The sequence below is a fragment of the Pseudomonas sp. KK18 genome (genome assembly GCF_037094675.1).
Taxonomy (GTDB): domain Bacteria; phylum Pseudomonadota; class Gammaproteobacteria; order Pseudomonadales; family Pseudomonadaceae; genus Aquipseudomonas.
Map to the genome: position 1 here is coordinate 1,882,165 of NZ_CP146605.1, position 55,862 is coordinate 1,938,026.

Here is a 55,862-nt window from a genome sequence, read left to right on the forward strand (position 1 = left end):
CCTGACCGCCCAGACCATCGAGCATTACCGTCAGCGCATCGTCGAGTTCGAGCGTCGTGCCCTGACACAGAAGCGCTAAGGTCCAAGCTTAAGCGTTGCCTGTAGAATCCATGCACTAACATATTGAGCAGCTTCGGCTGCTCTTTTGCTTTATGAGAGAACACCCATGACCGCCGCCCACACCCGCATCCTCGAACTGCGCGCTGAACTGGATCAGCACAACTACCGTTACCACGTCCTCGACGAGCCGAGCATTCCGGACGCCGAGTACGACCGTTTGTTCCACGAGCTCAAGGCGCTTGAAGCCGAGCACCCGGAGCTGGTAACCCGTGATTCACCGACGCAGCGGGTCGGCAGTGCGGCATTGTCTGCGTTCACTCAGGTACGCCACGAAATCCCGATGCTCAGCCTCGGCAACGCCTTTGATGAAAGCACCATGCTGGAATTCGATCGCCGGGTCACTGAAGGCCTGGACCTGCCCGTGGGCGACCTGTTTGGCGGTGGCGCAGCGGTGGAGTACAGCTGTGAGCCGAAGCTCGATGGCCTGGCGGTCAGCCTGCTGTATCAGGACGGTGAGCTGGTGCGTGGCGCCACCCGTGGCGATGGCACCACTGGCGAAGACATCAGCGTCAACGTGCGTACCGTGCGCAACATTCCTTTGAAACTGCACGGCACCGGCTGGCCGGCGACCCTCGAAGTGCGCGGCGAAGTATTCATGTCCAAGGCCGGTTTCGAGCGGCTGAACGCCACCCAGCTGGAAGTTGGCGGCAAGACTTTCGCCAACCCGCGCAACGCGGCGGCGGGTAGCCTGCGTCAGCTGGACTCGAAGATCACCGCCAGCCGTCCGCTGGAATTCTGCTGCTATGGCGTGACCACGGATATCAGCGACACCCACATCGGCAACCTGCAACAGCTGAAGAAGTGGGGCATGCCCATCAGCCATGAGCTGAAGCTGGCCAAGGGGATTCAGGATTGCCTCGACTACTACCGCGATATCGGTGAGCGCCGCAACGCCTTGCCCTATGAAATCGACGGCGTGGTGTTCAAGGTCAACAGCATTGCCTACCAGCGGGAGCTGGGCTTTCGTGCCCGCGAGCCGCGCTGGGCAATTGCCCATAAATTCCCGGCCATGGAAGAGCTGACCGAGCTGCTTGACGTTGAATTCCAGGTCGGCCGCACCGGCGCTGTGACACCCGTGGCACGCTTGAAACCTGTCAAGGTCGCGGGTGTGACCGTGTCCAACGCCACACTGCACAACATGGACGAGGTGGCACGCCTGGGCCTGATGATCGGCGACACGGTGATCATCCGCCGTGCCGGTGATGTGATTCCCCAAGTGGTATCGGTGGTGACCGAGCGCCGCCCGGAAAACGCCCGCGCGGTGCAGATCCCCGAGAGCTGCCCGGTGTGCGGCTCCCACGTTGAGCGCACGCAACTGGTCAAGCGCAGCAAGGGCAAGGAAACCGTCAGCGAAGGCGCGGTGTACCGCTGCGTCGGGCGCCTGGCCTGCGGTGCGCAGCTCAAGCAGGCGATCATCCATTTCGTCTCGCGCCGGGCCATGGACATCGATGGCCTGGGCGACAAGACCATCGAGCAACTGGTGGACGAAAAACTCATCGGCTCGCCGGCGGATCTCTACAAGCTCAAGTACGAACAGATCATCGACCTGGAAGGTTTTGCCGACGTTTCCAGCAAGAAGCTGATTGCCTCTATTGAAAACAGCAAGACGCCAACCCTCGCACGGTTTATCTACGCTCTGGGCATTCCCGATGTGGGCGAGGAGACGGCCAAGGTGCTGGCGCGCTCGCTGGCATCCCTGGAGCGCGTGCAGCAGGCCTTGCCGGAAGTGCTGACGTACTTGCCGGACGTTGGCCTGGAAGTGGCCCACGAGATTCACAGCTTCTTTGAAGACAGCCATAACCAGGATGTGATTGGCGCCCTGATCTCGAAGGACGAGTGCGGCCTGGAGTTGCAGGAGCAGGGCGACCTGAGCGCCGAGTTTGCGGCCAGCACCACGTTGGGCGGCTTGCTCGACAAGCTGCACGTACCGTCCGTAGGGCCGGGCGCCGCGCAGAAGCTGGCGGACAAGTTTGGCTCCCTCGAAGGCGTGATCAAGGCCGACTGGCTCGACATGCGCCAGGCGTTGCCGGAGAAGCAGGCCAAGGCCGTCCGGGACTTTTTTGATATTGAAGAAAACGCCCGGCGTGCGCTGGCCATCGAGCAACAGCTCAAGGACTTCGGCATGCACTGGCAGAGTGAGAAGAAAGTCGTCGAAGGCTTGCCCGAGGCCGGTCACACCTGGGTGCTCACCGGCTCCCTGGAACTGATGAGCCGCGATGTTGCCAAGGAAAAACTCGAAAGCCTGGGCGCCAAGGTCGCGGGCTCGGTGTCGGCGAAAACCCATTGCGTGGTCGCCGGGCCGGGCGCGGGTTCGAAGCTGGCCAAGGCCACCGAGCTGGGCTTGAAAGTGCTGGATGAAGAGGCGTTCGTGGCATTTTTGGCCAAGCACAACATCACAGTCTGATGATCGTTCCCACGCCCTGCGTGGGAACGCCGCCCTGGACGCTCTGCGTCCGCTCTAAAGTTGCGACGCGGAGCGTCACAGGATGCATTCCCACGCAGAGCGTGGGAACGATCTCTCTCGGGCAATGCTCTAGTATTGGCAAGCCTCCCGGAGAGATCGCCATGTACCGCTTCTTCGAACAACTCAGTTCGCGCATCGCCGCACCGTTCATGGCCGAGACCTCGCGCAACAGCAAGGTCTGGCAGTGCCGCTGTGGGCAATCGCTGTTCTTTCGCAACAGCCAGTGCCTGGCCTGCTCGGCGCTGCTGGGCTATCAGCCGGAGCAGAGTCGCCTGTCCTCCCTGCAGCCCGGCCCGTATGCCGATACCTGGCTGCTGGACGCCGACCCTGAAGCCGGTGCCTTTCGCCGCTGCGCCAACCTCGACACGCCGGCCGCCTGCAACTGGCTGCTGCCCGCCGACAACGGCCAGGCCTTGTGCGTGGCCTGCAGCCTGAACCGCACCATTCCCGACCTGTCGATCCCCGAAAACCCCGAACGCTGGCGCAAGGTCGAAACCGCCAAGCGTCGTCTGGTGGCCCAACTCATCAGCCTGGGCTTGCAGGTGATTCCCAAGACGGTCGATGAAGACACCGGCCTGGCCTTCGATTTTGTCGGCATCGACCTGGAAGGCAACGCGCCCACCACCGGCCACGCCAATGGCCTGATCACCCTCGACATCAAGGAAGCCGACGACGCCCACCGTGAGAAAATTCGCGTACAGATGCACGAGCCTTACCGCACCTTGCTCGGTCACTTCCGTCACGAGGTCGGCCATTACTACTGGGACCGCCTGATCGCCAACAGCCATTGGCTGGAGCCGTTCCGAACGCTGTTCGGTGACGAGCGCGCCAGCTACGCCGACGCCCTGGAGCAGCACTACCAGAACGGCCCGCGCCCGGACTGGCAGCAAACCTGCGTCAGCGCCTACGCCACCATGCACCCGTGGGAAGACTGGGCGGAAACCTGGGCGCATTACCTGCACATGATGGACGCCGTCGACACCGCGCTGGGCTTCGGCATGAGCGCCCGGGAGATGGACCTGGATTACCAGCCGTTCCCCCTCAGCACCCTCTACGACCCCGGGCATCCCGGCGGCACGGCGTTCCTGTCATTCGTCAATGCGTGGATCGAACTGGCCGGTATGCTCAACGAACTGTCCCGCAGCATGGGCCAGCCGGATTTCTATCCGTTCGTCCTGCCGCCGGCGGTGATTGCCAAGCTGCACTTCATTCACCTGGTGATCCAGCAAGAGGGCGGTCGGGCGGACGAGGTCGTGCTTTTGTAGGAGCAAGCTTGCTCCTGCAGCCAAGTACTTGAACCATCAGATATTTTTAATCCCACGCCAACGGTTGTAACTTCCGATGAGATCGGTACAATGGCGCGGCTTGCCGAGAGGCGAGCGTCGTTATGGTGACCCCATCGGTCCCCCCGCAACGATTACCCGTGAACCTGGTCAGAGCCGGAAGGCAGCAGCCACAGCGGGAACATTGTGTGCCGGGGTGTGGCTGGTGGGGTTGCCTCCATAACGCAACCCTCCTTGATTCAAAAAATACTTTTATGAAGCCCTTCGCTGACAATCGTCATCTGCGAAGCGATTTCTGCTGTTCGCTCATCAGGGTTACTGACGGTACAGCGGGAACTCTCCCATGGCCGGAATCACTTCTGCGCGCAACCTCGTCATGTGCCCGGGCAACTCCTGTCGTGCGGCAGGCGTGTCGGACGGGATGTTCTTGGCAAAGTGGAAGCTGATGATTTGGCCGGTCCCGTTGTCCTTGTAGTATTTGAAGATATTGAACTCAAAGAAGCTGCCGTCCTTGCGTGTGGAGGTCGGATAAAACAGCAGCACGTAGATCGCATCGGTTTTCTCGTCTGAAAACATCTCCACCGGAAGGTTGGGGTATTCCTGTTTGTGGGCCTGTGCGGTCAGGTTGGCAAGATCCCGGGGCTCGTTGCCGGTGGTCTGGGGCGGCGCGAGGCGAAAATCCACCAGTTCGCTCCAGGCGTTGACGCTTTCTGGTGCGAGGAAATACTCCCAGAGCGGAACGTTGCCCCGGGCCTGGTATTTCAGGACGTATGTTTTCCCTGCAAACACCACCGACTTTGTCTCGGCGATCGACGGGCGGGACAGGTCCGGCGGCGCCACAGGCGGTTTGGATGCACAGCCGAACAGCAGCAGGACAGTCGATACCACGATTAGCCAACGCATGGGCACCTCCTGTGTCACGGCTTAGTGCTGTTGATGTGGTCGGCGATGCTGGCGAGCGTTGCGCTCCATTGTGCAACGGTTTGTTCTGAAGGCATTTCTCTCCAGGTCCTGGAAACCTTGTACGTGTCGCCCCCCAATTGATAGGCAAAATGCCTCAAGGTCATGACGTTGCCGTTCGCCTGTGTGCAGATCACCGACCAGCCCATATACGGGGTGCTGGTATCTCCCATGTCAGTCTGGCTGATATGTGTTTTGCAGTTCTTCTCGGCGGCCCGGGTATCGGAATCACGGGCCGCGCTTGGCGGTTGATTCTGGCCCGGCAACACAAACAGGGTGATCTCGTCTTTTCCGGTGTCGGCAGACCACTTGTATCGTTTTACCCCGGCATTCGCGAACGCTGATGCCATCTCGTCATCGTTTTTGGTTTGCCATTGCGGACCTTTTGGCGTTACCGCCTTGAGCAAGTAGCCCGCAAAATCTTCTGCGTGGGTGTTTGGCGAGACGAAGAGCAATCCGCTGATGGCACAGGCAATAAAGGTCGATTTCATGTCAGTCCCTGGACGTCATTGTTAGATGTCAGGACGACAATGCATCCTGCGAAACAGACAGTAGCGCAGGTAGTGGCAAAGTGCCCAGTCCGTTTAAAAATTATTCCCAGGGACGACGTCAGTGAGGGATTGCTCACATCCTTAAACCTTGCGCTGGACAAGCCAAATTCGCCTTGTTAGTTTGCGCCAGCGACATATTTCTAAATATGTCAGTGGCACATGGATGATATTAAAGTGATGGCGCTTTATGGCTCATCTACTCCAACTAACAAGGATGTCAGTAATGAAAAGCCTGCAAGGGTTGCCCACTCTCATCAGCGCTTCCGTCGGTGCGCCGGGCAAAGCCCGCAACTTGCCCGCCGATGTTCAATGCATCCAGTATTTATTCAACTTGATCATTCCCAAGTTGGGTTTCCCCCTGGCGGAAAATGGCAAATGCGACGGCCAGTTGGTGCAGTGCATCAGCCAGTATCAGTTCCGCCACCTCAAATACGCGCATCCCGATGGTGTTATCGACCCCACCGGGCGCACCTTCAATAGCCTGATCGAAGAGGCGGTGAAGGTGCCGGTCAAGCCGAACCCGACCCTGCGTATTCCGACGTTCCTCAATGTGTTCGGCAACACCGGCGCGGACATGGTCCAGGCCACGGTCGACCACTATCTGGACCGCATGCGGGCAATGATCGAGGCTGAGCGGCGCAACCGGCAGATGATGCTCCAGGCCACGTGCGACGGCGGTACGACGCTGACGGATACGGACTTCCAGAACGCTGCCACGCAGTTGGGTAACGGGATTTCGGTCAATATCATCAAGGCCTTCGCCACGGTGGAGTCGGGCGGGCGCTCCGGGTTCGGCCCGGCCAAGTTGCCGGTGATCGCCTTTGAAGGGCACCATTTTCGCAAGTACACCAAGAGTAAATACGACCAGACTCACCCGCTGTTGTCGTACCCCTACGTGAAGAAGGCCGGGCCCCAGTGGAAGGCCAATAACAAGGACCAGACCAAGGCCTGGGAAACCATGGCCACCGCCTTTGCGCTGGATCAGGAAGCGGCCTTGAAGTCGGCCTCCTGGGGCATGTTTCAGATAATGGGCTCCAACTTCACGGCATGCGGTTATAAAACGGTGTTTGAATTTGTGGTGGCCATGAAGATTAATGCCGGGCATCAACTAAAGGCCTTCCTCGGTTTTTGCAGCCAGAGCCCGGCCCTGGTCAAGGCCATGAAGAACAAGGATTACGCCGCCATGGCGCTGAACTATAACGGCAAGGATTATGGCGACTATGACCAACGCATCAAAAAAGCCTACGAAGCACTTGAAGGGAAAAAATAGAATGCCGTTCAAACGTTGCGTGTCCCGATTGCTGGTTGCCTCTTTCGTGTGTGTTGCTGCAGGTGCGCCGACGTTTGCCGCTACGCTGCACTCGGGCAAGTACGAAGGGCTGATGCTGGCCGTGACGCCCGAGCATCAGGTGGAGGGGTTTTATGCCGAGGAAATGGGCGAGGGCGTGACCCGCTCGTGCACGTTCTTCCTGCAGGGCAAGGTCGACGGTGCGAAGGCATCGGTGTCGACATGGCTGGATGAGGCCTATCCGGGTACCGTCGCGGCTTCCTCGGACGGTGTGATGCTGACCGTGGAGAAGGGCCGCGAACATCCCGGCTGCATCAACGTGTTGATGCCGGAAATTGCCACCGGCCTGGACCTGACCCAAACCGCTGCCAAGAAATGGATTGGCCTGGTGACCGTTTCGTCCGACAAGGCCTTCCTGCAGAAGACCCCGGACGCCAAGGCCAGCCATCGTGCCTACGTGGTCAAGGACGATGTGGTCGCGGTACTGGCGTTTAAGGATGGCTGGGCACAGGTCGAGTTCATCAATGGCGAAGGCCGCTCTTCCAAGGGCTGGATCAGCCAGGACCAGTACGCCAGGCTGGTCCCCGCAAAAGGCTGAAGATGCTGCTGCGCCCGCGCGTAGCGGGGCGAAAACCGGTTAGCCGAAAGTCTCCCGCAACAGCCCCGCAAAGGCATCCCGCGCCAGGTGGCGTTGGGTGTCCTTGTGCCAGAACAGCAGGTTATCCACCGCCGCCAATTCGTCGAAGCGGTAGGACGTCAATTGGTTGGCCTGCTCGTAGCGCGCCAGGATGCCTTCCGGCGCCAGTGCCACGCCAATCCCCGCGCTGACGCAGCCAATGATCGTGCCCCAACTGGCATAACTTGCGATGGCAGGCTTGATGTCGTGGGGCTTGAGCCAGTTCTCCAGGGCGGCGCGATACGGGCAGCCGGGCGGCCACACCAGCAGCGTGCGGCCGGCCAGGTCCCGGGCGTCCTCGATGGGTGCGCTGGAGGCGCTGGTAATCAGCACCAGGCGCTCGCTGTAGACCACGCTTTGTTCGAGCTTCGGGCGTTTGCCGCCGGCGGCCACCAGCGCGGCGTCGATGCGGTGATGTTGCAGGTCATCGAGTAACTGCGCCCAGGCACCGGTCACCAGTTCCAGCTCCACTTGTGGATAACGTCGATGGTATTCGGCCAGCAGCGGCGGCAGGCGGCCACTGGCGCTGGATTCCACTGCGCCGATGCGCAGCTTGCCGCGGGGAATCGCGTTGCTGTCGACGGCACGCTTGGACTCTTCCACCAGCGCGAGGATGCGCTCGCAGTAGTCGAGAAACACTTCCCCTGCGGCACTGATCGCCAACCCGCGCCCGGCGCGAATGAACAGCGGGGTACCCAACTCGCTTTCCAGTTGCTTGATGCGTGTGGTGATGTTGGACGGCACGCAGTGCAGTTGCAGGGCGGCCTGGGCCACGCTGCCGGTTTGTGCCACGGCTTTCACCATTTTCAGTTGGGCCAGTTCCATCGCTCAGTTCCAGTGATTACAGAAGTCAGAAACGGTTAATTGTCCTGCGCCTTGCCGGGGCCAAGACTGACGGCATTCCCACTGCTGGACGCCGTTCATGAAAGCCCCGTCACCTGTAAAGCTTACGCTAGTCACTGCCAGCGTCATCCTCTGTTGGGCGTATTCGCCGATTGGCGTGCATCTGGCCTTGCACAGCTACAGCCCTGGCCAGTTGGCCTTGGGACGGTTCCTGATTGCTTCGGTATTGATGGCCGGCGTCGCGTTGGTCATGAGGATCGAGCGGCCACGTCTGCGGGACCTGCCGTGGTTGCTGGTGCTGGGCTTCTTCGGGATTTTCCTGCATCACCTGACGATCAATTTCGGCCAGCAATTTGTCACGGCCGCTGCCTCCAGTGTGCTGGCGCAGTCGGTTCCGCTATTTACGGTGCTGGTGGCGTTTTTCGGCTTGAAGGAGCGAGTTACCGGCTGGCGCTGGGGTTGCGTGCTGCTGGGCTTGAGCGGGGTGCTGGTGGTGATCTGGGGCGAGCATGGCCTGGGGCAGATTGATCCCCGTGGACTGATGATCCTGCTGGCGGCGTTGTCGTGGAGCCTTTATTTCACCATCCAGAAACACTATTCCCGGCGCTACAGCCCGCTGACCACGGTGTGCTACACCGTGTGGTCGGGCACCTTGCTGTTGTGTGTGTATTTGCCGGGTTTGCCGGCGGTGGTGTCGCAATCATCAACCCAAGCCAACTGGGCGGTGTTGTTGCTCGGCGCCTTTCCCAGCGCCCTGGCGTACCTGGCCTGGGCCTATGTGTTGCGGCATGTCGAGGTCAGCCGCGCGTCAGTGGCGTTGTACCTGGTGCCGCCGGTGGCGATGGTGATGGCCGCCACGCTGCTGGGCGAGCAGGTTTCGCTGCGCGTGGTGCTGGGTGGCCTGATCGTGCTGGCCAGTGTCGGCGCCATCAGCCTCGAAGGGCGCTGGCGCCGCAAGCCGTTACGGGTTCACGGTGAACACCCGCAGGCGGTGACCGTCGGGGTCCTGGGCGACAAAGGTGTAGCCGAAGTCCGCCTCGACCGGTGACTGGATGATGCTCATCCCGAGTTGCACCCAGCGTGTGTGCAAATCGTCGACCGTTGCGATATCAGCGACGCAGAAACCCGCCTCGCTACCGCCAACCGAGGCTTGGGCCGCAGGCTCCACGGTATGGCGCGACCACAGGCCGAGTTTCACCCCGTTGTCGAGGATGAACAGCGCAAAGGTCGGCCCCAGCTCCACCGGCGGCTTGTCCAGCAGCCGGCTGTAGAGGTTGGCGCTGGTGGCCGGGCTGTCGACGTACAACAAAAAGTAATGGGCAATGCTATTCATGATGACTCCGTGGAATGACGCAGCAATGGCGCGGCTCAGTCCCTAGTCTAAGGGGCTGTCCTGTCAGTTCATGTCAGGAGTCATCAAGCAAAGAGCAGACAGTCAATCTGGCTGTCTGCTCTTTTTATTGCGTGCACGTGTGTTGCGAGCTCTAAGGCTTGGACAAGGCCTGGTCTACCGCTGCGATCAGCTTTCCCAGATCCTTCGGGGTGGCTTTGTGAATGACACCGAACAGATAAGCGCGCTGTTCCTCCTCGTCGACCAGGTCTGCGAAAAAGACTTTCAGCTTCACTCCCAGCGCCTCTGCGAACAAGAACAGTGCCTCGACGCTGGGTGTATAGGTGCCGGTTTCGAAGCGGCTGATGGTTTTAGGGTCAAAACCGGTTTTTTCACCTAGTTCAGCCTGAGTAAGCCCTGCGACCTTGCGGTAACGTCTGATGGCTGGACCCAAACTTGAAATGTGCATCGCTCAATTCCCATTTAGAATCAAGAACTTAACGATAAATCTTAAAATTAGACAACCGCATGTACCATCACCTTTTCTTGCAAAATGTGATGTAATTCGTAGAATCGGCATCTAGGACAAGTATTTGGTGGTCTCGTTTCAGAAGGCAGGTTTATGAAACAGGAAATCATTGCTCTCTCCTTACTCTCATAAATGTGCCCATAAAACGGACGCCTGGCAGGGACTGAAATGTCGCTCGTCAGTGCCACGCTTCATTGCGCCTCACGTGCCGGATACCCGAATTCAAGCCTAGTTGATCATCACTGAATGGATGATGAATTGCTGTGCAAAATCGTGGGTTTGCGTACCTTTGCGGCCAATCAGCCGATCGACGGCGCAGCCCGACTGGAAATACGAATCCGCCTGTCCTGCCTACCCGGTGGTCGAGAGGGCGATCGAATGCTGTCCATGGAGCTTTAACGTGCGTCTCAATTTGCCGGTCACTGCTGTTGAACAGACTTTTGGGGAGCAGCAACGGCTAATTTCCGCAACTGACGTCAACAGCCATATAACCTACTGCAACGCCGAGTTTGCCGCCATGAGCGGCTTTACCCAGGCCGAGCTGATCGGCAGCACCCACAACCTGGTGCGCCACCCGGACATGCCGCCCGCCGTGTTCCAGCTGATGTGGAGCTACCTCAAGGCCGGGCAGAGCTGGATGGGCGTGGTGAAGAACCGCTGCAAGAACGGCAACTATTATTGGGTCAGCGCCTATGTGACGCCGATTCTCGAAGACGGGCGGCTGACGGGCTACGAGTCGGTTCGGGTCAAGCCCACCCGCGAACAGGTGCGCCGCGCAGAGGCGCTGTACGCGCGGTTGCAGGCAGGTGGTGCGGCGGTCTCGCCGGTGCGGCGTGTGGCGTCTGTGTCCCGGGCCATGGCGTTGCCACTGGCGGCTGCCGTTGCCAGTGTCGCCGCCTTCCAATGGGTTCCGGGTGTATGGGCCCAGGCGTTGACTGTCGGCTTGTTTCTCGGCCTGGGCGTCTGGGGGCATCAACGCTTGGGGCTGCAGCTCAAGCAGATTGTGCAGAACACGCCCAATACCTTTTCCGACCCCATCAGCGCCATGACCTACAGCGACGCGCTGGGGCCGACCGCGCAGCTCGAAATGATCCTGATCAGCGAAGAGGCGCGACTTAAAACCGCCCTGACGCGCCTCAGCGACCTGGCCAACCAGATGGCCGAAGCAGCCGCCCATTCCAGCGTGTTGTCGAGCACCACCGAATCGGCGTTGCTGGAACAGCGCGCCGAGACCGACATGACCGCCGCCGCCATGACCGAGATGGCTGCGTCCATCGCCGAAGTGGCGGTGCACGTGCAGCAAACCGCCAGCGAAGCTCACACCGCCAACACCCTCGCCGAGCAGGGCAGCCAGGTGGCCGGCACGTCCCGCGAGGCGATCCAGCTGCTGGCCGGCACCGTCACCCAGATCAACCAGGCGGTGGGCAACCTGGCCGGGCAGACCCAGCAAATCCAGGTGGCCGCGAGCATGATCCAGGCAATCGCCGACCAGACCAACCTGCTGGCCCTCAACGCGGCCATTGAAGCGGCCCGCGCCGGCGAGCAGGGCCGTGGCTTTGCCGTGGTGGCCGACGAGGTGCGCGCCCTGGCGGGCAAGACGCGGGAGTCGACCCAGCAGATCCAGGGCATCATCCAGAACCTGCGGGCCGGCGCCGATGAGGCGGTCGAGATCGCGAGCCTGGGCATTCACGAGGCCGAGCAGGGCGTGCAGCAAGTACTTGAGGCGCAGCAGGCGCTGCAAGGTATTCGCCACGCGGTGGAGCGTATTACCGGTATGAGTCAGCAAATGGCTGCTGCCTCACAGGAACAATCCCACGTCGCCGAGGAAGTTTCACAGCAGATCAATAACGTTGCCGCCACGGTGCAAAAGACAGCGGGCAATGCCAACGCTGCAGTCACCCGTGGCCGGGAACTCGAAAGCATCTCTTCCGGGTTGCGCGCCCTGGTCGAGCGGTTCAACCGCTAGCCACAGTGAGCCTGACTCATGGACGAGAAATACCGCAGGGCCGTGGATGCAGCCGCCATTTTCTCCGAGACTGACCTGGCGGGCTGCATCACTTACGTCAATGACCAGTTCTGCGGCATGTCCGGCTACGGGCGTGACGAGTTGCTGGGGCAAAATCACCGCATTCTGAGCTCGGGACTGCACCCTGCGGGGTTCTTCCAGGGCATGTGGCAAGCCATCAGCGAAGGCCGGGTGTGGCGTGGGGAAATCTGCAACCGGGCCAAGGATGGGACGTTGTATTGGGTGGACAGCACCATGGTGCCGCTGCTCGATGAGAAGACCGGGCGCGTGCAGAAGTACGTGTCGATCCGCTTTGATGTCAGCGAAAAGCGCCAGCTGTTGCACACCCTGCAATGGCGGGTCGGCCACGATGTGCTGACCGGCTTGCCGAACCGCGCCTATCTGTCGGAGTTGCTTAACCAGTCCCTGGAGTTCTCCCGCAGCGAAGACATACCGTTGGCGTTGTGCATGCTCGACCTGGACGGCTTCAAGGCGGTCAACGACGGGTATGGGCATGCCTGTGGGGATCTGTTGTTGGTGGAAGTGGCCACTCGGTTGCGGGAGATCATCCGCGGCGAGGACGTGGTCGCCCGGCTCGCCGGTGACGAATTTGTGCTGATCCTGCGTTATGTGCGCGATATCGACGAGCTGAACGGCGCCTTGCTGCGCATCCTCAAGGCGATTTCCGAGCCGTACTCGATCCAGGGGGCGGAGCTGAATGTGTTCGCCAGCATCGGCGTCACGCTGTTCCCCCTGGACGACGAGGACGCCGACACCTTGCTGCGCCATGCCGACCAGGCGATGTATGTGGCCAAGCAGAGCGGGCGCAACCGCTACCAGTTGTTTGATGTATCCCTGGAACAGGAGGTCAAGGCCAGCCACCAGACCGTGGAGCAGATCCGCCAGGCCCTGGCGGCGGGCCAGTTGTGCCTGCATTACCAGCCCAAGGTCAACTTGCGCTGCGGCACGGTGGTGGGGTTCGAAGCGTTGTTACGCTGGCAGCACCCCGAGCGTGGCCTGGTGAAGCCGGGGGATTTCCTGCCACTGATCGAGCAGACCGACCTGATTGTCGATATCGGCGAATGGGTGATCGCCCAGGTGTTGGGCCAGATGCATCGCTGGCAGGTGCATGGGCATTGGTGGTCGGTGAGCGTGAACATCGCGGCGCGGCACTTCCAGCGCGAGGATTTTGTCGAGCGCCTGCAAGACTTGCTGGCGCAATACCCGCAGGTGGAGCCGCACCGGCTGGACCTGGAGATCGCCGAGTCGGTGGCCATCGACAATATCCAGCGTGTCACCCAGCACCTGGAGGCCTGCCAGGCCTTGGGCGTGCAGTTCTCCCTGGATGATTTTGGCACCGGCTATTCCTCCCTGAGCTACCTCAAGCGCCTGCCGACCCAGACCATCAAGATCGACAAGTCGTTCGTGCGCGACATCCTGCACGACAAGGACGACCTGGCGCTGACCAAGGCCGTGATCGGCCTGGCCCGTGCGTTTGGCCGCGAAGTGATTGCCGAAGGCCTGGAAACCCTGGAGCACGGCCAGCTGTTGATGCGCATGGGCTGCGAAGTGGCCCAAGGCTATTTCATCGCCCGGCCGATGCCTGCGGACGACGTGCCGGGTTGGGTCGAGGGATTTGCACCGCCGCCGCAGTGGCAAAAGCTTGAGTGATGTTTACTGTGGCGAGGGAGCTTGCTGTGGCGAGGGAGCTTGCTCCCGCTGGGCTGCGTAGCGGCCCCAAGATCTTTGGGAGCGCTGCGCACTCCAGCGGGAGCAAGCTCCCTCGCCACAGCAAGCTCCCTGGCCAGCAAGCTCCCTGGCCACAAGGACAATCAGGTGATCTTAAGGGGCGGGGGCGCTGTTCCCGATATACAGCTGGATGATTTCATCAATCTCCCCGGACATTTTCATCCGCAGCAACGTGCGCAGGATCTGCTGCCCCGGCACCTGCGGGTCGTTGCGCACATAGCAGCCCAGGCGTTGCTCCTCGATCACGGCCACCGTATGCAGGCGCTGTGTGGGCGGTAATTGCTGATTGAAGCGGTCAAGGATCCATTCGTTGATCACTGCATAGTTGAAGCGTCCGGCCACCAGTTTTTGCAGCACTTGCTCTTCACTGCGGCTGTCGTCGCGGCTGAACTGGCCGCTGGCGAAGCGCGCCTCCAGGGTCGGGTAGCTGTAGCCGAGTACCGTGCCGATGTGTTGCGGCGCAAGGCTGTCCAGTGCCACTGACGTTGAGGGCACGCGCCCGGCGGCCAGCACATTGCGCTAGACCAGCAGCGGGATGCTCCAGGTGTAGTCCCCCGACAGGTTGTTCAGCCACGCCGGTGTCACGTAGCAGCGCACGTCCACATCCCCGCGCTCCATGGCGGTGTCGATGCGCGCACGCGGCAGCACATGGAATATCGCAGGACGGCCGACCTGGGTGGCCAGGCTCAACATCAGGTCATACAAAATCCCCTGGGTCGGCTGGCCCTGGTCAAGTTGCACCATGGGCATGGTCCAGCTGTCGGAAATGGAGAATCGCAGAGGTGCGGGTGCCGCCAGGGTGACCGTGGCAATCATCCACAAGGCGCCCAGGACTGCGCGCATAAATTCTCCGGGTTCAGCCTTTTATAGGCTTGGTCAGACCAGCTTAGTCAGATTAGACGAGCGTGCCGGATGCAATTTCCCCCTTGCTCCGCTAGCATTACCCGCTTCCGCTTCCCAGTTGCGACGGTTTTCGATGAGTTATCAGGTTCTTGCACGTAAATGGCGTCCGCGCTCGTTCCGCGAAATGGTCGGCCAGACCCATGTGCTCAAGGCTCTGATCAATGCCTTGGACAGCCAGCGGCTGCACCACGCCTACCTGTTCACCGGTACCCGCGGGGTGGGCAAGACCACCATTGCCCGCATCATCGCCAAGTGCCTGAACTGTGAAACCGGCATCACCTCGACGCCGTGTGGTACCTGCTCGGTGTGCCGGGAAATCGACGAAGGGCGTTTTGTCGACCTGATCGAGATCGACGCCGCGAGCCGCACCAAGGTCGAAGACACCCGCGAGCTGCTCGACAACGTGCAGTACGCACCGAGCCGTGGCCGCTTCAAGGTCTACCTGATCGACGAAGTGCACATGCTGTCCAGCCACTCCTTCAACGCCTTGTTGAAGACCCTGGAAGAGCCGCCGCCCTACGTCAAATTCATCCTGGCCACCACCGACCCGCAGAAACTTCCTGCAACGATTTTGTCGCGGTGCCTGCAGTTCTCCCTGAAAAACATGACCCCGGAGCGTGTGGTCGAGCATTTGACCCACGTGCTGGGTGTCGAGAACGTACCGTTCGAAGACGACGCCCTGTGGTTGCTGGGTCGTGCCGCCGACGGCTCGATGCGTGATGCCATGAGCCTTACCGACCAGGCCATCGCCTTCGGTGAAGGCAAGGTGCTGGCCGCCGACGTGCGGGCGATGCTCGGCACCCTGGACCACGGCCAGGTGTTCGACGTGCTGCACGCGTTGATCGAAGGCGACGCCAAGGCGTTGCTCGAAGCCGTGCGTCATCTGTCCGAGCAAGGCCCGGACTGGAATGGCGTGCTGTCGGAAATCCTCAATGTGCTGCACCGCGTCGCCATCGCCCAGGCCCTGCCCGAAGGTGTCGACAACGGCCACGGCGACCGCGACCGCGTGTTGGCCCTGGCCCAGGCGTTACCGGCCGAAGACGTACAGTTCTACTACCAGATGGGCCTGATTGGGCGACGTGACCTGCCGTTGGCACCCGATCCGCGAGGCGGCTTTGAAATGGTCCTGCTGCGGATGCTGGCCTTCAGGCCCGCCGACACGGCGGATGCGCCGAGACAGCCGCTAAAGCCAGTGGGGATCAGCCAGGCCACAGTTGATTCCGCCAAACCAGTGGCTGGCCCGGCTGTTGTCGCGCCAGTGGTTGCGCCGCCTGCGCCGGTTGCACAGGCCGCCGCCCCGGTTGTCGCCGAGCCCGTGGCGCCTGTGGTGGTGCCGGAGCCGGTGGTTGAGCCTGCGCCCGTGCCTGAAGTCGATCTGCCGTGGAACGACCCGGTAGAGGCCGATGTCGAGGTCGAGCTGCAGCCTGCCGTCGAGCCGGTGCTGGAAACCACCAGCGAGCAGCCTGAACTGACACCCATGCCCGCGCCGACCCCGGACAGCGTGGTGCCGGACGCCCCCGAGTGGGTTTCGGCCCCGGTGCCGGAGCCGACCGTTGCGCAAGTGGACGCCGCCACCCCGGGCACCGACCTCGACGACGAGCCGCCGCTGGACGAAGATTACATCGAGCCGGACATGGATTCGGCCTACAGCTACCTGGACGACCTGGCCAGCGAACACACCGCCGAGCCTGCCCCGGAGCCTGAACCCGAACCTGCCGCGATGCCGGCCACCGGCCTGGCGTTGCAATGGCTGGAGCTGTTCCCGAAACTGCCGATCTCCGGCATGACCGGCAGCATCGCCGCCAACTGCACCCTGATTGCCGTTGATGGCGACCACTGGCTGCTGCACCTGGACCCGGCCCACAGCGCCCTGTTCAACGCGACCCAGCAGCGCCGGCTCAACGATGCCCTGAACCAGTTCCACGGGCGCACGCTGACCATCAGCATCGAGCTGATCAAGCCCGAGCAGGAAACCCCGGCCCAGGCGGCGTCCCGTCGCCGGGTCAACCGCCAGCGTGAGGCTGAAGAGTCGATCCACGGTGATCCGCTCATCCAGCAGATGATGCAGCAGTTTGGCGCGGTGGTGCGGCACGATACTATTGAACCTGTAGAAGCCCCGGTACCCCAAGCGTCATAACCCGGGGCCAATAATTGATCCACGTACTTTTGAGGTGATTCCCATGATGAAAGGTGGCATGGCCGGCCTGATGAAGCAGGCGCAGCAGATGCAGGAAAAGATGGCCAAGATGCAGGAAGAACTGGCCAACGCCGAAGTCACCGGTAAAGCCGGTGGCGATATGGTCAGCGTGGTGATGACCGGTCGTCACGACATCAAGCGCGTGAGCATCGACCCAAGCGTATTGCCGGGCGTCGGCGAAGACGACCTGGAAATGCTCGAGGCGCTGTTTGCCGCGGCCGTCAACGACGCCGTGCGCAAGATCGAAGCCAACAGCCAGGACAAGATGTCCGGCGTGACCGCTGGCATGCAACTGCCACCGGGTATGAAGCTGCCGTTCTGATCGGCAAGCGCAGCACCGAAAATGCCAGGCCCCGCGCCTGGCATTTTTTTGTCCGGCTATTTTCCATACCCGTAGCAGCTGTCGAGCGCCAGCGAGGCTGCGTCGGCAGCGACTCGGTCCCACGTCTGGCATGAAAGCAGCGGTGCGGCTAACGTAGCCTCGCTGGCGCTCGACAACTGCTACTGCGAGAGTTTTGTCGAACCCTGGACCCTGTGTTGGGGTCTGCACCCTATACCGTTGAATTCAATCACCGATAGAAGGAGCCTCGCTGATGTCCGAAGCATTGACCCTCAACCAGCGCATTGTGCTGGTCTCACGCCCCCACGGCGCACCGGTGCCGGAAAACTTTCGCCTGGAGCGCGTCGCGCTGCCGGAACTGGCCGACGGCCAGGTTTTGCTGAAGACCCTTTACCTGTCCCTGGATCCCTACATGCGCGGGCGCATGAGTGATGCGCCGTCTTACGCTGCGCCGGTAGAAATCGACGAAGTGATGACCGGTGGCGCTGTCAGCCGCATCGAACAGTCCCGCAATCCGAAGTTCGAGGTGGGTGACCTGGTGGTCGGTTCCACCGGCTGGCAGAGCCACAGCATCTCCGATGGGCGCAACCTGATCCCGGTACCGAAGGGACTGGCCAGCCCGTCCATGGCCCTGGGTGTGCTGGGTATGCCCGGCATGACCGCCTATATGGGCCTCACCGATATCGGCCAGCCCAAGTCCGGGGAAACCCTGGTGGTGGCGGCCGCTTCCGGTGCGGTGGGCTCGGTGGTGGGCCAGGTGGCGAAGATCAAGGGGCTGCGGGTGGTCGGTGTGGCGGGTGGCGCCGACAAGTGCCGCTATGTGGTGGACGAGCTGGGCTTTGATGCCTGTGTCGATCACAAGAGCGACAACTTTGCCGAGGAGCTTGCCCAGGCCTGCCCCAAGGGCATCGATATCTACTTTGAAAACGTCGGCGGCAAGGTATTCGACGCGGTCGTGCCGCTGCTGAATGCCAAGGCGCGCATTCCCTTGTGTGGCCTGATCGCCGGCTATAACGCCCACGAAGCGCCCAGCGGTCCCGACCGGCTGCCGGCGTTGCAACGTACCTTGCTGACCAAGCGTGTGCGGATCCAGGGCTTTATCGTGTTCGACGACTATGGCGACCGCCAACCGGAATTCCTCAGTGCCATGGCGCCGTGGGTGCGGGATGGCAAGATCAAGTTCCGCGAGGACGTGGTGGAAGGCCTGGAGCAGGCACCTGAAGCCTTTATCGGTTTGCTGGAGGGGCGCAACTTCGGCAAGTTGGTGGTGCGGGTCGCACAAGATTGAGCATTTGACGCTAATCCGAGGCGCGGGTATAAACCGCGTCTCGTTGTTTTGTCGGACCTTTCCCCATGAGCTTCAGCCCCCTGATTCGTCAACTGATCGACGCCCTGCGCACTTTGCCGGGTGTGGGCCAGAAAACCGCCCAGCGCATGGCGCTGCAACTGCTGGAGCGTGATCGCAGCGGCGGCTCCCGACTGGCCCAGGCCCTGAGCCAGGCGATGGAAGGGGTCGGCCACTGCCGCCAGTGCCGCACCCTGACCGAGGAAGAGCTGTGCCCGCAATGCGCCGACCCGCGTCGCGACGACACGCTGCTGTGCGTGGTCGAAGGGCCGATGGATGTCTACGCGGTGGAGCAGACCGGTTACCGCGGGCGCTACTTTGTGCTCAAGGGCCACCTGTCGCCGCTGGACGGGCTGGGGCCGGAGGCGATTGGTATTCCGCAACTGGTGACGCGAATCGAGGAGCAGGGCACGTTCGTCGAGGTGATCCTGGCCACCAACCCGACGGTGGAAGGCGAAGCGACGGCCCATTACATCGCCCAGCTGCTGACCAACAAAGGCCTGATTACCTCGCGCATCGCCCACGGCGTGCCGCTGGGTGGCGAGCTGGAACTGGTGGATGGCGGGACCCTGGCGCATTCGTTTGCCGGACGTAAGCCGATCGCCCTATAACAAACACCGCAGAACAAAATGTGGGAGCGGGCTTGCTCGCGAATGCGGTGGTTCAGTCAATGCATCTGGCGACTGATACACCGCATTCGCGAGCAAGCCCGCTCCCACATTTGTTTTGTGGCGTTCACGAGTCTTTCCTCTTGCTTGATAACCAAGCAAGCGCTTGGTAAGTTCGCTCTACCGTCCCGTGGAGCTTGCCGATGTCTGCCTATCAGGAATACTTCGACCCCAGCCACCAATTGGTCCGCGACAGCGTGCGTCGTTTCGTCGAGCGCGAGATGTTGCCGGGCATCGAGCAGTGGGAAGAAGCGGAAAGCTTCCCCCGGGAGCTGTACCTCAAGGCCGGCGCGGCGGGGATCCTGGGCATCGGTTACCCCGAAGCCCTTGGAGGCAGCCACGAAGGTGACCTGTTCGCCAAGGTCGCGGCCAGCGAAGAACTGATGCGCTGCGGCTCCGGCGGAGTAGTGGCAGGGTTGGGCTCGCTGGATATCGGCTTGCCGCCCATCGTCAAATGGGCCCGGCCCGAGGTGCGCGATCGTGTGGCGCCGCAGGTGTTATCCGGCGAGAAGATCGCCGCCCTGGCCGTCACCGAGCCCGGTGGCGGCTCCGATGTCGCCAGCCTGCAGACCCGTGCCGTGCGCGACGGCGACCATTACCGGGTCAGCGGCAGCAAAACCTTTATCACCAGCGGCCAGCGTGCCGACTTCTATACCGTCGCGGTACGTACCGGGGGGCCGGGCTTTGCCGGCATCAGCCTGTTGTTGATCGAAAAGGGCACGCCTGGTTTCACCACCGGTACACCGCTGAAGAAAATGGGCTGGTGGGCGTCGGACACTGCCGAATTATTCTTCGATGATTGCCGCGTACCCGTAGGCAATCTGATCGGCGCCGAGAACATGGGTTTCGCCTGCATCATGGGCAACTTCCAGAGCGAGCGCCTGGCCCTGGCCCTGATGGCCAATATGACTGCGCAGATGGCCCTGGAGGAAAGCCTGAAGTGGGCGGCCCAGCGCGAGGCCTTCGGCAAACCCATCGGCAAGTTCCAGGTGCTCAAGCATCGCCTGGCGGAAATGGCCACGGCGGTGGAGGTCTCGCGGGAATTCACCTACCGCCAGGCCGCCAAGATGGCCGCGGGCAAGAGTGTGATCAAGGAGATCTCGATGGCCAAGAACCTCGCCACCGACACCGCCGACCGCGTGACCTTTGATGCCGTGCAGATCCTCGGCGGCCAGGGCTACATGCGCGGCAACCTGGTGGAGCGGCTGTATCGCGACAACCGCATCCTGTCCATCGGCGGCGGGACTCGGGAAGTGATGAACGAAATCATCAGCAAGCAGATGGGCTTGTAGAAAGCGCTTTTGTGGCGAGGGAGCTGTGGCGAGGGAGCTTGCTCCCGCTGGGCTGCGTAGCGGCCCCAAGATCTTTGGGAGCGCTGCGCACTCCAGCGGGAGCAAGCTCCCTCGCCACACGAGTCCCGGGGTTATTGGTCTGTCAGGGCAAACTGCGTCAGGCAGAACGTCGCAATGCCCATGTCTTCCAGGCGCTGGGAACCACCCAGCTCCGGCAGATCGATGATCGCCGCCGCTTCGAAAATCCGTGCGCCCATGCGCCGCGCCAGGTTGGCCGCTGCGATCAGCGTGCCGCCGGTGGCGATCAGGTCATCGAACATCAGTACCGAATCACCTTCACACAGGCTGTCGGCGTGCACTTCCAGGAAGGCTTCGCCGTATTCGGTCTGGTAACTCTCGGCCAGCACGTCAGCCGGCAACTTGCCTTGCTTGCGGAACAGGATCAGCGGTTTGTTCAACTGATAGGCAATGATCGAACCGATCAAAAAACCGCGGGCATCCATCGCGCCGATGTGGGTGAAGTCGGCTTCGACGTAGCGGTGTACGAAGGTGTCGGCCACCAGGCGTAAGGCCTTGGGCGACTGGAACAGCGGCGTGATATCGCGAAAGATCACCCCAGGCTTGGGGAAGTCGATGACTGGGCGAATCAGGGATTTGATGTCGAACGAATCGAAGACCATCGTCGAGGAGTCCTGGGGAGGAAAGCGGACTCGAAGTATACCTGCGGCCCAGCCGATTGGCTCGGCCGCAAGCGTCTGGATCAACCGTCGAGCGAACCGCCAGCCAATGCGCAGAGCTGGATCGGGTCGAGGATATGCACTTCCTTGCCTTCGGCCGCAATCAACTCGTTCTGCTGGAAGCGGGTGAATACCCGGGACACGGTTTCCACCGCCAGGCCCAGGTAGTTGCCGATTTCGTTGCGCGACATGCTCAGGCGGAACTGGTTGGCCGAGAAACCCCGCGCGCGGAAACGTGCGGAAAGGTTGACCAGGAAAGTGGCAATACGCTCGTCGGCGGTTTTCTTCGACAACAACAGCATCATCTGTTGGTCGTCGCGGATTTCCCGGCTCATCACGCGCATCAGCTGGCGACGCAATTGCGGCAGCTGCAGGGCCAGTTCATCCAGGCGTTCGAACGGGATTTCACACACCGATGTGGTTTCCAGGGCCTGGGCCGACACGGGGTGAATCTCAGTGTCCATGCCCGACAGTCCGACCAGTTCGCTCGGCAGGTGGAAGCCGGTGATCTGTTCTTCGCCGCCATCGCTCAGGCTGAAGGTTTTCAGCGCGCCAGAACGTACTGCATAAACGGAGTCAAACTTGTCGCCCTGGCGAAACAGGAACTCGCCTTTTTTCAGTGGGCGACCGCGTTTAACGATCTCGTCCAGCGCTTCCATGTCTTCCAGATTCAACGAAAGTGGCAGGCACAGGGGGGCCAGGCTGCAATCCTTGCAATGAGCCTGGCTATGAGCGCGCAGTTTAACTGGCTCGGACATTTCTTAAATCCTTGTGGGAAAACACACATAAGACGTAAGGGTAACGCACCGGGGGGCAATCAGGCCAGCGTGTACAGAAAAGCAGCAGCGGTATAAAGAATTTTGTATCGAGGTCGATACAAGATTGTCACTCCTAGAGCTGGAGGCTCAGATCATGCTTTCCATTGGCGCAACCAACCCTGCCATTGTTTCTTCGCTAACCGTGCCTGATGCGAAAAAAGACCCCGCTGCAGACGATAAAGACCAAGCGTCTTCTACCGATCGGGCCACTGACACCAAGCCCCAAGGACTGGTGGTGGATATCTCGGGGGCGGGGCTGAAAGCCTCCAAGGCCAGCACCAACTCCAACAAGGACATTGACGACAGCAACCTGAAAGACAACATCAAGCAGCTGTTGAAAATGATTCGCGAGATGAGAAAACAGCTCGCCGAGAAGATGGCTCAGCTCTCAGCTGCCATGTCCGCCGCCTCAAAGACCCCGCAGGCAAGGCAGGCCAGAGTGGCCGCCTTGCAGAGTGATATCGCGACATTGCAGGCCGGCTTGATGACGGCCCAATCGCAGTTGACAAAGGCCTTGAAGGACGAGTCTCCCGAGTCGCAGCTGGAAGCGATGGCCCTGCTGGCGAAGTAGGACAGGTTCAGATTACCCGCGAAAATCGTTGCCGATTCTGGTGCTCCAGATAGGCATCGAACACCATGCACACCGAGCGTACCAGCAGGCGTCCCGCCGGCAATACGCGGATGCCCTGTGGGTCGAGTTCGATCAGTCCGTCCTCGGTCATCGCCTCCAGTTGCGGCCAGAGCTCGTCGAAATAGCCGCGAAAATCGATGTTGAAGGCCTGTTCGATCTTCTCGAAATTCAGGCTGAACGTGCAGATCAGCTGCTGGATCACTTCCCGTCGCAACCGGTCATCCGTGGTGCATAACAACCCACGGCTGGTGGCCAGTTGCGCGCCGGCGAGGGCGTTCTGGTAGTGGTTCAGGTCGCTGCTGTTCTGGCAGTACAGGTCGCCGATCTGGCTGATCGCCGACACCCCAAGCCCGATCAAATCGCAATGCCCGTGGGTGGTGTAGCCCTGGAAGTTGCGTTGCAGCGTGCCTTCTTCCTGGGCGACGGCCAATTCGTCGTCCGGCAGGGCAAAGTGGTCCATGCCGATGTAGCGGTAGCCCGCCCGGGTCAACTGCTCGATGGTGGTTTGCAGCATCAGCAGTTTTTCCGCCGGGGAGGGCAGGTCGTCGGTGTTGATCCGTCGCTGGGGCATGAACCGTTCCGGCAGGTGTGCGTAGTTGAACACCGAGAGGCGGTCCGGTTGCAGGCTGATGACTTCTTCCACGGTGCGTGCGAAATTCAGCGGTGTCTGCTTGGGCAAACCGTAGATCAGGTCGATATTGATCGAACGAAACTGCAGGGTGCGCGCTGCGTCGATCACTGCGCGGGTTTCTTCCAGGCTTTGCAGGCGGTTCACCGCACGCTGCACTTCGGGGTCCAGGTCCTGCAGGCCGATACTGACGCGGTTGAACCCCAGTTCACGCAGCAGGCCCATGGTCGCCCAGTCGGCTTCCCGCGGGTCGATTTCAATCCCGTAGTCGCCGGAGTCATCGTCCAGCAGGTTAAAGTGCTGGCGCAGGCGGCCCATGACCTGACGCAGCTCGTCATGGCTGAGAAAGGTCGGGGTGCCGCCGCCGAAGTGCAGCTGCTCCACCGGCTGTTTGGGATCGAGGTGGCACGCCACCAACTGGATTTCCTGCTCCAGGCGTTGCAGATAGGCGTGAGCCCGGCCGCGATCCTTGGTGATGACCTTGTTGCAGGCGCAGTAGTAGCAAATGTTGGCGCAAAACGGCACGTGCACATACAGCGACAGGGGCCGTACGGCCTTGCGGCTGTCGCGCAGGGCGTGGAGCAGGTCGAAGGTGCCGACCTGGCTGTCGAATTGTACGGCGGTGGGGTACGAGGTATAGCGTGGCCCCGCCAGGTCGTAGCGGTGAATCAGATCAGTGTCCCAACGAATGGCGTCGAGCATGCGGGCGTTCCCCCGGATAGGCTAGTGGGCCGAGTCTAGGGGCTGGGTGGGGAAGCCATCTTGATTTGCATCAACGGGGAGCGGCGCTATGCCACATGGCGATCTAGTGGCCCATCAGCCAGTGCTGGTGCGGCCCGGGCAAGGTCCAGATGCCGAACAGCATGACCAGCAGGCCACCGGCCATCCGCACGCTGCGTTTGCGCAATAACGCGGTGACTCGATCAGCGGCTAAGCCCGTGGCCAGCAGTACCGGCCAGGTGCCAAGGCCGAACGCGAGCATCAGCACCGCACTGTCCAGCGCATTGCCCTGGCTGGCCGCCCACAGCAACGTGCTGTAGACCAACCCGCACGGCAACCAGCCCCAGAGCGCACCCAGCAGCAACGCCCGGGGCAGGCTGGACACCGGCAGCAAACGGTTGGCAACCGGCTGGATATGCCGCCACAGGCCGCGCCCGAGGCTTTCGATACGGGTCAGGCCGCTCCACCAGCCGGCCAGGTACAAGCCCATGCAGATCAGCAACAGCCCGGCGAGGATGCGCATGAACATCGCTGCCGGACTGTTGGCCACGGCCCAGCCGGCCAGGCCGATCAGCAAGCCCGCGGTGGCGTAGCTGAGGATGCGCCCCAGGTTGTAGGCCAGCAGCAGGCGAAAGCGCCGGCTGCGTTGCTCCTTGGGAATCGCCAGGGTCAGCGCGCCCATCAGGCCGCCACACATACCCAGGCAATGGCCGCCGCCCAGCAGGCCGAGGATCACCGCCGAGACCAGCAGGGGCGCCAGTTCAAGCATGGGGCGGATCTTTCGGCTTGGGCGGTTGTTCAGGGCCGTTGGCTTCATCGACGGCCGCCAGGTGGTTCGGGTCCTGGTCATCGAACAGCACGCTGTGGGCCGGGCCATCGAGGTCGTCGTACTGGCCGCTGTCCACCGCCCAGAAGAAGATGTAAATGGCGATGGCAACGATCAACAGCGCCGCCGGGATCATCACGTAAAGAGCTGGCATCTGCACTCCATGCCCGCGCGGCTCATGCCGGCAGCGGGCGGGTTACGGGGGCGGGGCTCACGGCTGGCGTGCTCGGCATGCGAGTCAGGCGCAGGGCATTGAGCACCACGGTCAACGAACTGAGGGACATGCCGATCGCCGCCCAGATGGGAGTGATCCAGCCGAGGGCGGCAAACGGCAACATCAGGCCATTGTACAGCCCGGCCCACAGCAGGTTTTCAATGATTACCCGGCGGGTGCGCCGGGCCAGGGTAAAGGCTTGCACCAGGGCGTCGAGGCGGTTCGACAGCAACACCGCGTCGGCGCTGGTCTTGGCCAGGTCGGTGGCCGAGCCCATGGCCACGCTGATATCGGCGGCGGCTAGCACCGGCACATCGTTGACGCCATCGCCGAGCATCAGCACCTTGCGGCCTTCCTTGTGCAGCTGTTGCAGCATTTGCAGCTTGTCATCGGGGCGCAGGCCGCCATGGGCTTCGTCGATGCCCAGCTCGGCGGCGACACTGGCAACCATCGGCGAGCTGTCTCCCGACAGCAGCAACGTGCGCCAGCCGCGTGCCTTGCAGGCGGCGAGCAAGGCGGGCGCGTCGCTGCGCAGGCGGTCATCCAGGACAAACCAGGCCAGGGCGCCGTCGGTGTCGCCCAGCAGCAGCCATTGGCCGGCTTCCTTCGGCGAGGCGGGGAGGGCGCAGCCGCTCAGCTCGCAGACAAAACCCGGCTGGCCAATGCGCAACCGGCGGTCACCGACGCGGCCTTCCAGGCCCAGGCCCGGCGTGCTGAGCACTTCATCCGCCGCCAACGGCGCGCGGCCGAATGCGCGGGCGATCGGATGTTCCGAACGTTGCTCCAGCGCCGCCGCAAGGCTCAGGCACTCGTCGCTGCCCAGCAGGCTCAACGGGCGGATCGCGCGCAACGCCAGGCGACCTTCGGTAAGGGTGCCGGTCTTGTCGAAAATCACCGTGTCGATCTGGTTCAGGCCTTCCAGCACGTGGCCGCGGGTCAGCAGCAGGCCGAGTTTGTGCAGGGTGCCGGTGGCTGCCGTCAGGGCGGTGGGTGTTGCCAGTGAGAGGGCGCAAGGGCAGGTCGCAACCAGCATCGCCAGCACGATCCAGAACGCCCGTGACGAATCCAGCTCCCACCACACCAGGCCGATGACCGCAGCGGCGACCAATGAGCACAACAGGAACCATTGGGCGGCGCGGTCGGCGATCTCCGCCAGCCGGGGTTTCTCCGCCTGGGCCCGCTCCAGCAGGCGCACGATGGCCGACAGGCGCGTGTCGTGGCCCAGGGCGCGGACTTCGACGGTCAGCGCACCTTCGACGTTGAGGGTGCCGGCAGTGACGGCATCGCCGACCTGGCGTGGTTGCGGCAGGTACTCGCCGGTCAGCAGCGATTCGTCGATGCTCGACTGGCCGTCGAGGATGATGCCGTCTGCTGGCAGCACCGCCCCCGGATGCACCAGTACCCGGTCGCCCAGGGCCAGCTCGCTGAGCAGGATCCGTTCACTCTGCCCATCGGCACTCATGCGCAGGCACGAGGCCGGCAACAGGTTGACCAACTGCGCGGTGGCTGCCGCCGTGCGTTCCCGGGCGCGACGCTCCAGGTAGCGCCCAGCCAGCAGGAACAGGGCAAACATGCCGACTGCATCGAAATACAGTTCGCCGGTGCCGGTGATGGCGGTCCAGATTCCGGCCAGGTAGGCACCGCCAATGGCCAGGGACACCGAAACATCCATGGTCAGGTGGCGGGTGCGCAGGTCGCGCATCGCCCCCTTGAAAAACGGCGCGCAGCTGTAGAACACGATGGGCGTTGTCAGAAACATCGCGACCCAGCGCAGGATCACGTGCAGCTCCGGGCTCAGGTCGATATTGAATTCCGGCCAGGTGGCCATCGTCGCCATCATCGCCTGGAACCACAGCAGCCCGGCCACCCCCAGTTGACGCAGGGCCAGGCGGTTTTCGCTGGCCAGTTGTTCGGCGGCGCGGTCGGCTTGGTACGGGTGGGCGGCGTAGCCGATGTGACGCAATTCGCCGAGCAGTTGGCTCAGGGGCAATTGCCCGTCGGCCCAGCGCACGTGCAGGCGGTGGTTGGACAGGTTCAGGCGTGCCTCGGCCACGGCGGGCAGGCTGCGCAGGTGTTTTTCGATCAGCCAGCCACAGGCGGCGCAACTGATGCCTTCCATCAACAGTGTGGCTTCCGACAGGTCACCGTCGTGGCGCACGAAAGGCTTTTGCACATCGGCACGGTCATACAGCGCCAGCTCGTCCACCAGTTGCACCGGCAGCGCCTCGGGGTTGGCCGAGGCTTCGCTGCGGTGCTGGTAATAGCTTTCCAGGCCACCGGCGACAATTGCCTCGGCCACCGCCTGGCAGCCCGGGCAGCACAGCTCGCGGGGCTCGCCGAGGATCACGGCAGTGAACCGGCTGCCGGGCGGCACGGGCAGGGCGCAGTGGTAGCAAGGGGTCGGGGTGGTCATGGCTCAGTTCCGATGATCGTTCCCACGCTCTGCGTGGGAACGCTTCGCTGGACGCTCCGCGTCCGCTCTTGTGACGCGGAGCGTCACGGGATGCATTCCCACGCAGAGCGTGGGAACGATCAAACAGGTGACGCTCTATTTTTTCAGGTCTTCAGCACCCTGCAGCGGCTCGTCGCCCAGCAGCAAGTCCTTGTCATGGCTGACCTGTTCTTCTTCAAACATACGCCAGGTCCGGTCGCCTTCCACCCCCAGCAGCTCGACGAAGCGGCGGCCTTCGACCTTGTCGGTCACCTGGCCGATGTAGCGGCCGGGCTCGCTGTCGCTGCGGGTCAGGATGATCTTGCGATCCTTCTCCGGCTGGGTCGGCGAAATCAGGTTCAGCTCCAGGGTGCCGGGCCCGCTGTTGCCTGTCAGGTGCAATTCGACTTCGCCGGTCAACTCGTCCAGGTGCATCTTGGCCCGCAGTTGCAGAGTCTGGGCCAGCAGTTCGCGGTCCAGGGAACGGTTGATGCCTTTGCCGGCCTCGTAATAGTTGTCGTTGACCAGGTTGTCGGGGTTGTTCACCGCGATGGTCACCATGGACAAGGTCAACGTCACCGAGCAGGTCAGGATCCCAATGATGATCCAGGGCCAGAGGTGCTTGTACCAGGGGCTTGCGGCAGTAGCTGCGGGCATTGTTCGGCTCTCTATTAACGGACTTGTGGGCCGATGAATCGGCTCTTGGCTTCAATGTGGACGCTGTCGTCATCGGCATCCCTGAGGATGAATTTCACCTCGTTGGTGCTCGACGGCAGTTGTTCCGGTGCGCTCGACAACTCCACCGGCATGCTGAAGATTTCCCCGGCCGCTACCTTGATCTCGCGCCGGCCTTGCAGCTTGAGGTCGGGCAGGCCTGCGGCGTCAAGCACGTAGGTGTGGTCGCGCTGGTCCTTGTTCATGATCTTCAGGCTGTAGACGTTTTCGATCCGGCCCTCGGCGTTTTCGCGGTACAGCACGCGGTCCTTGCTGACGTCGAAACCCACCAGCGAGCGCACGAAGAAGGCGGCCACCAACAGGCTGATCATCGCCAGCAGCACCAGGGCATAACCGATCAGGCGCGGGCGCAGCTTATGGGTTTTCTGCCCGGACAGGTTGTGCTCGGTGGTGTAGCTGATCAGCCCGCGCGGGTATTCCATCTTGTCCATGATGTTGTCGCAGGCGTCGATGCAGGCAGCGCAGCCGATGCATTCAATCTGCAGGCCGTCACGGATGTCGATGCCGGTAGGGCACACCTGCACGCACATCGTGCAATCGATGCAGTCCCCCAAGCCCTGGGCCTTGTAGTCGATACCTTTTTTGCGCGGCCCACGGACTTCGCCACGGCGCGGGTCGTAGGAAACGATCATCGTGTCCTTGTCGAACATCACGCTCTGGAAACGCGCATACGGGCACATGTAGATGCACACCTGCTCGCGCAGCCAGCCGGCGTTGCCGTAGGTGGCGAGGGTGAAGAAGCCGACCCAGAAATACGACCAGCCATCCGCCTGGCCGGTGAAGAAATCGAACACCAGTTCACGGATCGGCGAGAAGTAGCCGACAAAGGTCATGCCGGTGACGAAGCCGATGATCAGCCACAGGCTGTGCTTGCCAAACTTGCGCAGGAACTTGTTGGTGCTCATCGGCGCCTTGTCCAGCTTGATGCGTTGGTTGCGGTCGCCTTCGGTGACCTTTTCGCACCACATGAAGATCCAGGTCCACACGCTTTGCGGGCAGGTGTAGCCGCACCAGACGCGGCCGGCATACACGGTGATGAAGAACAGGCCAAACGCCGCCACGATCAGGATGCCCGACAGCAGGATGAAATCCTGGGGCCAGAAAGTCGCGCCAAAAATGAAGAATTTACGTTCCGGCAGGTTCCACCAGACTGCCTGGTGGCCACCCCAGTTCAGCCACACGGTGCCGAAGTAGAGCAGGAACAAACCGGCACCCCCGAGCATCCGCAGATTGCGGAACAAACCGGTGAAGGCACGGGTGTAGATTTTCTCCCGCGATGCGTAGAGATCGACGGTGTTATTCGAATTTTTGGCAGGCGGAGTAACGTCATGTACCGGAATCTGGTTGCTCATCATTGCATCCCACGGCAGTGGAGATTTGCCTCGGCCAGTACGTGCCAGCCGGGGTCAAAATAGGGGTGTTGCAGTGGCCTAATGATACGCCCCTGATACCCTTCGACGGGTGCGACCTTTGGTCGCGTTGGGGGAAATCAATTGATGGTGTACGTGATCTGGGTCAATTGACTTGTGAAGTATGGACGGTTTTCGCAGCCTTACCGGTCATTCGTCCCATGGATTGATCAGCGCGACGCCGCTGGATTGAAAGTCGCCGATGTTGCGGGTGACCACTGTCAGCCCATGAACCAGCGCGGTTGCAGCGATCAGCGCGTCACTTTCGTTGGCTTGGTCTGGCACATGCAAGCTGGCACAGCGCAGGGCAACTGCTGCATCAATCGGCAGGATTCTGGCATCAAACGCCGGCATGACATGGCGCTTGAGCCATGTGCGCAAAACCTTCCCCTGGGCGGGATCACGCCGCTCCATTCGCAGGACTCCTGTTTCCAGTTCCTTCAAGGTAATGGCTGAAATATACATCCGTGGCGCGATGACACTTTTGGCCCAGGCGACGACCTTGGCATCGGCCTGGGGTTTGCGCAGTTCAGAGATGACGTTGGTGTCGAGTAGATACATCAAGTGAAGTCCACGGGTCGATGAGTGATCACGGCGCGTTCGGTTTCGAACTCGATATCTGCCGCTTCAGGCATCACCAACAGGTCAACGATGTCGGCATTGAGGCCTGTCAGTTTTTGGTAGTCCTCAATACTTAGCAGTACATGGGCAGGCTTGCCCCGGTCAGTGATAAAAACCGGGCCTTGGCGGGCGGCTTTTTTGGCACCGCTTGTGTCTTGATTGAATTCACGGCTGGAAATGGTGGTGATGGTCATGGGGGCTAACCTCCGTATGGAGTACGAATGTAGTCACGTTACTACCTGCGGTTTTCTTGATCAATCTCAAATGTAGATGCGTTGCTGGCGGTGACGACTTTTTCGACTTGAAAACAAAACGGCCCCGCCAATCTCCACTGGCGGGGCCGTTTTTTTTCACCGCTTTTCCTCACACGGCGTCTGGCGGCTTGTTCCCATGGGACAGTCCGAAACATACGCCGCCAGCAAGTGCACCTTGCCGTTTCCCTTGCGACTTCCTGGTGTTGAGTAAGTAAATCAGGAGAGGTCTACGGGCCGGTGTGGTGGCGTTTTTATAACTGCTTTTTGCGCTGTTAAATAACCTACAACGATTGGTTAGGAAGCTGACGCTTCTGCGATATCAGTTCTTAGGCCCAAACGAGCCTTTGTTTACACAGAATGAAACGTTTGTTGTAGGAACGCTGATCGCGTTATTGCCACGCAGGAAATGCCGACGTTGAGATCAAGTCTGGATCAGTGTTCGGCAATGTTTTGTAGCAGCGCGTAGCGTTACCACGATGAAACCTTTGATGAGCAATTGTTGAACGTTATGCCTAGGTCTCTTGCGCGCCGATAAATTTATTTTGTTTTGACGTTATTCAAATCGAGGAAACCAATGACCATTCAACGTGCTAATGACACGCATAATGTTGGAGCCGTTCCACCATCGGCTTCGACGCTGCCAGTATCCTCTGGCATCAGCGTAGAGCAATTCAGTAGTTGGAATGATTATCGGGTGGCCGACCGTCTACTCAGAAACTTTGATAAGTATGCCGACCCTGCGCAACCAGACTACATCACCCGCGACTCTCTACGACAGGTAGCGTATGCCTCTGCGCAGAGTGGCTACAGCAGTGACGACATGAATTTCGCCCGTTCGCTGCTGGAAAATCCTGTACTCATGGAGAAACTCGATGGGTACGGAAAGCATAAGCACGATGGCAAAATCGATCGTGAAAGTATCATAACCGTGGGTCAGAATATGGGGTTTCCCCTGGCCACGATGAGTGATAAAGAGCTGGCGCAAAAGCTCCTGAATGAATATGACACCTATTACCCGGAGCGCGGTTGGGGTGGGATTGATCGCAGGGAGGGTGTGACTTACGCTTCACTGAAGAACATCGCGGATGGGACGCGTCATGATCGCGGCCCAGATGAAGCGATGGTCGCGCGGGAAATCTTGAGTCGTCCTGAGTTAGTGGCACAGTTAGGACTGACGGATTGGTCTAAATCGGCTGATCGGGGGGCGATCAACGCTGCTATTAAAAGAGTGGACCAAGTGCATGAAGAACGGTAACGCCTCGTCCTCGGGGTAAGTTGAGTTCCACCAATGCCCCATTACCAAAGCCCCGCGCAGCATTGGCTGCGCGGGGCTTTTTGGTTTTAATGCTTACTGCTCCTCAGCTGCCTTGTCTCCATGGGACAGGCTGTAAACATACGCCGCCAGCAAGTGCACCTTGTCATTGCCCTGCAACTGCTCCTGCGCAGGCATCTGGCCCTGACGGCCATAACGGATGGTCTGCTGCAGTTGCGCGAAGCTCGAGCCGTAGATGAACGCGCCAGGGTGGGTCAGGTCAGGTGCACCCATGGCGGGGGTACCTTTACCGGCGGGACCGTGGCACGCCACGCAGTTGGCGGCGAAGAGTTTCTCGCCGTTGGCCACGTCTGCCTTCGCGCCTTCCGGCAATTTGCGGCCATCGAGGTTGGTCACCACAAAGCCGGCCACATCGGCCACGCCTTGCTCGCCAATGACTTCGGCCCACGCCGGCATCACCGCGTGGCGGCCCTTCATGATGGTTTCCTTGATGGTGGCCGGGTCGCCGCCCCAGCGCCAGTCGGCGTCGGTCAGGTTGGGGAAGCCGTAGGCACCCTTGGCGTCGGAACCGTGGCACACCGAGCAGTTGGAGGCGAACAGGCGGCCACCCATCTTCAAGGCTTGCGGGTCCTTGGCCACTTCTTCGATCGGCATGGCGGCGAACTTGGCGAAGATCGGCCCGAACCGGGCGTCCGACTTGGCCATTTCCTTTTCCCATTCGTGCACGCCGGTCCAGCCGGTCTGGCCATTGGCAAACGGGGTTTGCTTGTCGTTGTCGAGGTAGTTGTAGCCCGGCAGCAGGCCTTTCCAGTTGCCCAGGCCAGGGTACAGCGCCAGGTAACCGAGGGCGAAGATGATGGTGCCGACGAACAGCATGAACCACCATTTGGGCAGCGGGTTGTCGTACTCCTCGATGCCGTCGAACGAGTGGCCGACGGTTTCATCGGTTTGCTCGGCGCGCTGGCCCTTGCGGGTCGACAGCAGCAGCCAGGTCAGGGCGAAAATGGTACCCAGACTGAGGACTGTGACGTACAGACTCCAGAACGTAGTCATTCTTTGTTACTCCTAGACGCTTCCACGACGTGCTTGATGGCTTCGGGATCATCCGCGAAGGGCAGCAACGTCGCGTCTTCAAACTCCGACTTGCGCTTGGGGCTGAACACCCACAAGGCCAGGCCGATAAAGGCCACCATCACGACAACGGTGCCCAGGCCTCGAATCATCCCGATATCCATCCAGATCACCGTTTGCTTTTGATGATGGTGCCAAGGCCTTGCAAGTAGGCCACCAGTGCGTCCATTTCGGTCTTGCCCTTCACGGCCGCTGCCGCGCCGGCGATGTCTTCGTCGGTGTAGGGCACGCCCAGGGTGCGCAAGACTTCCATCTTCTTGGCGGTGTCCTTGCCGTCGAGTTTGTTTTCGACCAGGAACGGGTACGCCGGCATTTTCGATTCGGGCACCACGTTGCGCGGGTTGTACAAGTGCGCACGCTGCCAGTCATCGGAGTAACGACCGCCGACCCGGGCCAGGTCCGGGCCGGTACGCTTGGAACCCCACAGGAATGGGTGGTCCCACACGCTTTCACCGGCGACCGAGTAGTGGCCGTAGCGTTCGGTTTCGGCACGGAACGGGCGGATCATCTGCGAGTGGCAGCCGACACAACCGTTGGCGATGTAGACGTCGCGGCCTTCCAGTTCAAGGGCGGTGCGCGGCTTCATGCCTTCCACCGGCTTGTTGGTCACGTCCTGGAAAAACAGCGGAACGATCTGGGTCAGGCCGCCGATACTCACGGCGATGACCATGAAGAAGGCCAGCAGGCCGATATTCTTCTCGACTACTTCATGCTTCATCAGTGAGCTCCCACAACGGCGATCTTGGTAGCGGCTTCGGCTTCTACAGGGTCGGAGGCACGCACGGTGCGCCACACGTTGTAGGCCATGAACAGCATGCCGCTGGCAAAGATCGCACCGCCCAGGGCGCGCACGATGTAACCCGGATGGCTGGCTTGCAGCCCTTCGACGAAGGAGTAGGTGAGGGTGCCGTCATCGTTGATTGCACGCCACATCAGGCCCTGGGTGATGCCGTTGACCCACATCGAGGCGATGTAGAGCACGGTACCGATGGTGGCCAGCCAGAAGTGGGTGTTGATCAGGCTGACGCTGTGCATCTGCGCACGGCCGAACAGTTTCGGGATCATGTGGTACAGCGCGCCGATGGAAATCATCGCTACCCAACCGAGGGCGCCGGCGTGTACGTGGCCGATGGTCCAGTCGGTGTAGTGGGACAGCGAGTTGACCGTCTTGATGGCCATCATCGGGCCTTCGAAGGTCGACATGCCGTAGAACGCCAGGGAGACCACGAGGAACCGCAGGATCGGGTCGGTGCGCAATTTATGCCAGGCGCCCGACAGGGTCATCATGCCGTTGATCATGCCGCCCCAGCTTGGCGCGAGCAGGATGATCGACATCGCCATGCCCAGGGACTGGGCCCAGTCCGGCAATGCGGTGTAGTGCAGGTGGTGCGGACCGGCCCAGATGTACAGGGTGATCAGGGCCCAGAAGTGCACGATGGACAGGCGATAGGAGTAGATCGGACGCTCGGCCTGTTTCGGCACGAAGTAGTACATCATCCCCAGGAAGCCGGTGGTGAGGAAGAAACCTACGGCGTTGTGGCCGTACCACCACTGGATCATTGCGTCCGTCGCACCGGCGTAGGCCGAGTAGGACTTGAAGAAGCTGACCGGCAAGGACGCATGGTTGACGATATGCAGCATCGCCGTCACCAGGATAAATGCCCCGTAGAACCAGTTGCCGACATAGATGTGCTTGGTCTTGCGCTTGACGATGGTGCCGAAGAACACCACTGCGTAGGTCACCCAGACAATCGCCAGCAAAATGGCGATCGGCCATTCCAGCTCGGCGTATTCCTTGGTGGTGGTGTAGCCCAGCGGCAGGGTGACGATCGCGCCCACGATGACCGCTTGCCAACCCCAGAAGGTAAAGGCCGCCAGTGCATCGGAAATCAGTCGCGTTTGGCAGGTTCGCTGCACGACGTAGTAAGAAGTGGCAAACAGTGCACATCCACCGAAGGCGAAAATCACCAGGTTGGTGTGCAACGGGCGCAGGCGTCCAAATGTCGTCCATGGCAGGCCAAAATTCAACTCTGGCCAAACCAGTTGCGAGGCAATGAAAACGCCGAGCCCCATGCCAAGGATCCCCCAGACCACCGTCATGATGGCGAACTGGCGGACTACCTTATAGTTATAAGCAGTCGGACTGATTGCTGTGCTCATTCTAAGGTTCCACGGTTTAGTTTTTTTATAGGGTAAAAATCGGTCGCAAGTATGGAGAAAGCAAGATTCCATTGCAACGCAAGGTGACCTGCGTCAATGCGTTCCAAACCAGATTCTGCGCCCTTTCCATGTTTGGCGTAAGGACAAAATTCAGGGTTAAAAGCTGACGACTTGGACAGGATTTTAAACGGGTCGAAGGTACTTGTAACTGAGTGTGTGTAAACAAGCAGCTCGGGTGACGAATGGCCAGTGGCACGACAGCCGGTAGGTACCAGCCTTTGCGCCTGTCATCGAGCAGAAATGTTTCAACCCATCGAGTGCAAGTCGGCCGTCGACCGGCCAATGCCAGTCCACTGTGCAAACAAGCGTAGACCCGAATGGCAGGAGGGGAAAGTCAGCGATCGGAAGGGTGCGACAATGGGTCGCAAAAAAGCCGCGCCTGAATCAGGCGCGGCTTTTGGGTGGTGCAGGATTACTCGGGTTGGCTGTCAGGCGTTGCGCCATCAGCATTGTGGGACAGGCTGTAAACATAGGCGGCCAGCAGGTGCACCTTGTCATTGCCTTGCAGTACTTCCTGCGCAGGCATCTGGCCCTGGCGGCCGTGGCGAATGGTCTGCTGCAACTGCGCCAGGCTGGTGCCGTAGATAAAGCCACCTGGCTGCGTCAGGTTCGGCGCGCCCATGGCTTCCACGCCATGGCCTTCCGGCCCGTGGCAGGCGACACAGGTGGTGCTGAATGCCACTTGGCCCGCGGCGACATCCGCGGTGCTGTCCGCCGGCAGCGGCAGGCCTGCCAATTCATGGCGCACATAGGCTGCGACGTTCTTCACACCGTCCTCACCCAGCACTTCACCCCAGGCCGGCATCGCGGCATGACGGCCATTCATGATGGTCATCTTGATTGCATCCGCCGAACCGCCCCAGCGCCAGATGTTGTCTGCAAGGTTCGGGAAGCCGTAGGCGCCCTTGGCGTCCGAGCCATGGCACACCGCGCAGTTGGAGGCGAACAGGCGGCCGCCCATTTTCAGCGCCTGAGGGTCCTTGGCAACTTCTTCCACCGGCATGGCCGCGAATTTGGCGAAGATCGGCCCGAATTTGGCGTCGGCCTTGGCCATCTCCTTGTCCCATTCCTTGGTCTGGGTCCAGCCATCTTCATAGCCCGGCAATACGCCTTTCCAGTTGCCCAGGCCCGGGTAGAGGATCAGGTAGCCGACGGCAAACACCAGGGTGCCGGCGAACAGCATGAACCACCATTGCGGCAGCGGGTTGTCGTACTCCTCGATCCCGTCGAAGGCGTGGCCCATGGTCTGGTCCACGCTGCCCTTGGTCTCGCCCTTGCGGGTGCCGATCAACAGCCAGGTCAGGCCGATCAGGCTGCCGAGGGTCAGTACACAGATCCATGTACTCCAGAAGGTAGTCATGGCCGGTTGCTCCTTGTTGCAGGCTCTTCTTGAGCGTCGGGGGTTGGCGGTAGCGGTTCATCGGCAAACGGCAGCAGGCACGCCTCGGCGAACTCCGAATTGCGCCGGGAGTTGAACACCCACAGCGACAAGCCGATGAAGGCGATGGCCACGACCAGCGTGCCAAGCCCGCGGATGGTTCCAGCATCGAAATCAAATCCCATGGCTCACCTCTTGCTCTTGATGGCAGTGCCGAGCACTTGCAGGTACGAAACCAGCGCGTCCATCTCGGTCTTGCCCTTGAGGGAGGCCACGGCACCGGCGATGTCGTCGTCGGTGTACGGCACGCCGAGGGTGCGCATCACCTTGAGCTTGGTCTCGGTGTGGCTGCTGTCGACCGGGGCGGTGACCAGCCATGGGTACGCCGGCATCTTCGATTCCGGTACCACGTTGCGCGGGTTGTACAAGTGCGCGCGGTGCCAGTCGTCCGAGTAGCGCGCGCCGACGCGGGCCAGGTCCGGCCCGGTACGCTTGGAGCCCCACAGGAACGGGTGATCCCACACGCTTTCACCGGCCACCGAGTAGTGGCCATAACGCTCTGTTTCGGCGCGGAACGGGCGGATCATCTGCGAATGGCACTGTACGCAGCCTTCGCGGATATAGATGTCGCGGCCTTCCAGTTGCAGCGCGGTGTAGGGCTTCATGCCTTCCACTGGCTTGTTGGTCACATCCTGGAAGAACAGCGGCACAATCTGGGTCAGGCCGCCGATGCTCACGGCGAGCACCATCAGCAGCATCAGCAGGCCGACGTTCTTTTCAATGGTTTCGTGTTTCATCATCGACTCCTCAGGCCATCTGCGCCGCAGCGGCGACTTCGGCGGGTTGTGCCGAACGCACGGTGCGCCAAGTGTTGTAAGCCATCAGGAACATGCCGCTGAGGAAGATCGCCCCGCCCACCAGTCGCACGATGAAGCCTGGGTGGCTGGCCACCAGGGTTTCGACGAAGGAGTAGGTCAAGGTGCCGTCTTCGTTGACTGCACGCCACATCAGGCCCTGGGCGATGCCGTTGACCCACATCGAGGCGATGTAGAGCACGGTGCCGATGGTGGCCAGCCAGAAGTGCGCGTTGATCAGGCCGAGGCTGTACATCTGCTCGCGACCGAAGATTTTCGGGATCATGTGATACAGCGCGCCGATGGAGATCATCGCTACCCAACCCAGCGCCCCGGCGTGTACGTGGCCGATGGTCCAGTCGGTGTAGTGGGAGAGGGCGTTGACCGTCTTGATGGCCATCATCGGCCCTTCGAAGGTCGACATGCCGTAGAACGCGAGAGAGACGACAAGGAAGCGCAGGATCGGGTCGCTGCGCAACTTATGCCAGGCGCCCGACAGGGTCATCATCCCGTTGATCATCCCGCCCCAGCTCGGTGCCAGCAGTACCAGCGACATCACCATGCCCAGGGACTGTGCCCAGTCCGGCAGCGCGGTGTAGTGCAAGTGGTGCGGGCCGGCCCAGATGTACAGGGTGATCAGGGCCCAGAAGTGCACGATGGACAGGCGATAGGAATACACCGGACGTTCGGCCTGTTTCGGCACGAAGTAGTACATCATCCCGAGGAAGCCGGCGGTGAGGAAAAAGCCTACCGCGTTATGCCCGTACCACCACTGCACCATGGCATCCGTCGCACCGCCGTACAGCGAGTAGGACTTGGTCAGGCTGACCGGGATTTCCAGGTTGTTGACGATATGCAGGATCGCTACGGTGATGATGAACGCACCGAAGAACCAGTTACCGACGTAGATGTGCTTGGTGTTGCGCTTCATAACCGTGCCGAAGAACACGATGGCATAGGCCACCCAGACGATGGTGATCAGGATGTCGATCGGCCATTCCAGCTCGGCGTATTCCTTGGAGCTGGTGTAGCCCAGCGGCAAGGTGATCGCGGCCAGCACAATCACCAGCTGCCAGCCCCAGAAGCAGAACTGCGCGATCTTTGGCGCGAACAATTGGGTCTGGCAGGTGCGTTGCACCGAGTAGAAGGAGCTGGCAAACAGCGCGCAACCGCCAAAGGCAAAGATCACCGCGTTGGTGTGCAGCGGGCGCAAGCGGCCGAAACTGGTCCAGGGCAAATTGAAGTTGAGTTCGGGCCATACCAACTGGGCAGCGAGAAAAACCCCGAGCCCCATGCCGACGATGCCCCACACCACCGTCATAATGGCGAATTGGCGGACCACCTTGTAGTTATAGGCGGTACTTAAAGTAGTGTTCATGGTTCCCCATCCACGGTTCAACCCAAGCAAATGCGGCACTTGGGCTGGAGTTATAGGCAGACTAAAAAGCGAGGCAAGCATGGGCAAAGAGCACAAGGCCAGTATTGACGGGGATCAATGGGCGCAGTGTGTGCGGGAACGCGGCTGGTTGTGGAAGGCCGCGACAGGGTCTATCGCGCGTACGCCCGCGACGCTGATCCTGGCCCACGGCGCGGGCGCGCCAATGGACTCGGGCTTTATGGAAGACATGGCTGCACGCCTTGCGGGGCATGGCGTGAACGTATTGCGCTTCGAGTTTCCGTACATGGCCCAGCGTCGTGTGGATGGCGGTAAACGTCCGCCGAACCCGGCGCCGAAACTGCTGGAATGCTGGCGTGAGGTGTATGCCGAGGTGCGACGTCATGTCGCTGGGAAACTGGCGGTGGGCGGCAAGTCCATGGGCGGGCGGATGGCCAGTCTATTGGCGGATGAATTGGGCGCGGACGCGCTGGTGTGCCTGGGTTATCCGTTCTATGCGGTGGGCAAGCCGGAGAAGCCACGGACCGAGCACCTGGCCGGCCTGAAGACGCCGACGTTGATTGTGCAGGGTGAGCGGGATGCACTGGGCAATCGGGCGGCGGTGGAAGGGTATGTGTTGTCGCCGAGCATCGAGGTGATGTGGCTGGTGGCGGGGGATCATGATTTGAAGCCGTTGAAGGCTTCGGGGTTCAGTCATGAGCAGCATCTGGAGGCTGCGGCGGTGAAGGTGGCCGGGTTTCTCGGCGCCTGATAGGGCCCTTTCGCGAGCAAGCCCGCTCCCACATTTGAAATGCATTCCAAATGTGGGAGCGGGCTTGCTCGCGAAAGCGGTTTACCGGTTAAAGCGTTCTACCAGCGAATACTGAGTATTGGCGGTATGCGTCAGCTCTTCACTCAACTGCGCCGAATTCAACGCCTGTTCCGACGTCTGGTCCGCCAGCAGCGCAATGGTGCTGATGTTACGGCTGATCTCTTCCGCCACCGAGCTCTGCTCTTCGGTCGCCGCCGCAATCTGCGCCGTCATATCAGTGATGTGCGCCACCGCCTCGCTGATCCCGATCAGCGCCTGATCCGCTTCCATCACCCGTGCCACACCTTCTTCCGCCTGGCGATGCCCGGCGTCCATGGTTTGTACGGCCGCGCTGGCGGTCTGTTGCAGCTTGGCGATCAGCGCATGAATCTGCCCGGTGGACTCGCTGGTGCGCTGGGCCAGTTGCCGCACTTCGTCGGCCACCACTGCGAAGCCCCGGCCCATCTCCCCGGCACGGGCCGCTTCGATGGCCGCGTTCAGTGCCAGCAGGTTGGTCTGGTCGGCGATGCCTTTGATCACATCCACCACGCCACCGATTTCGTCACTGTCCTTGGCCAGTTGGGTCACGGTCACGCCGGTCTCGCCCACGGCCACCGACAGGCGCTGAATCGCTTCGCGGGTTTCGCCGGCGATATCACGGCCACGCCCGGTCAGGCGATTGGCTTCCTGGGTGGCATCGGCGGTGCGTTGCACATGGCTGGCGACTTCCTGAGTCGTCGCGGCCATCTGGTTGACCGCGGTGGCCACCTGTTCGGTTTCCACGCGCTGGCGTTCAAGACCGCTGGAGCTGTTATGCGCCAGGGTATTGGACTGCGCCGCCTGGGAGTTGAGGTGTTCAGCCGTGTCCTGCAAACGGGTAAGACATGTCTTCAGGCGCGCCTCCTGGCTGAGGATCGACATTTCCAGGCGCGCCTGGGCGCCGCGGCTGTCGGTGTACATCTGCGCGATCAGCGGGTCTGAGGTGGTCTGTTCGGCCAGGCGCAGCAAGCGCTTGAGCCCGCGTTGTTGCCAGCTCAGGCCCAACAGGCCCAGCGGTACCGACAGCGCCGCTGCCAGGGCAAAGCCCCAGTGGGAATTGAGCCACACGCCAATCAGGAAGCTCAACTGGCTGACCAGGATAAACGGCAGCCAGTCCTGCAACACCGGCAGCCACTTGTCGCGGCGCGGGATGGCCGGCTTGCCCTGGTTGATGCGCTGGTAAAGCGCTTCGGCACGGCGGATCTGCTCGGCGGTGGGCTTGACCCGCACCGACTCGTAGCCGATCACCTGGTTGCCGTCGAAGACCGGTGTCACATAGGCGTTGACCCAATAGTGATCACCGCTCTTGCAGCGGTTCTTGACGATGCCCATCCATGGCAAGCCTTGTTTGAGCGTGGACCACATGTGTGCGAACACTGCCGCCGGCACATCCGGATGACGAACCAGGTTGTGCGGGGCACGCAGCAGTTCGTCATGGGAAAACCCACTGATCTCGACGAAGGCGTCGTTGCAGTAGGTGATCACGCCTTTGGCATCCGTGGTGGAGATCAACCGTTGCTGAGCGGGGAAGGTACGTTCGCGCTGGGTAACGGGTTGGTTATTACGCATGATTGTTCAATCCGCAAGGCTTTGACAGGTTGTCGACCGTCGCGGGGTTTTATTTAACTTATTTTTTGCAACAATCGGCGCAGCCTCAGCCCGCCAGCATCGGATAGGTAAACAACCCGAAATGCAGCAGGTTCAGCCCGAAGTGCGTAACGATCGCCGCGCCCAATCCGCCAAAGCGATACGCCAGGCCGTAGCCCAGGCCTGCGATGGTCGCCAGCAGGGTCCACTGCCAGCCTGCGCCCAGGTGTACCAGGCCGAACAGCAGGGCGGCCAACAGCAGGGCGAGGTTTTCACCATAGGGCAATTGCTTGAACCGTCGGCTCAGGCCGCCCTGGATATAACCGCGGAACAGCGCTTCCTCCACCAGGGTCACCAGCAGCAAGTTATTCAACACCCACAGCCAGGCCTGCTCCGGCCACTTCGGGGCCCAACTGATGACGCCCAGCAACGCAGCGCCGCCCAGGGCGGCAATCGCCGTCAGTGTCAACGCCAGGGCGGTGGCGTAGATCGACAGGCGCAGGGACCGGCGCGCAACAATCCACGGGCAGGCCAGCAGCAGCCAGAAGCCAATCAGCGGCTTGTCCTGGTTCAGGTACATCGAGAACGGCACGGCGTCGTCCGTAAAGCGCTGCGGCGCGATCCCGCGACCGTTGTAGAACCCGGGCAGCCAATGCATCGCCAGCCCCAGCGCCAGCACGATAAACAGCCCGTGGCCCAGATAGCGTACCCACGGGTTTCGCTGTTGCCGCACGGCAAACCCGGCCAACAGCAGCATGGCGACGGAAAGCGCCGCCATTAACCCCAATTGCCCGTAGCTCAAGGCAAGTACATAGCCGATGGAAAGAAGCGCCAGGTACAGCCATGGCAATGCAAGCATGGGGAATCCTTGTGACAGTCAAAATCTGAGGGCGGCAGTATACCGAGCGTCACCGACGGTAAAAATGAAAACACCGCCAGGGAAGGCGGTGTTTTGGGTAGCGCGTGTCAGTTACGAGGCAATCAACTGCCGCAACACGTAGTGCAGGATCCCGCCGGCCTTGAAGTACTCGACCTCATTGAGGGTGTCGATGCGGCACAGCACTTCGACCTTCTCGCTGCTGCCATCCTCACGGGTGATCACCAGCGTCAGGTTCATGCGTGGCTCGATCTCGGCGTTGGTCAGCCCGAGGATGTCGATCTTCTCCTTGCCGGTCAGCTTGAGTGCCTTGCGGTTTTGGTCCAGCTTGAACTGCAGGGGCAGCACGCCCATGCCCACCAGGTTGGAGCGGTGAATCCGCTCGAAACTCTCGGCAATCACCGCCTTGACCCCCAGCAGGTTGGTGCCCTTGGCCGCCCAGTCACGGCTTGAGCCGGTGCCGTATTCCTGGCCGGCGATCACCACCAGCGGGGTGCCCGAGGCCTGGTATTTCATGGCGGCGTCGTAGATCGGCATTTTCTCGCCGGTAGGGATGTAGATCGTATTGCCGCCTTCCTCGCCGCCGAGCATTTCGTTGCGGATGCGGATGTTGGCGAAGGTGCCGCGCATCATCACTTCATGGTTGCCGCGACGCGAGCCGTAGGAGTTGAAGTCCCGCGGTTCGACGCCTTGCTCGCGCAGGTATTTGCCGGCCGGGCTGTCGGTCTTGATGTTACCGGCAGGGGAGATGTGGTCGGTGGTCACCGAGTCCCCCAGCAATGCCAGCACGTTGGCGCCCTTGACGTCTTCGATCACCGGCGGCGGGCCGCCGATGTCGTCGAAGAACGGTGGGTGCTGGATGTAGGTGGAGTCCTTCTGCCACACGTAGGTTGCAGCCTGCGGCACTTCAATGGCCTGCCACTGTTCATCACCGGCAAACACCTCGGCGTATTCCTTGTGGAACATCTGGGTGCTGACTTGCGCAACGGCGTCGGCGATTTCCTTGCTGCTGGGCCAGATGTCCCGCAGGTACACCGGTTTACCGTCAGAGCCGGTGCCCAGTGGTTCGCTGCTGATGTCCATGCGCACGGTGCCGGCCAGGGCATAGGCCACCACGAGGGGCGGGGAGGCCAGCCAGTTGGTTTTCACCAGAGGATGCACCCGGCCTTCGAAGTTACGGTTGCCCGAGAGCACCGAGGCCACGGCCAGGTCGGCTTTCTGGATGGCTTTTTCGATCGGCTCGGGCAGCGGCCCGGAGTTGCCGATACAGGTGGTGCAGCCATAACCCACCAGGTCGAAGCCCAGCTTGTCGAGGTAGTGGGTCAAGCCTGCCGCTTTGTAGTAATCAGTCACGACTTTGGAGCCCGGCGCCAGGGAGGTTTTCACCCAGGGCTTGCTCTTCAGTCCTTTCTCCACGGCCTTTTTCGCCACCAGTCCTGCCGCCATCATCACGCTCGGGTTGGAGGTGTTGGTGCAGGAGGTAATGGCCGCGATCACCACCGCGCCGTTTTTCAGGCGATAGGTCTGGCCTTCGAAGTCGTAGTCGGCTTCACCGATCAGGTCGGCGTTGCCCACCGCAACACCGCCGCCGCCTTCGCTTTCCAGGCGGCCTTCTTCCTTGTTGGTGGGCTTGAATTGCAGGTCGAGGAAATCGCTGAAGGCCTGGCCGACGTTAGGCAGTGAGACACGGTCTTGCGGACGTTTCGGCCCGGCCAGGCTGGCTTCGACGCTGGCCATGTCCAGCGCCAGGCTGTCGGTAAAGATCGGCTCCTGACCTGCATTGCGCCACAGGCCCTGGGCCTTGGTGTAGGCCTCCACCAGTTTGACGGTTTCTGCAGGACGGCCCGACAGGCGCAGGTAGTCCAGGGTTACTTCATCCACCGGGAAGAAGCCACAGGTGGCGCCGTACTCCGGGGCCATGTTGGCAATGGTCGCGCGGTCGGCCAAAGGCAGGTCGGCCAGGCCGTCGCCATAGAACTCGACGAATTTGCCGACCACGCCCTTTTTACGCAGCATCTGGGTGACGGTCAGCACCAGGTCAGTGGCGGTGATGCCTTCTTTCAGCTTGCCGGTGAGCTTGAAGCCGATCACTTCCGGGATCAGCATCGAAACGGGCTGCCCGAGCATCGCGGCTTCCGCTTCAATCCCGCCCACACCCCAGCCCAATACGCCGAGGCCGTTGATCATGGTGGTGTGGGAGTCGGTGCCGACCAGGGTGTCGGGGAAGGCATAGGTGCGGCCGTCTTCATCCTTGGTCCACACGGTGCGGCCGAGGTATTCCAGGTTGACCTGGTGACAGATGCCGGTGCCCGGTGGCACTACGCTGAAGTTGTCGAAGGCGCTCTGGCCCCAGCGCAGGAAGGCGTAGCGTTCGCCGTTGCGCTGCATTTCGATGTCGACGTTTTCCTGGAAGGCGCCGGTGGTGGCAAACTTGTCGACCATCACCGAGTGGTCGATCACCAGGTCCACCGGTGACAGCGGGTTGATGCGTTGCGGGTCACCGCCGGCCTTGGCCACGGCGGCGCGCATGGCGGCCAGGTCGACCACGGCGGGCACGCCGGTAAAGTCTTGCATCAGCACGCGGGCGGGGCGGTATTGGATCTCGCGGTCGGAGCGGCGCTCCTTGAGCCAGGCGGCAATGGCCTTGAGGTCGGCTCCGGTGACGGTCTTTTCGTCTTCCCAGCGCAGCAGGTTTTCCAGCAGCACCTTGAGGGACATCGGCAGCTTGTCCAGATCACCCAGGCTCTTGGCGGCTTCGGGCAGGCTGAAGTAGTGATAGGTCTTGTCGTCGATCTGTAAGGTTTTAAGGGTTCTCAGACTATCAAGGGATGACATTACATGACTCCTTATGGTCCGCACGGCTACGGACCTGACGGGACGAACAGAGCTTACAAATTAGCCCTGTTTTAAGTAGCTGGCTAATTACTGGACTCTATCAATAAGTCCAAGGTTCCGAACTCGGCTATCATGCGCGCGTTTTCATGACAGGCATTGCGCTATAGCAAGCCCGTGATCCAGGAGAGTTGATGAACACCCTTTTTATGCACTGCCGCCCGGGTTTTGAAGGCGAAGTCTGTTCCGAGATCGCGGAACACGCCGCACGCCTGAACGTTTCGGGCTATGCCAAGGCCAAGACCGGCAGCGCCTGCGCCGAATTTGTCTGCACCGAAGAAGACGGCGCCCAGCGCCTGATGCGCGGCCAACGCTTTGCCGAGCTGATCTTCCCGAGGCAGTGGGCGCGCGGGGTGTTCATCGACTTGCCGGAAACCGACCGTATCAGCGTGATCCTCGCGCACCTGCGGGATTTCCCGGTGTGCGGCAGCCTGTGGCTGGAAATGGTCGACACCAATGACGGCAAGGAGCTGTCGAACTTCTGCAAGAAATTCGAAGTTCACTTGCGCAAGGCGCTGATGGCCGCCGGCAAACTGGTGGAAGACGCCAGCAAGCCGCGCCTGCTGTTGACCTTCAAGAGCGGCCGCGAAGTGTTCATGGGCCTGGCCGAGTCAAACAACTCGGCCATGTGGCCGATGGGCATCCCGCGCCTCAAATTCCCGCGGGACGCGCCAAGCCGCTCGACCTTGAAGCTGGAAGAGGCCTGGCACCACTTTATCCCCCGTGATCAGTGGGACGAGCGCCTGCACAGCGACATGACCGGCGTCGACCTCGGCGCAGCGCCTGGCGGCTGGACCTGGCAACTGGTCAACCGTGGCATGCTGGTGACCGCCATCGACAACGGCCCGATGGCCGAAAGCCTGATGGACACCGGGCTGGTGCAGCACTTGATGGCCGACGGCTTCATCTACACCCCCAAGCAGCCGGTGGACTGGATGGTCTGCGACATCGTCGAAAAACCGGCGCGCAATGCGGCCCTGCTGGAAACCTGGATCGGCGAGGGACATTGCCGCGAAGCGGTGGTCAACCTGAAGTTGCCGATGAAGCAGCGTTATGCCGAAGTGAAGCGCCTGCTTGAACGCATCGCGGAAGGCTTCAAGGAACGTGGCATCCGGGTGGAGATCGGCTGCAAGCAGCTGTACCACGACCGTGAAGAAGTGACCTGCCATTTGCGCCGGTTGGATGTGAAGAAGCCAAAGGCCCGGTAAACGCTGCTCAATGTAGGAGCGAGCTTGCTCGCGAAAAAACCGAGGGCGCCGCTGGCTACCTGGCGCCCCGCGTTACCGTTAAAATGCCGGCCTGTTTAGGAGTAAACCATGAGCCTGACCCCTGATTTACCCGTCGATGCCGTCCTCGACGCCACCGGCCTCAACTGCCCGGAGCCAGTGATGATGCTGCACCAGCACATCCGCGACCTGGCGCCCGGTGGCTTGCTCAAGGTGATCGCGACCGATCCGTCGACCCGTCGCGACATCCCCAAGTTCTGCGTGTTTCTCGACCATGAACTGGTGGACCAGCAGGAACAGGCCGGTACTTACCTATACTGGATCCGCAAGAAATCGGCTTAAACCCGGCGAATCCGCTTGCGTGCGCTGCGCACCAGGCGGATCACCAACATCGCCGCGGCACAGCTCAGGCCCACGATCAGCCCCTGCCACAAGCCGCTCGGGCCTCGGGCCTGGCCCAGCCACTCGGTCAGCCCCAGCGCGTAGCCCACCGGCAAGCCCACGCCCCAATACGCAAACAACGTCAGCACCATGGTCACCCGAGTGTCCTGGTAACCACGTAGTGCGCCGGCGGCCGTGACCTGGATCGCGTCCGAGAACTGAAACAGCGCCGCAAACACAATCAGCATCGCCGCCACCTGGATCACCAGCGGGTCCTGGGTGTAGATGGTGGCGATCTGTTCGCGAAACAGCAGCATCAGGCTGCAGGACAGGCAGGCATACACCAACGCGGTGCCCATTCCGACACCTGCGGCAAAGCGCGCCTCACGGGGTTCTCCTCGGCCCAGGGCCTGGCCCACGCGCACGGTGACCGCCATGCTCAGGGAATAGGGGATCATGAACACCAGCGAACTGAAGTTCAGCGCGATCTGGTGCCCGGCCACCACCGTGGCGCCGAGGCTGCCGATCAGCAGCGCGATCACCGCAAAAATGCTCGACTCGGCGAACACCGCGATCCCGATGGGCAAGCCAATGCTCAACACACGCTTGATCACCGACCATTGCGGCCAGTCAAAGCGCTTGAACAGCTCGCTGCTCTGATACACCGGTGCCCAGCGGGTCCAGGCGGCCAGGCCAAGCATCATCACCCACATCACGATCGCCGTGGCCCAGCCGCAACCGATGCCGCCCATGGCCGGCACGCCGAAGTGGCCGTAGATAAACACATAGTTCAGCGGAATATTCAGCGCCAGCCCGCACAGGCCCATGACCATGCTCGGCCGCGTTCGGCCCAGGCCGTCGCTGAAGCAGCGCAGCACGTAATACAACGCAATGGCCGGCATGCCCGAAGCGATGCCGTGCAGGTAGCCCATGCAGGGCTTGATCAACTCGGGATCAACCTTCATCAGGTGCAGGATCGGTTCGGCGCTGATCAGCAACAGCAGCGCGGTAATTCCCACCACCAGTGCCAGCCACATCGACTGGCGCACCAGCGGGCCGATTTCACCGTGGGTGCCGGCGCCAAAGCGCTGGGCGACTTTCGGCGTGGTGGCCAACAGGGTGCCGGTCATCAGCAGGTACACCGGGATCCAGATGGAGTTGCCCAGGGCGACCGCCGCCAGGTCTCGGGAGCTGACACGCCCGGCCATCACGGCATCGACGAACCCCATGGCGGTGGTCGCCAGTTGCCCGATCATGATCGGCAGCGCCAGGGCCAGCAGGTTGCGCACTTCAAGGCTGACGCGGGCGGGGCGAGAAAGGGAGGTGGTGGTTGTGGCAGTGTTCACGTACAGATGTCCGATAGGGGGAGCGCAGGACGGCGCATTCTACGCCTTGACGTGTTGGTCAGGAAAAAACCTGTGTTGTGGATTTGTAAACACATCCCCGCGCAAATGCAGCGTTTTGTGGCGAGGGCGCTTGCTGTGGTGAGGGAGCTTGCTGTGGCGAGGGAGCTTGCTCCCGCTGGGCTGCACAGCAGCCCCAGAACGGGCAACCGATGTGTACCTGAAAAAACACGGTGCTGCATTTGGGAGCGCTGCGCACTCCAGCGGGAGCAAGCGCCCTCGCCACAAGGAAAACCGCTGTACACTGCTGATCCGCGAAAGGAGCCTGCCATGCTGATTGTTGCCGACGAAAATATCCCGCTGCTCGATGCATTCTTTGAAGGATTCGGCGAGATTCGCCGGGTTCCGGGCCGGTCCATTGACCGCGCGACGATCGAGCAGGCCGATGTGCTGCTGGTGCGTTCAGTGACCAACGTCAACCGGGCCTTGCTCGAAGGCACGCCGGTGCGGTTTGTCGGCACCTGCACCATCGGCACTGATCACCTCGACCTCGATTACTTCCAGCGCGCCGGCATCCAATGGTCCAGCGCCCCCGGCTGCAATGCCCGTGGCGTGGTCGACTATGTGCTGGGCAGCCTGCTGACCCTGGCCGAGATCGAAGGCGCCGACCTGGCCCAGCGCACCTACGGTGTGGTGGGGGCCGGTGAAGTCGGCGGGCGTCTGGTCAAGGTGCTCAAGGCGTTGGGCTGGAACGTGCTGGTGTGCGACCCGCCCCGGCAGATCGCCGAGGACGGTGATTACGTCAGCCTGGAGCAGATCGTCGAGCAGTGCGATGTGATCAGTCTGCACACGCCGCTGAACAAATCCGGCAACGGCTCCACCTGGCACTTGTTCGACCGCGAGCGCCTCAACCAGCTCAAGCCCGGTGCCTGGCTGATCAACGCCAGCCGCGGCCCGGTGGTGGACAACGCCGCCCTCAAGGAGGTGCTGCTGGCGCGCGAAGACCTGCAGGCCGTGCTGGATGTGTGGGAAGGCGAGCCGCAGGTGGACGTCGACCTGGCCGACCTGTGTGTGCTGGCCACCCCGCATATCGCCGGCTACAGCCTGGACGGCAAGCAGCGCGGCACGGCGCAGATCTATCAGGCGTTTTGCCGGCATCTTGGTCAGGACCCGACGATTCAATTGAGCGACTTGCTGCCGGAGCCGTGGCTGGCCGAAGTCAACCTCAATGCCAATACCGATCCGGCCTGGGCCCTGGCGACCCTGTGCCGCAGCATGTACGACCCGCGCCGTGATGACGCGGATTTCCGCCGCAGCCTGGTAGGCACAGTGGATGAGCAGCGCAAGGCCTTCGACCTGTTGCGCAAGCACTACCCCGAGCGGCGTGAGATTGACGGCTTGAAAGTGCGGATCAACGGCGAGTCTGCCGCCTTGTCGAGCATCGTGGCAGCATTGGGCGCACAGGCAATCTGAAGGCATAAAAAACCCGGCCATCAAGGCCGGGTTTAAGAGAGCGTGGGCGAATCAGCCTCGCTTGGCAGGCTTGACCAATTTCTGTTCCAGTTCGGCGCACGCGCTCTGGATCATTTCTTCGGTGATTTGCACTTCGCGGCCCTGAGCGTCGATATACGAGCAAGGCAATTGCTGCGGTTGGCGGATCACTTGAATTTTGGCGTTGCTGCTGTTTTGCAAGGACATGGCCCGTCTCCTCATCAGGTTGTGTACCTACTTTAAAACCCCCGCGTGACCGCGTTGTTACAACTCCTTGCGCGGCCCGCAGATCGAATGCCCAGTCCAGCAGAAACCGATACAAATTTCCAGCCGGTCCTTAGACCGATAGCCTCTAGGGCCTAGGTTCGGTGAGCATAATTAACCTGACTCATTGTGATTCGCTCAAGTTCCCCCCATGTAGCTATGCAGGTTCCCGTCTCCAACCTTCAGGTGAAACCCTCCATGCTCTCAGCCCGTCAACGCCGCGCGATTCGCCTGGCCAGTCGCTTCGTCGCTCCCTACCGCTGGCAGGCTCTGGGCGCCTTGTTGGCGCTGATCGTCACCGCCGGCATTACCTTGTCCATGGGCCAGGGTATTCGCCTGCTGGTGGACCAGGGGTTCATGACCCAGTCGCCGCACCTGCTCAACCAATCCATCGGTCTGTTCATGATCCTGGTGCTGGGCCTGGCGGTGGGCACCTTTGCGCGGTTTTACCTGGTGTCGTGGATCGGCGAGCGGGTGGTGGCGGACATCCGGCGGCAGGTGTTCAACCACTTGATCTACCTGCATCCGGGCTTCTACGAAAACAACCGCAGCTCGGAAATCCAGTCCCGGCTGACCACCGACACCACCTTGCTGCAATCGGTGATCGGCTCCTCGCTGTCGCTGTTCCTGCGCAACGCCTTGATGGTGATCGGCGGGATCGTGCTGCTGTTTGTCACCAACCCCAAGCTCACCAGCATCGTCGTGATAGCGCTGCCACTGGTGCTGGCGCCGATCCTGATCTTCGGCCGCCGGGTGCGCAGCCTGTCGCGCCAGAGCCAGGATCGCATCGCCGATGTCGGCAGCTATGTGTCCGAAACCCTCGGCCAGATCAAGACCGTGCAGGCCTACAACCACCAGGTCCAGGACGAACAGCGCTTCGCGCTGACGGTGGAAGAGGCCTTCACCACCGCCCGCAAACGCATCGTGCAGCGCGCCTGGCTGATTACCCTGGTGATCATGCTGGTGCTGGGCGCCGTGGGCGTGATGCTCTGGGTCGGCGGCATGGACGTGATCGGCGGGCGCATTTCCGGTGGTGAGCTGGCGGCGTTCGTGTTCTACAGCCTGATCGTCGGCAGTGCCGTCGGTACGTTGAGTGAAGTGTTGGGCGAGTTGCAGCGCGCCGCCGGTGCGGCGGAGCGGATTGGCGAATTGCTGCAGTCGAGCAATGAGATCAAGGCGCCCGAAGCCAACGTGATCAAGCTGCCGGAGCGGGTCAGTGGCCGCCTGGAAATCCAGGATTTGCGCTTCTCCTATCCGTCGCGTCCGGATCGTTTTGCCATCGACGGCTTGAGCCTGAGCATCAATGCCGGCGAAACCCTGGCCCTGGTCGGTCCGTCCGGCGCGGGTAAATCGACGATGTTCGATCTGTTGCTGCGTTTCTACGATGCCCAGCAAGGCCGCATCCTGCTTGAAGGCCACCCGCTGACCGAGCTGGATCCGCTGGACCTGCGCCGCTGTTTCGCCCTGGTGTCCCAGAGCCCGGCGCTGTTTTTCGGCAGCGTTGAGGAGAACATCCGCTACGGCAATCCGACGGCCACCTTTACCCAGGTCGAGGAGGCGGCGCGCATCGCCCACGCCCACGACTTCATTTTGCAAATGCCCGACGGCTACCAGACCCACCTGGGCGACGGCGGCATGGGCCTTTCGGGCGGCCAGCGCCAACGCCTGGCCATCGCCCGGGCCTTGTTGGTGGATGCACCGATCCTGCTGCTGGACGAAGCCACCAGCGCGCTGGACGCCCAGAGCGAACACCTGATCCAGCAGGCGCTGCCGCAGTTGATGGAAGGGCGCACCACCCTGGTCATCGCCCACCGGCTGGCCACGGTGAAGAATGCCGACCGGATTGCCGTGATGGACCAGGGCAAGCTGGTGGCGGTGGGGACGCATCAGCAACTGATCGCCAGCAATCCGCTGTATGCACGGCTGGCGGCGTTGCAGTTCAGTGATGGTGAGTCGACCACCCACTGATTCACCGCCCACAAAAAATGCCCGCATCTCTCAATGCGGGCATTTTTTATGGGACGCGTTACTTACTGATCATCAAAATACCGCTCATGCCAATCCACCAGCGGCTGCGGTGCATTGAGCTTCTGCCCGTAGATCACCGAATAAGACAGCACGTTCTGCACATACTGGCGGGTTTCGTCGAACGGGATGCTTTCCACCCACACATCGAAACTCAGGTGATCGGCGCCGCGCAGCCATTGGCGTACACGGCCCGGGCCGGCGTTGTAGGCAGCGGTGGCGAGCACGCGGTTGCCGTTGAACTGGGCGTGGACCTGGCTCAGGTAGGCGGCGCCGAGCTGGATGTTCTTGTCCGGGTCGAGCACCTGCTGTTGCGAAGCCAGCGGGATGCTGAACTTTCGCGCAGTCTCCTTGGCGGTGCCGGGCATCAGTTGCATCAGGCCGGTGGCACCGACGCCGGAACGCGCGTCGTCCATGAAGGCGCTTTCCTGGCGGGTGATTGCAAATACCCAGCTGGAATGCACGCCGCGGACCTTGGCTTCTCGCACGAGGGTGTCGCGGTGGGCCATCGGGAAGCGGATGTCCAGGTCGTCCCAGTACTGCGCCTGGCTGATGGTGCGGATCGCCGGGAAGTACCACTTCATGTCATAGGCCAACTTGGCCTGGGCGACCATTTCGTCGCGGTTGAAGTGCCGGCTGACGTGGTACCACTCGCGGCGGCCATCAACGATCTGGCCACGGGCGTAGAACTCCAGGGCGCGGCGCACGCCCGGTGTGTTGCGTACCTTGTTCATCAGCGCCTGGCTCATCACCAGTGGCTTGTTGTTCAGTTGGTACGGGGACTGGGAGCGATCCGCCGCCAGGAAACCGTAAAAGTCTCGTTCCTTGGCCAGGCCCTTGTACATCACCAGGGCTTGCGGGTTCTTCGGCTCTGCCAGTTCCAGGCTGCGGGCCTGCCAGTAGCGCCAGCGGTTGGTGGTGGCCAAATCCTGGGGCAGCTTGCGGGTCAACTGGTAGGCGTCTTCCCAGCGGGCCAGGCGCAACAGCAGACGCAGGCGCCATTCGGAAACGGTGTTGTCCCGCAGTTCCGGATCGTATTTGGTCATCACGTCAAGGGCGCGCGGGTCGTAGCGACGCGCCAGGGTCAGGCCTATTTCCCGGGCGATCGACACTTTTTCGTCACGAGAGAAGTGCATGCTGCTGGCATAACCGTCGAGCAGGGCCATGGCCTTGTCCGGGTCCTGGCGTGCCAGGCGGCGCAGGCCCAGGCCTACGGCATCGGACATGGCTTCGTTGGCCGGCAGGAAGCGCGATGGGTCGCCGAGCATGTCGGGCTTCTGCGCCACGTCCACCATCAGGCGGCCCTGGGCGCCGAGGGTCGGCAGGGTCTTCACCAGGCTGTTGGCCAACGGATAGTTGCGGGCTTCGGCGGCCAGCTTGGCGCGGTCCCATATCTTCTGTTCGGTCAGTTGGCCGTCGGCGGCCCACTGGCCAAAGGTGGCATCACAGGCCGCAGGCTGGGATTTACCGGTCAGCCACAGCTTCTCGGTGGTTTTATAACCTTCGGCTTTTTGGTTGTGGGTCAGCTGGAATTGGCCATGGAGGCAGTCCAGTTCGACGAAATTGAGTTTGGCGTCGTAGTACTTTTCAAAGGTTTGCCAGTCGCCACGGTCGGCCAGCCAGCGCAACCAGCGCAGTTTCATCCAGTTGGCCTGGGGCAGGTCGCCGTTCTTGGCGAGGAATTGTTCGATCTCCTCGTTGCTGGCGGTTTTCAGTCGCGCCGTGAGCTCGTCGTAGGCGAGGTACGGCGTCAACGGGTAGTCGGCCAGGGCCTGGCTGTATTGGAAATACGGGCCGCTGTCGCCTTTGGCGAGGGCTCGTTTGGCTTCATCGTAATATTGACGTTGGGTGGTGAGGTCCACGGCCTGGGCAGATTGAACGGCGGTGGCAGAAAGAAGCAGACAAGATAAAAAGCTGAAAAGGCGACTGCGCATGAGACGTCCGTGCAGAGGAATCTGGACTAGTGCCGACGTCGCCGACACTGATTGCCCCTAGCTTAGCCTTTTGCCCGCAACCGGTGAAAGCTTTGCCGGTCGCTTCGTTCAAGTTCATCTGAAATGTCCAACAGAACGTGTCAGCGGCGAAAATGCCGGCCGCCTCGAGCCCTAAGTCAGGTAGAATGCGCGCCCAGTTTTTGGAGAAGCGTATGACCCTGCTCAAATTCAGCGATGTGTCCCTTGCTTTCGGCGCTATGCCGTTGTTGGACAAGGTGTCCTGGCAGATCGCCCGTGGTGAGCGGGTGTGCATCATCGGCCGCAACGGCACCGGCAAGTCCAGCATGATGAAGCTGGTAAAAGGCGACCAGAAGCCCGATGACGGCTCTGTCTGGCGCGCCCCGGGCCTCAAGATTGGCGAATTGCCGCAAGAATTGCCGGTGGCCGACGGACGGACAGTGTTCGACGTGGTTGCCGAAGGCCTCGACGGCGTGGGCGCACTGCTCGCCGAATACCATCACCTGGCGCAGAACTGCGTCACCGAAGCCGACCTGGACAAGCTGATGCACGTCCAGCAAGACCTCGAAGCCCGCGACGGCTGGCGCTTGCAGCAATTGGTCGACAGCACCCTGAGTCGCCTGCAACTGCCCGCCGACAAGACCCTCGCCGAATTGTCCGGCGGCTGGCGTCGCCGCGTCCTGCTGGCCCAGGCCCTGGTTTCCGAACCGGATCTGTTGCTGCTCGACGAACCGACCAACCACCTGGACATCGGCGCAATCGCCTGGCTTGAAGAAGCCCTCAAGGATTTCCAGGGCGCCGTGCTGTTCATCACGCACGACCGTTCCTTCCTGCAGAACCTGGCAACCCGCATCCTCGAACTGGACCGTGGCGGCCTGATCGACTGGAACGGCGACTACGCCAGTTTCCTGGTGCACAAGGAAGCCGCGCTGTCTGCGGAAGAAACCGCCAATGCCCTGTTCGATAAGAAGCTGGCCCAGGAAGAAGTCTGGATCCGCCAGGGCATCAAGGCCCGCCGCACCCGTAACGAAGGCCGCGTACGTGCCCTGAAAGCCCTGCGTGTCGAGCGCAGCGAGCGCCGTGAACGCACCGGCAAGGCCAATATCCAGCTGGACACCGCCGACAAGTCGGGCAAGCAAGTGATGGTCCTGGAAAACGTCAGCTTCCATCACCCGGACGGCCCGTTCCTGATCAAGGACTTCTCCATGGTCCTGCAGCGCGGCGACCGTATCGGCCTGCTCGGCGCCAACGGTACCGGCAAGACCACCTTGCTCAAGCTGATGCTCAACGGCCTGCAACCCACCAGCGGTACCGTGGAAGAGGGCACGCGCATCGACGTGGCCTACTTCGACCAGCTGCGCCACCAGTTGGACCTGGAAAAAACCGTGATCGACAACGTCGCCGAAGGTCGCGACTTTATCGACATCGACGGCCAGAGCCGCCACGTGCTGAGCTACCTGGGCGACTTCCTGTTCAGCCCGCAGCGGGCACGTACGCCGGTCAAGGCCTTGTCCGGTGGTGAGCGTGCGCGCCTGCTGCTGGCCAAGTTGTTCAGCAAGCCAGCCAACCTGCTGGTACTCGACGAACCGACCAACGACCTCGACGTGGAAACCCTGGAACTGCTGGAAGAGGTCCTGCTGACCTTCAACGGCACCGTGCTGATGGTCAGTCACGACCGGGCATTCCTCGATAACGTGGTCACCAGCACCCTGGTCTTCGAAGGCGAAGGCAAGGTGCGTGAATACGTCGGTGGTTATCAGGACTGGCTGCGCCAGGGCGGCTCGCCGCGCCTGCTGGGCGTGACCGAGAGCAAGTCCGGCAAGGCTGACTTGACCTCGGCCGTGGTTGCTCCAGTGGCTGCTGCTCCGGCACCAGCCCAGGAAGCACCTGCTGCGAAGAAGAAGCTCAGCTACAAGCTGCAACGTGAGCTGGAAGCACTGCCGGGTGATATCGACGCCAAGGAACAGCAGATTGCTGCCGTTGAAGCTGAAATGGCTGACGCGGGTTTCTACCTGCGTCCAGCTGCAGAAACCGCCAAGGTGATTGCATCCCTCGAGCAGCTTAACAGCGAGCTTGAAGCCCTGGTTGAACGCTGGGCCGAGCTGGATGCCTGAGTGATTCAAGCGCAATAAAAAACCCGGCGCTCATTTGTATGAGCGCCGGGTTTTTTGTATGA

51 protein-coding genes, 1 other RNA gene and 1 pseudogene (1 of these 53 running past the window's edge) are annotated in these 55,862 nt (G+C 61.5%); 23 read left to right on the forward strand and 30 right to left on the reverse strand.

The window, feature by feature from the left end; all coding sequences use genetic code 11:
* From zipA to ffs, 4 genes are all read left to right on the forward strand, one after another.
* Positions 1-79, forward strand: the 3' portion of a protein-coding gene (gene zipA / locus V6607_RS08415; protein WP_003219080.1) for a cell division protein ZipA. Its footprint begins 773 nt before the window's first position; the window shows 79 of its 852 coding nt (coding positions 774-852); its start codon lies beyond the left edge, outside the window; it ends in the stop codon at positions 77-79.
* A gap of 87 nt (positions 80-166) precedes the next feature.
* Positions 167-2,524, forward strand: a complete 2,358-nt coding sequence (gene ligA / locus V6607_RS08420; protein ID WP_008437559.1) for an NAD-dependent DNA ligase LigA — start codon at positions 167-169, stop codon at positions 2,522-2,524.
* A 161-nt stretch (positions 2,525-2,685) separates the two neighbouring features.
* Positions 2,686-3,849 carry a putative zinc-binding metallopeptidase gene (locus V6607_RS08425; protein ID WP_134325948.1) on the forward strand — a complete coding sequence of 388 codons (1,164 nt, stop codon included), beginning with the start codon at positions 2,686-2,688 and terminating at the stop codon, positions 3,847-3,849.
* 132 nt (positions 3,850-3,981) lie between these two features.
* Positions 3,982-4,078, forward strand: an RNA gene (gene ffs / locus V6607_RS08430) — signal recognition particle sRNA small type.
* Between the two features lie 104 nt (positions 4,079-4,182).
* Here the strand turns inward: ffs and V6607_RS08435 are convergent.
* Both V6607_RS08435 and V6607_RS08440 read right to left on the reverse strand, forming a co-directional pair.
* On the reverse strand, positions 4,183-4,770 hold the full coding sequence (locus tag V6607_RS08435; RefSeq protein ID WP_134325949.1) for a hypothetical protein: 588 nt from the start codon (positions 4,768-4,770) through the stop codon (positions 4,183-4,185).
* Positions 4,771-4,784: 14 nt separating this feature from the next.
* A complete protein-coding gene (locus tag V6607_RS08440; protein ID WP_003219072.1) occupies positions 4,785-5,318 on the reverse strand; it encodes a hypothetical protein in 534 nt (177 codons plus the stop codon).
* 283 nt (positions 5,319-5,601) lie between these two features.
* Here V6607_RS08440 and V6607_RS08445 point away from each other — a divergent pair, with 283 nt between their 5' ends.
* Complete coding sequence (locus V6607_RS08445) at positions 5,602-6,648, forward strand: N-acetylmuramidase family protein (protein WP_087694832.1); 1,047 nt, start codon at positions 5,602-5,604, stop codon at positions 6,646-6,648.
* A 1-nt stretch (position 6,649) separates the two neighbouring features.
* The gene (locus V6607_RS08450) at positions 6,650-7,264 is read left to right on the forward strand and encodes a hypothetical protein (protein WP_134325950.1); all 615 of its coding nucleotides are present in this window, start codon (positions 6,650-6,652) and stop codon (positions 7,262-7,264) included.
* 39 nt (positions 7,265-7,303) lie between these two features.
* Here the strand turns inward: V6607_RS08450 and V6607_RS08455 are convergent, their stop codons facing one another.
* A complete protein-coding gene (locus V6607_RS08455; protein ID WP_003219067.1) occupies positions 7,304-8,167 on the reverse strand; it encodes a LysR substrate-binding domain-containing protein in 864 nt (287 codons plus the stop codon).
* A 97-nt stretch (positions 8,168-8,264) separates the two neighbouring features.
* Here V6607_RS08455 and V6607_RS08460 point away from each other — a divergent pair, with 97 nt between their 5' ends.
* Positions 8,265-9,233, forward strand: a complete 969-nt coding sequence (locus tag V6607_RS08460; protein ID WP_102368374.1) for a DMT family transporter — start codon at positions 8,265-8,267, stop codon at positions 9,231-9,233.
* Here V6607_RS08460 and V6607_RS08465 read toward each other — a convergent pair.
* On the reverse strand, positions 9,147-9,518 hold the full coding sequence (locus V6607_RS08465; protein ID WP_003219063.1) for a VOC family protein: 372 nt from the start codon (positions 9,516-9,518) through the stop codon (positions 9,147-9,149). The genes V6607_RS08460 and V6607_RS08465 overlap by 87 nt on opposite strands.
* Before the next feature lie 151 nt (positions 9,519-9,669).
* Positions 9,670-9,984 (reverse strand): helix-turn-helix transcriptional regulator, encoded by a 315-nt coding sequence (locus V6607_RS08470; protein WP_003219061.1) that lies wholly within the window; start codon positions 9,982-9,984, stop codon positions 9,670-9,672.
* A gap of 306 nt (positions 9,985-10,290) precedes the next feature.
* Here V6607_RS08470 and V6607_RS08475 point away from each other — a divergent pair, with 306 nt between their 5' ends.
* From V6607_RS08475 to V6607_RS08485, 3 genes are read left to right on the forward strand one after another with little or no spacing between them, the layout of a single operon-like run.
* Positions 10,291-10,443 carry a hypothetical protein gene (locus V6607_RS08475; protein WP_157222851.1) on the forward strand — a complete coding sequence of 51 codons (153 nt, stop codon included), beginning with the start codon at positions 10,291-10,293 and terminating at the stop codon, positions 10,441-10,443.
* Between the two features lies 1 nt (position 10,444).
* The gene (locus V6607_RS08480) at positions 10,445-12,010 is read left to right on the forward strand and encodes a PAS domain-containing methyl-accepting chemotaxis protein (protein ID WP_003219059.1); all 1,566 of its coding nucleotides are present in this window, start codon (positions 10,445-10,447) and stop codon (positions 12,008-12,010) included.
* An 18-nt stretch (positions 12,011-12,028) separates the two neighbouring features.
* A complete protein-coding gene (locus tag V6607_RS08485; RefSeq protein WP_003219057.1) occupies positions 12,029-13,720 on the forward strand; it encodes an EAL domain-containing protein in 1,692 nt (563 codons plus the stop codon).
* Positions 13,721-13,891: 171 nt separating this feature from the next.
* Here the strand turns inward: V6607_RS08485 and V6607_RS08490 are convergent.
* A pseudogene (locus V6607_RS08490) lies at positions 13,892-14,641 on the reverse strand (transporter substrate-binding domain-containing protein).
* 133 nt (positions 14,642-14,774) lie between these two features.
* Between V6607_RS08490 and dnaX the strand changes: the two are divergent.
* The 5 genes from dnaX (at position 14,775) to V6607_RS08515 (ending at position 20,543) form a co-directional block, all read left to right on the forward strand.
* Positions 14,775-16,838, forward strand: coding sequence for a DNA polymerase III subunit gamma/tau (gene dnaX, locus V6607_RS08495; RefSeq protein ID WP_134325952.1), 2,064 nt, complete (start codon positions 14,775-14,777; stop codon positions 16,836-16,838).
* A 43-nt stretch (positions 16,839-16,881) separates the two neighbouring features.
* The gene (locus V6607_RS08500) at positions 16,882-17,220 is read left to right on the forward strand and encodes a YbaB/EbfC family nucleoid-associated protein (protein ID WP_003193199.1); all 339 of its coding nucleotides are present in this window, start codon (positions 16,882-16,884) and stop codon (positions 17,218-17,220) included.
* Positions 17,221-17,491: 271 nt separating this feature from the next.
* Positions 17,492-18,526 (forward strand): NADP-dependent oxidoreductase, encoded by a 1,035-nt coding sequence (locus tag V6607_RS08505; protein ID WP_003219050.1) that lies wholly within the window; start codon positions 17,492-17,494, stop codon positions 18,524-18,526.
* Between the two features lie 65 nt (positions 18,527-18,591).
* Entirely contained in the window at positions 18,592-19,194 is a 603-nt protein-coding gene (recR, locus tag V6607_RS08510; RefSeq protein ID WP_003219049.1) for a recombination mediator RecR, read from the forward strand.
* 200 nt (positions 19,195-19,394) lie between these two features.
* Positions 19,395-20,543, forward strand: coding sequence for an acyl-CoA dehydrogenase family protein (locus tag V6607_RS08515; RefSeq protein WP_003219047.1), 1,149 nt, complete (start codon positions 19,395-19,397; stop codon positions 20,541-20,543).
* A 131-nt stretch (positions 20,544-20,674) separates the two neighbouring features.
* On the opposite strand, the gene V6607_RS08520 is transcribed toward V6607_RS08515, so the two are convergent.
* Positions 20,675-21,223 carry an adenine phosphoribosyltransferase gene (locus tag V6607_RS08520; RefSeq protein ID WP_003219046.1) on the reverse strand — a complete coding sequence of 183 codons (549 nt, stop codon included), beginning with the start codon at positions 21,221-21,223 and terminating at the stop codon, positions 20,675-20,677.
* A gap of 80 nt (positions 21,224-21,303) precedes the next feature.
* Positions 21,304-22,038, reverse strand: coding sequence for a fumarate/nitrate reduction transcriptional regulator Fnr (gene fnr / locus V6607_RS08525; RefSeq protein WP_003219044.1), 735 nt, complete (start codon positions 22,036-22,038; stop codon positions 21,304-21,306).
* Positions 22,039-22,192: 154 nt separating this feature from the next.
* On the opposite strand from fnr, the gene V6607_RS08530 reads away from it, so the two are divergent.
* On the forward strand, positions 22,193-22,669 hold the full coding sequence (locus tag V6607_RS08530; RefSeq protein ID WP_134325953.1) for a hypothetical protein: 477 nt from the start codon (positions 22,193-22,195) through the stop codon (positions 22,667-22,669).
* 7 nt (positions 22,670-22,676) lie between these two features.
* Here V6607_RS08530 and hemN read toward each other — a convergent pair whose 3' ends face one another.
* From hemN to V6607_RS08570, 8 genes are all read right to left on the reverse strand, one after another.
* Positions 22,677-24,059, reverse strand: coding sequence for an oxygen-independent coproporphyrinogen III oxidase (gene hemN / locus V6607_RS08535; protein ID WP_003219038.1), 1,383 nt, complete (start codon positions 24,057-24,059; stop codon positions 22,677-22,679).
* 103 nt (positions 24,060-24,162) lie between these two features.
* On the reverse strand, positions 24,163-24,846 hold the full coding sequence (locus tag V6607_RS08540; protein WP_003219035.1) for a sulfite exporter TauE/SafE family protein: 684 nt from the start codon (positions 24,844-24,846) through the stop codon (positions 24,163-24,165).
* Complete coding sequence (ccoS, locus tag V6607_RS08545) at positions 24,839-25,057, reverse strand: cbb3-type cytochrome oxidase assembly protein CcoS (RefSeq protein WP_003219033.1); 219 nt, start codon at positions 25,055-25,057, stop codon at positions 24,839-24,841. Before ccoS ends, V6607_RS08540 begins: the two co-directional genes overlap by 8 nt.
* Before the next feature lie 22 nt (positions 25,058-25,079).
* On the reverse strand, positions 25,080-27,530 hold the full coding sequence (locus tag V6607_RS08550) for a heavy metal translocating P-type ATPase (protein ID WP_134325954.1): 2,451 nt from the start codon (positions 27,528-27,530) through the stop codon (positions 25,080-25,082).
* A 135-nt stretch (positions 27,531-27,665) separates the two neighbouring features.
* Entirely contained in the window at positions 27,666-28,205 is a 540-nt protein-coding gene (locus tag V6607_RS08555; RefSeq protein ID WP_003219030.1) for a FixH family protein, read from the reverse strand.
* A 14-nt stretch (positions 28,206-28,219) separates the two neighbouring features.
* On the reverse strand, positions 28,220-29,635 hold the full coding sequence (gene ccoG, locus V6607_RS08560; RefSeq protein ID WP_134325955.1) for a cytochrome c oxidase accessory protein CcoG: 1,416 nt from the start codon (positions 29,633-29,635) through the stop codon (positions 28,220-28,222).
* A 207-nt stretch (positions 29,636-29,842) separates the two neighbouring features.
* Complete coding sequence (locus V6607_RS08565) at positions 29,843-30,253, reverse strand: type II toxin-antitoxin system VapC family toxin (RefSeq protein WP_102368383.1); 411 nt, start codon at positions 30,251-30,253, stop codon at positions 29,843-29,845.
* Positions 30,253-30,507, reverse strand: a complete 255-nt coding sequence (locus tag V6607_RS08570) for a type II toxin-antitoxin system Phd/YefM family antitoxin (protein WP_003219024.1) — start codon at positions 30,505-30,507, stop codon at positions 30,253-30,255. Before V6607_RS08570 ends, V6607_RS08565 begins: the two co-directional genes overlap by 1 nt.
* A gap of 634 nt (positions 30,508-31,141) precedes the next feature.
* Here V6607_RS08570 and V6607_RS08575 point away from each other — a divergent pair.
* On the forward strand, positions 31,142-31,822 hold the full coding sequence (locus tag V6607_RS08575; protein ID WP_177437393.1) for a hypothetical protein: 681 nt from the start codon (positions 31,142-31,144) through the stop codon (positions 31,820-31,822).
* 93 nt (positions 31,823-31,915) lie between these two features.
* Here V6607_RS08575 and ccoP (V6607_RS08580) read toward each other — a convergent pair whose 3' ends face one another.
* The 8 genes from ccoP (V6607_RS08580) to ccoN (V6607_RS08615) form a co-directional block, all read right to left on the reverse strand.
* Positions 31,916-32,893, reverse strand: coding sequence for a cytochrome-c oxidase, cbb3-type subunit III (gene ccoP, locus V6607_RS08580; protein WP_003219020.1), 978 nt, complete (start codon positions 32,891-32,893; stop codon positions 31,916-31,918).
* Positions 32,890-33,075, reverse strand: coding sequence for a CcoQ/FixQ family Cbb3-type cytochrome c oxidase assembly chaperone (locus V6607_RS08585; RefSeq protein WP_008437575.1), 186 nt, complete (start codon positions 33,073-33,075; stop codon positions 32,890-32,892). Before V6607_RS08585 ends, ccoP (V6607_RS08580) begins: the two co-directional genes overlap by 4 nt.
* Positions 33,076-33,080: 5 nt before the next feature.
* On the reverse strand, positions 33,081-33,689 hold the full coding sequence (ccoO, locus tag V6607_RS08590) for a cytochrome-c oxidase, cbb3-type subunit II (protein WP_003193167.1): 609 nt from the start codon (positions 33,687-33,689) through the stop codon (positions 33,081-33,083).
* Entirely contained in the window at positions 33,689-35,131 is a 1,443-nt protein-coding gene (ccoN, locus tag V6607_RS08595; protein ID WP_003219015.1) for a cytochrome-c oxidase, cbb3-type subunit I, read from the reverse strand. The genes ccoO (V6607_RS08590) and ccoN (V6607_RS08595) overlap by 1 nt, the downstream gene beginning before the upstream one ends.
* A gap of 472 nt (positions 35,132-35,603) precedes the next feature.
* Positions 35,604-36,551 carry a cytochrome-c oxidase, cbb3-type subunit III gene (gene ccoP, locus V6607_RS08600; protein ID WP_003219014.1) on the reverse strand — a complete coding sequence of 316 codons (948 nt, stop codon included), beginning with the start codon at positions 36,549-36,551 and terminating at the stop codon, positions 35,604-35,606.
* Positions 36,548-36,754, reverse strand: coding sequence for a cbb3-type cytochrome c oxidase subunit 3 (locus V6607_RS08605; protein ID WP_008437576.1), 207 nt, complete (start codon positions 36,752-36,754; stop codon positions 36,548-36,550). The genes ccoP (V6607_RS08600) and V6607_RS08605 overlap by 4 nt, the downstream gene beginning before the upstream one ends.
* Before the next feature lie 3 nt (positions 36,755-36,757).
* Positions 36,758-37,366, reverse strand: a complete 609-nt coding sequence (gene ccoO, locus V6607_RS08610; RefSeq protein ID WP_003219010.1) for a cytochrome-c oxidase, cbb3-type subunit II — start codon at positions 37,364-37,366, stop codon at positions 36,758-36,760.
* A gap of 10 nt (positions 37,367-37,376) precedes the next feature.
* The gene (gene ccoN / locus V6607_RS08615) at positions 37,377-38,801 is read right to left on the reverse strand and encodes a cytochrome-c oxidase, cbb3-type subunit I (protein WP_003219009.1); all 1,425 of its coding nucleotides are present in this window, start codon (positions 38,799-38,801) and stop codon (positions 37,377-37,379) included.
* A 79-nt stretch (positions 38,802-38,880) separates the two neighbouring features.
* Between ccoN (V6607_RS08615) and V6607_RS08620 the strand changes: the two genes are divergently transcribed.
* Positions 38,881-39,570, forward strand: a complete 690-nt coding sequence (locus V6607_RS08620) for an alpha/beta family hydrolase (RefSeq protein ID WP_134325956.1) — start codon at positions 38,881-38,883, stop codon at positions 39,568-39,570.
* An 81-nt stretch (positions 39,571-39,651) separates the two neighbouring features.
* Here V6607_RS08620 and V6607_RS08625 read toward each other — a convergent pair whose 3' ends face one another.
* The 3 genes from V6607_RS08625 to acnA all read right to left on the reverse strand — a co-directional run bounded on the left by V6607_RS08625 (position 39,652) and on the right by acnA (position 44,947).
* The gene (locus tag V6607_RS08625; protein WP_003219005.1) at positions 39,652-41,217 is read right to left on the reverse strand and encodes a PAS domain-containing methyl-accepting chemotaxis protein; all 1,566 of its coding nucleotides are present in this window, start codon (positions 41,215-41,217) and stop codon (positions 39,652-39,654) included.
* Between the two features lie 85 nt (positions 41,218-41,302).
* Positions 41,303-42,094 (reverse strand): CPBP family intramembrane glutamic endopeptidase, encoded by a 792-nt coding sequence (locus tag V6607_RS08630; protein ID WP_003219003.1) that lies wholly within the window; start codon positions 42,092-42,094, stop codon positions 41,303-41,305.
* A 111-nt stretch (positions 42,095-42,205) separates the two neighbouring features.
* Positions 42,206-44,947, reverse strand: coding sequence for an aconitate hydratase AcnA (acnA, locus tag V6607_RS08635; protein ID WP_134325957.1), 2,742 nt, complete (start codon positions 44,945-44,947; stop codon positions 42,206-42,208).
* Between the two features lie 191 nt (positions 44,948-45,138).
* Between acnA and rlmM the strand changes: the two genes are divergently transcribed.
* Together rlmM and tusA are read left to right on the forward strand one after the other, a co-directional pair.
* The gene (gene rlmM, locus V6607_RS08640; RefSeq protein WP_003219000.1) at positions 45,139-46,212 is read left to right on the forward strand and encodes a 23S rRNA (cytidine(2498)-2'-O)-methyltransferase RlmM; all 1,074 of its coding nucleotides are present in this window, start codon (positions 45,139-45,141) and stop codon (positions 46,210-46,212) included.
* A gap of 108 nt (positions 46,213-46,320) precedes the next feature.
* Complete coding sequence (gene tusA, locus V6607_RS08645; protein ID WP_003218998.1) at positions 46,321-46,572, forward strand: sulfurtransferase TusA; 252 nt, start codon at positions 46,321-46,323, stop codon at positions 46,570-46,572.
* Here tusA and V6607_RS08650 read toward each other — a convergent pair.
* Positions 46,569-47,957 (reverse strand): MATE family efflux transporter, encoded by a 1,389-nt coding sequence (locus V6607_RS08650; protein ID WP_134325958.1) that lies wholly within the window; start codon positions 47,955-47,957, stop codon positions 46,569-46,571. The two genes, tusA and V6607_RS08650, sit on opposite strands and share 4 nt — an antisense overlap.
* A 327-nt stretch (positions 47,958-48,284) precedes the next feature.
* Here V6607_RS08650 and pdxB point away from each other — a divergent pair, with 327 nt between their 5' ends.
* Positions 48,285-49,427: a 4-phosphoerythronate dehydrogenase PdxB gene (gene pdxB, locus V6607_RS08655; protein ID WP_134325959.1), complete on the forward strand. Its 1,143-nt coding sequence runs from the start codon at positions 48,285-48,287 to the stop codon at positions 49,425-49,427.
* 51 nt (positions 49,428-49,478) lie between these two features.
* On the opposite strand, the gene V6607_RS08660 is transcribed toward pdxB, so the two are convergent.
* Positions 49,479-49,652: a PA1571 family protein gene (locus V6607_RS08660; protein ID WP_003218992.1), complete on the reverse strand. Its 174-nt coding sequence runs from the start codon at positions 49,650-49,652 to the stop codon at positions 49,479-49,481.
* Positions 49,653-49,868: 216 nt separating this feature from the next.
* On the opposite strand from V6607_RS08660, the gene V6607_RS08665 reads away from it, so the two are divergent.
* Positions 49,869-51,677, forward strand: a complete 1,809-nt coding sequence (locus V6607_RS08665; RefSeq protein ID WP_166742146.1) for an ABC transporter transmembrane domain-containing protein — start codon at positions 49,869-49,871, stop codon at positions 51,675-51,677.
* A 62-nt stretch (positions 51,678-51,739) separates the two neighbouring features.
* On the opposite strand, the gene V6607_RS08670 is transcribed toward V6607_RS08665, so the two are convergent.
* Positions 51,740-53,668: a transglycosylase SLT domain-containing protein gene (locus V6607_RS08670; protein WP_008437594.1), complete on the reverse strand. Its 1,929-nt coding sequence runs from the start codon at positions 53,666-53,668 to the stop codon at positions 51,740-51,742.
* A 212-nt stretch (positions 53,669-53,880) separates the two neighbouring features.
* Here V6607_RS08670 and V6607_RS08675 point away from each other — a divergent pair, with 212 nt between their 5' ends.
* Entirely contained in the window at positions 53,881-55,800 is a 1,920-nt protein-coding gene (locus tag V6607_RS08675) for an ATP-binding cassette domain-containing protein (protein ID WP_003218986.1), read from the forward strand.
* Positions 55,801-55,862: the final 62 nt, after the last annotated feature.

What these genes read in the sequence shown, in the direction of transcription:
- ligA (WP_008437559.1), top strand. Translation starts at nt 167, where the DNA reads ATGACCGCCGCCCACACCCGCATCCTCGAACTGCGCGCTGAACTGGAT.
- V6607_RS08425 (WP_134325948.1), top strand. Translation starts at nt 2,686, where the DNA reads ATGTACCGCTTCTTCGAACAACTCAGTTCGCGCATCGCCGCACCGTTC.
- V6607_RS08435 (WP_134325949.1), bottom strand. Translation starts at nt 4,770, where the DNA reads ATGCGTTGGCTAATCGTGGTATCGACTGTCCTGCTGCTGTTCGGCTGT.
- V6607_RS08440 (WP_003219072.1), bottom strand. Translation starts at nt 5,318, where the DNA reads ATGAAATCGACCTTTATTGCCTGTGCCATCAGCGGATTGCTCTTCGTC.
- V6607_RS08445 (WP_087694832.1), top strand. Translation starts at nt 5,602, where the DNA reads ATGAAAAGCCTGCAAGGGTTGCCCACTCTCATCAGCGCTTCCGTCGGT.
- V6607_RS08450 (WP_134325950.1), top strand. Translation starts at nt 6,650, where the DNA reads ATGCCGTTCAAACGTTGCGTGTCCCGATTGCTGGTTGCCTCTTTCGTG.
- V6607_RS08455 (WP_003219067.1), bottom strand. Translation starts at nt 8,167, where the DNA reads ATGGAACTGGCCCAACTGAAAATGGTGAAAGCCGTGGCACAAACCGGC.
- V6607_RS08460 (WP_102368374.1), top strand. Translation starts at nt 8,265, where the DNA reads ATGAAAGCCCCGTCACCTGTAAAGCTTACGCTAGTCACTGCCAGCGTC.
- V6607_RS08465 (WP_003219063.1), bottom strand. Translation starts at nt 9,518, where the DNA reads ATGAATAGCATTGCCCATTACTTTTTGTTGTACGTCGACAGCCCGGCC.
- V6607_RS08470 (WP_003219061.1), bottom strand. Translation starts at nt 9,984, where the DNA reads ATGCACATTTCAAGTTTGGGTCCAGCCATCAGACGTTACCGCAAGGTC.
- V6607_RS08475 (WP_157222851.1), top strand. Translation starts at nt 10,291, where the DNA reads ATGGATGATGAATTGCTGTGCAAAATCGTGGGTTTGCGTACCTTTGCG.
- V6607_RS08485 (WP_003219057.1), top strand. Translation starts at nt 12,029, where the DNA reads ATGGACGAGAAATACCGCAGGGCCGTGGATGCAGCCGCCATTTTCTCC.
- dnaX (WP_134325952.1), top strand. Translation starts at nt 14,775, where the DNA reads ATGAGTTATCAGGTTCTTGCACGTAAATGGCGTCCGCGCTCGTTCCGC.
- V6607_RS08500 (WP_003193199.1), top strand. Translation starts at nt 16,882, where the DNA reads ATGATGAAAGGTGGCATGGCCGGCCTGATGAAGCAGGCGCAGCAGATG.
- V6607_RS08505 (WP_003219050.1), top strand. Translation starts at nt 17,492, where the DNA reads ATGTCCGAAGCATTGACCCTCAACCAGCGCATTGTGCTGGTCTCACGC.
- recR (WP_003219049.1), top strand. Translation starts at nt 18,592, where the DNA reads ATGAGCTTCAGCCCCCTGATTCGTCAACTGATCGACGCCCTGCGCACT.
- V6607_RS08515 (WP_003219047.1), top strand. Translation starts at nt 19,395, where the DNA reads ATGTCTGCCTATCAGGAATACTTCGACCCCAGCCACCAATTGGTCCGC.
- V6607_RS08520 (WP_003219046.1), bottom strand. Translation starts at nt 21,223, where the DNA reads ATGGTCTTCGATTCGTTCGACATCAAATCCCTGATTCGCCCAGTCATC.
- fnr (WP_003219044.1), bottom strand. Translation starts at nt 22,038, where the DNA reads ATGTCCGAGCCAGTTAAACTGCGCGCTCATAGCCAGGCTCATTGCAAG.
- V6607_RS08530 (WP_134325953.1), top strand. Translation starts at nt 22,193, where the DNA reads ATGCTTTCCATTGGCGCAACCAACCCTGCCATTGTTTCTTCGCTAACC.
- hemN (WP_003219038.1), bottom strand. Translation starts at nt 24,059, where the DNA reads ATGCTCGACGCCATTCGTTGGGACACTGATCTGATTCACCGCTACGAC.
- V6607_RS08540 (WP_003219035.1), bottom strand. Translation starts at nt 24,846, where the DNA reads ATGCTTGAACTGGCGCCCCTGCTGGTCTCGGCGGTGATCCTCGGCCTG.
- ccoS (WP_003219033.1), bottom strand. Translation starts at nt 25,057, where the DNA reads ATGCCAGCTCTTTACGTGATGATCCCGGCGGCGCTGTTGATCGTTGCC.
- V6607_RS08550 (WP_134325954.1), bottom strand. Translation starts at nt 27,530, where the DNA reads ATGACCACCCCGACCCCTTGCTACCACTGCGCCCTGCCCGTGCCGCCC.
- V6607_RS08555 (WP_003219030.1), bottom strand. Translation starts at nt 28,205, where the DNA reads ATGCCCGCAGCTACTGCCGCAAGCCCCTGGTACAAGCACCTCTGGCCC.
- ccoG (WP_134325955.1), bottom strand. Translation starts at nt 29,635, where the DNA reads ATGAGCAACCAGATTCCGGTACATGACGTTACTCCGCCTGCCAAAAAT.
- V6607_RS08565 (WP_102368383.1), bottom strand. Translation starts at nt 30,253, where the DNA reads ATGTATCTACTCGACACCAACGTCATCTCTGAACTGCGCAAACCCCAG.
- V6607_RS08570 (WP_003219024.1), bottom strand. Translation starts at nt 30,507, where the DNA reads ATGACCATCACCACCATTTCCAGCCGTGAATTCAATCAAGACACAAGC.
- V6607_RS08575 (WP_177437393.1), top strand. Translation starts at nt 31,142, where the DNA reads ATGACCATTCAACGTGCTAATGACACGCATAATGTTGGAGCCGTTCCA.
- ccoP (WP_003219020.1), bottom strand. Translation starts at nt 32,893, where the DNA reads ATGACTACGTTCTGGAGTCTGTACGTCACAGTCCTCAGTCTGGGTACC.
- V6607_RS08585 (WP_008437575.1), bottom strand. Translation starts at nt 33,075, where the DNA reads ATGGATATCGGGATGATTCGAGGCCTGGGCACCGTTGTCGTGATGGTG.
- ccoO (WP_003193167.1), bottom strand. Translation starts at nt 33,689, where the DNA reads ATGAAGCATGAAGTAGTCGAGAAGAATATCGGCCTGCTGGCCTTCTTC.
- ccoN (WP_003219015.1), bottom strand. Translation starts at nt 35,131, where the DNA reads ATGAGCACAGCAATCAGTCCGACTGCTTATAACTATAAGGTAGTCCGC.
- ccoP (WP_003219014.1), bottom strand. Translation starts at nt 36,551, where the DNA reads ATGACTACCTTCTGGAGTACATGGATCTGTGTACTGACCCTCGGCAGC.
- V6607_RS08605 (WP_008437576.1), bottom strand. Translation starts at nt 36,754, where the DNA reads ATGGGATTTGATTTCGATGCTGGAACCATCCGCGGGCTTGGCACGCTG.
- ccoO (WP_003219010.1), bottom strand. Translation starts at nt 37,366, where the DNA reads ATGAAACACGAAACCATTGAAAAGAACGTCGGCCTGCTGATGCTGCTG.
- ccoN (WP_003219009.1), bottom strand. Translation starts at nt 38,801, where the DNA reads ATGAACACTACTTTAAGTACCGCCTATAACTACAAGGTGGTCCGCCAA.
- V6607_RS08620 (WP_134325956.1), top strand. Translation starts at nt 38,881, where the DNA reads ATGGGCAAAGAGCACAAGGCCAGTATTGACGGGGATCAATGGGCGCAG.
- V6607_RS08625 (WP_003219005.1), bottom strand. Translation starts at nt 41,217, where the DNA reads ATGCGTAATAACCAACCCGTTACCCAGCGCGAACGTACCTTCCCCGCT.
- V6607_RS08630 (WP_003219003.1), bottom strand. Translation starts at nt 42,094, where the DNA reads ATGCTTGCATTGCCATGGCTGTACCTGGCGCTTCTTTCCATCGGCTAT.
- acnA (WP_134325957.1), bottom strand. Translation starts at nt 44,947, where the DNA reads ATGTCATCCCTTGATAGTCTGAGAACCCTTAAAACCTTACAGATCGAC.
- rlmM (WP_003219000.1), top strand. Translation starts at nt 45,139, where the DNA reads ATGAACACCCTTTTTATGCACTGCCGCCCGGGTTTTGAAGGCGAAGTC.
- tusA (WP_003218998.1), top strand. Translation starts at nt 46,321, where the DNA reads ATGAGCCTGACCCCTGATTTACCCGTCGATGCCGTCCTCGACGCCACC.
- pdxB (WP_134325959.1), top strand. Translation starts at nt 48,285, where the DNA reads ATGCTGATTGTTGCCGACGAAAATATCCCGCTGCTCGATGCATTCTTT.
- V6607_RS08660 (WP_003218992.1), bottom strand. Translation starts at nt 49,652, where the DNA reads ATGTCCTTGCAAAACAGCAGCAACGCCAAAATTCAAGTGATCCGCCAA.
- V6607_RS08665 (WP_166742146.1), top strand. Translation starts at nt 49,869, where the DNA reads ATGCAGGTTCCCGTCTCCAACCTTCAGGTGAAACCCTCCATGCTCTCA.
- V6607_RS08670 (WP_008437594.1), bottom strand. Translation starts at nt 53,668, where the DNA reads ATGCGCAGTCGCCTTTTCAGCTTTTTATCTTGTCTGCTTCTTTCTGCC.
- V6607_RS08675 (WP_003218986.1), top strand. Translation starts at nt 53,881, where the DNA reads ATGACCCTGCTCAAATTCAGCGATGTGTCCCTTGCTTTCGGCGCTATG.